Origin of the sequence: Streptomyces sp. SID5464, assembly GCF_009862985.1 — a bacterium.
In the GTDB taxonomy this organism is placed as follows: domain Bacteria; phylum Actinomycetota; class Actinomycetes; order Streptomycetales; family Streptomycetaceae; genus Streptomyces; species Streptomyces chartreusis_D.
Map to the genome: position 1 here is coordinate 21,375 of NZ_WWIQ01000058.1, position 56,926 is coordinate 78,300.

49 protein-coding genes and 3 pseudogenes (1 of these 52 running past the window's edge) are annotated in these 56,926 nt (G+C 70.5%); 20 read left to right on the top strand and 32 right to left on the bottom strand.

Features of this window, described 5'->3' with window-relative positions; all coding sequences use genetic code 11:
- From GTY47_RS41270 to GTY47_RS28165, 3 genes and pseudogenes are all read right to left on the bottom strand, one after another.
- A pseudogene (locus GTY47_RS41270) lies at positions 1-190 on the bottom strand (ABC transporter substrate-binding protein); the annotation flags it as partial.
- 79 nt (positions 191-269) lie between these two features.
- On the bottom strand, positions 270-2,189 hold the full coding sequence (locus GTY47_RS28160) for an AMP-dependent synthetase/ligase (RefSeq protein WP_010043375.1): 1,920 nt from the start codon (positions 2,187-2,189) through the stop codon (positions 270-272).
- A gap of 233 nt (positions 2,190-2,422) precedes the next feature.
- Entirely contained in the window at positions 2,423-3,706 is a 1,284-nt protein-coding gene (locus GTY47_RS28165; RefSeq protein WP_010043377.1) for an acetyl-CoA C-acetyltransferase, read from the bottom strand.
- Between the two features lie 106 nt (positions 3,707-3,812).
- On the opposite strand from GTY47_RS28165, the gene GTY47_RS28170 reads away from it, so the two are divergent.
- Together GTY47_RS28170 and GTY47_RS28175 are read left to right on the top strand one after the other, a co-directional pair.
- Positions 3,813-5,120, top strand: a complete 1,308-nt coding sequence (locus GTY47_RS28170) for a 3-oxoacyl-ACP reductase (RefSeq protein WP_010043379.1) — start codon at positions 3,813-3,815, stop codon at positions 5,118-5,120.
- Complete coding sequence (locus GTY47_RS28175; protein WP_010043381.1) at positions 5,120-5,965, top strand: MaoC/PaaZ C-terminal domain-containing protein; 846 nt, start codon at positions 5,120-5,122, stop codon at positions 5,963-5,965. Before GTY47_RS28170 ends, GTY47_RS28175 begins: the two co-directional genes overlap by 1 nt.
- 47 nt (positions 5,966-6,012) lie before the next feature.
- On the opposite strand, the gene GTY47_RS28180 is transcribed toward GTY47_RS28175, so the two are convergent.
- The 8 genes from GTY47_RS28180 to GTY47_RS28215 all read right to left on the bottom strand — a co-directional run bounded on the left by GTY47_RS28180 (position 6,013) and on the right by GTY47_RS28215 (position 12,469).
- Complete coding sequence (locus tag GTY47_RS28180) at positions 6,013-6,684, bottom strand: TetR/AcrR family transcriptional regulator (RefSeq protein ID WP_010043383.1); 672 nt, start codon at positions 6,682-6,684, stop codon at positions 6,013-6,015.
- 74 nt (positions 6,685-6,758) lie between these two features.
- Positions 6,759-8,078: a dicarboxylate/amino acid:cation symporter gene (locus tag GTY47_RS28185; RefSeq protein ID WP_010043385.1), complete on the bottom strand. Its 1,320-nt coding sequence runs from the start codon at positions 8,076-8,078 to the stop codon at positions 6,759-6,761.
- A 308-nt stretch (positions 8,079-8,386) separates the two neighbouring features.
- Positions 8,387-8,686, bottom strand: coding sequence for a DUF4229 domain-containing protein (locus GTY47_RS28190; RefSeq protein ID WP_010043388.1), 300 nt, complete (start codon positions 8,684-8,686; stop codon positions 8,387-8,389).
- A 104-nt stretch (positions 8,687-8,790) separates the two neighbouring features.
- The gene (locus GTY47_RS28195) at positions 8,791-9,312 is read right to left on the bottom strand and encodes a GNAT family N-acetyltransferase (protein WP_010043389.1); all 522 of its coding nucleotides are present in this window, start codon (positions 9,310-9,312) and stop codon (positions 8,791-8,793) included.
- A 16-nt stretch (positions 9,313-9,328) separates the two neighbouring features.
- Positions 9,329-9,979 carry a UdgX family uracil-DNA binding protein gene (locus tag GTY47_RS28200; protein WP_029181417.1) on the bottom strand — a complete coding sequence of 217 codons (651 nt, stop codon included), beginning with the start codon at positions 9,977-9,979 and terminating at the stop codon, positions 9,329-9,331.
- A gap of 77 nt (positions 9,980-10,056) precedes the next feature.
- Positions 10,057-11,220: an aminofutalosine synthase MqnE gene (gene mqnE, locus GTY47_RS28205; RefSeq protein ID WP_010043393.1), complete on the bottom strand. Its 1,164-nt coding sequence runs from the start codon at positions 11,218-11,220 to the stop codon at positions 10,057-10,059.
- Positions 11,221-11,257: 37 nt separating this feature from the next.
- Entirely contained in the window at positions 11,258-11,713 is a 456-nt protein-coding gene (locus GTY47_RS28210) for an Lrp/AsnC family transcriptional regulator (RefSeq protein WP_010043395.1), read from the bottom strand.
- A 69-nt stretch (positions 11,714-11,782) separates the two neighbouring features.
- Positions 11,783-12,469: a UbiX family flavin prenyltransferase gene (locus GTY47_RS28215; protein WP_050810281.1), complete on the bottom strand. Its 687-nt coding sequence runs from the start codon at positions 12,467-12,469 to the stop codon at positions 11,783-11,785.
- Positions 12,470-12,560: 91 nt separating this feature from the next.
- Here GTY47_RS28215 and GTY47_RS28220 point away from each other — a divergent pair, with 91 nt between their 5' ends.
- The gene (locus GTY47_RS28220) at positions 12,561-13,163 is read left to right on the top strand and encodes a rhomboid family intramembrane serine protease (protein ID WP_029181418.1); all 603 of its coding nucleotides are present in this window, start codon (positions 12,561-12,563) and stop codon (positions 13,161-13,163) included.
- On the opposite strand, the gene GTY47_RS28225 is transcribed toward GTY47_RS28220, so the two are convergent.
- The 3 genes from GTY47_RS28225 to GTY47_RS28235 form a co-directional block, all read right to left on the bottom strand.
- Positions 13,160-13,480 carry a Uma2 family endonuclease gene (locus GTY47_RS28225; protein WP_324604462.1) on the bottom strand — a complete coding sequence of 107 codons (321 nt, stop codon included), beginning with the start codon at positions 13,478-13,480 and terminating at the stop codon, positions 13,160-13,162. The two genes, GTY47_RS28220 and GTY47_RS28225, sit on opposite strands and share 4 nt — an antisense overlap.
- 161 nt (positions 13,481-13,641) lie before the next feature.
- Positions 13,642-14,544, bottom strand: a complete 903-nt coding sequence (mqnP, locus tag GTY47_RS28230) for a menaquinone biosynthesis prenyltransferase MqnP (RefSeq protein ID WP_010043399.1) — start codon at positions 14,542-14,544, stop codon at positions 13,642-13,644.
- On the bottom strand, positions 14,541-15,992 hold the full coding sequence (locus GTY47_RS28235) for a menaquinone biosynthesis decarboxylase (RefSeq protein WP_010043402.1): 1,452 nt from the start codon (positions 15,990-15,992) through the stop codon (positions 14,541-14,543). The genes mqnP and GTY47_RS28235 overlap by 4 nt, the downstream gene beginning before the upstream one ends.
- 69 nt (positions 15,993-16,061) lie before the next feature.
- Between GTY47_RS28235 and GTY47_RS28240 the strand changes: the two genes are divergently transcribed.
- A complete protein-coding gene (locus GTY47_RS28240) occupies positions 16,062-16,340 on the top strand; it encodes a PLD nuclease N-terminal domain-containing protein (RefSeq protein ID WP_010043404.1) in 279 nt (92 codons plus the stop codon).
- A gap of 3 nt (positions 16,341-16,343) precedes the next feature.
- Here the strand turns inward: GTY47_RS28240 and GTY47_RS41275 are convergent, their stop codons facing one another.
- Positions 16,344-16,454 carry a DUF397 domain-containing protein gene (locus GTY47_RS41275; protein WP_231911242.1) on the bottom strand — a complete coding sequence of 37 codons (111 nt, stop codon included), beginning with the start codon at positions 16,452-16,454 and terminating at the stop codon, positions 16,344-16,346.
- A complete protein-coding gene (locus GTY47_RS28245; protein ID WP_010043406.1) occupies positions 16,402-17,358 on the bottom strand; it encodes a helix-turn-helix transcriptional regulator in 957 nt (318 codons plus the stop codon). The genes GTY47_RS41275 and GTY47_RS28245 overlap by 53 nt, the downstream gene beginning before the upstream one ends.
- 105 nt (positions 17,359-17,463) lie before the next feature.
- Between GTY47_RS28245 and GTY47_RS28250 the strand changes: the two genes are divergently transcribed.
- Positions 17,464-17,967 carry a hypothetical protein gene (locus GTY47_RS28250; RefSeq protein ID WP_010043408.1) on the top strand — a complete coding sequence of 168 codons (504 nt, stop codon included), beginning with the start codon at positions 17,464-17,466 and terminating at the stop codon, positions 17,965-17,967.
- 51 nt (positions 17,968-18,018) lie between these two features.
- Here GTY47_RS28250 and uvrA read toward each other — a convergent pair whose 3' ends face one another.
- Complete coding sequence (uvrA, locus tag GTY47_RS28255; RefSeq protein WP_010043410.1) at positions 18,019-20,520, bottom strand: excinuclease ABC subunit UvrA; 2,502 nt, start codon at positions 20,518-20,520, stop codon at positions 18,019-18,021.
- 81 nt (positions 20,521-20,601) lie between these two features.
- Here uvrA and GTY47_RS28260 point away from each other — a divergent pair, with 81 nt between their 5' ends.
- Both GTY47_RS28260 and GTY47_RS28265 read left to right on the top strand, forming a co-directional pair.
- Complete coding sequence (locus GTY47_RS28260) at positions 20,602-21,354, top strand: MerR family transcriptional regulator (RefSeq protein WP_010043412.1); 753 nt, start codon at positions 20,602-20,604, stop codon at positions 21,352-21,354.
- 114 nt (positions 21,355-21,468) lie between these two features.
- Positions 21,469-22,866 carry a condensation domain-containing protein gene (locus GTY47_RS28265; protein WP_029181419.1) on the top strand — a complete coding sequence of 466 codons (1,398 nt, stop codon included), beginning with the start codon at positions 21,469-21,471 and terminating at the stop codon, positions 22,864-22,866.
- Between the two features lie 64 nt (positions 22,867-22,930).
- On the opposite strand, the gene ccsB is transcribed toward GTY47_RS28265, so the two are convergent.
- The 7 genes from ccsB to hemL form a co-directional block, all read right to left on the bottom strand.
- A complete protein-coding gene (gene ccsB, locus GTY47_RS28270; RefSeq protein ID WP_010043418.1) occupies positions 22,931-24,013 on the bottom strand; it encodes a c-type cytochrome biogenesis protein CcsB in 1,083 nt (360 codons plus the stop codon).
- The gene (locus GTY47_RS28275) at positions 24,010-25,752 is read right to left on the bottom strand and encodes a cytochrome c biogenesis protein ResB (protein WP_010043421.1); all 1,743 of its coding nucleotides are present in this window, start codon (positions 25,750-25,752) and stop codon (positions 24,010-24,012) included. Before GTY47_RS28275 ends, ccsB begins: the two co-directional genes overlap by 4 nt.
- Before the next feature lie 3 nt (positions 25,753-25,755).
- Positions 25,756-26,526 carry a cytochrome c biogenesis protein CcdA gene (locus GTY47_RS28280; protein ID WP_010043423.1) on the bottom strand — a complete coding sequence of 257 codons (771 nt, stop codon included), beginning with the start codon at positions 26,524-26,526 and terminating at the stop codon, positions 25,756-25,758.
- A gap of 13 nt (positions 26,527-26,539) precedes the next feature.
- Positions 26,540-27,187: a TlpA disulfide reductase family protein gene (locus GTY47_RS28285; RefSeq protein WP_010043425.1), complete on the bottom strand. Its 648-nt coding sequence runs from the start codon at positions 27,185-27,187 to the stop codon at positions 26,540-26,542.
- Positions 27,188-27,253: 66 nt separating this feature from the next.
- On the bottom strand, positions 27,254-28,519 hold the full coding sequence (locus tag GTY47_RS28290) for a hypothetical protein (RefSeq protein WP_010043427.1): 1,266 nt from the start codon (positions 28,517-28,519) through the stop codon (positions 27,254-27,256).
- A gap of 143 nt (positions 28,520-28,662) precedes the next feature.
- Complete coding sequence (locus tag GTY47_RS28295; RefSeq protein WP_010043429.1) at positions 28,663-29,364, bottom strand: histidine phosphatase family protein; 702 nt, start codon at positions 29,362-29,364, stop codon at positions 28,663-28,665.
- Complete coding sequence (gene hemL, locus GTY47_RS28300) at positions 29,361-30,677, bottom strand: glutamate-1-semialdehyde 2,1-aminomutase (RefSeq protein ID WP_010043432.1); 1,317 nt, start codon at positions 30,675-30,677, stop codon at positions 29,361-29,363. The genes GTY47_RS28295 and hemL overlap by 4 nt, the downstream gene beginning before the upstream one ends.
- 488 nt (positions 30,678-31,165) lie before the next feature.
- On the opposite strand from hemL, the gene GTY47_RS28305 reads away from it, so the two are divergent.
- Complete coding sequence (locus GTY47_RS28305) at positions 31,166-31,603, top strand: hypothetical protein (protein WP_003974483.1); 438 nt, start codon at positions 31,166-31,168, stop codon at positions 31,601-31,603.
- 968 nt (positions 31,604-32,571) lie between these two features.
- On the opposite strand, the gene GTY47_RS28320 is transcribed toward GTY47_RS28305, so the two are convergent.
- Entirely contained in the window at positions 32,572-34,092 is a 1,521-nt protein-coding gene (locus tag GTY47_RS28320; RefSeq protein ID WP_231911137.1) for a multicopper oxidase family protein, read from the bottom strand.
- Positions 34,093-34,626: 534 nt separating this feature from the next.
- Between GTY47_RS28320 and GTY47_RS28325 the strand changes: the two genes are divergently transcribed.
- The 4 genes and pseudogenes from GTY47_RS28325 (at position 34,627) to GTY47_RS28335 (ending at position 37,191) form a co-directional block, all read left to right on the top strand.
- On the top strand, positions 34,627-35,094 hold the full coding sequence (locus tag GTY47_RS28325) for a DoxX family protein (protein ID WP_199784622.1): 468 nt from the start codon (positions 34,627-34,629) through the stop codon (positions 35,092-35,094).
- 281 nt (positions 35,095-35,375) lie between these two features.
- Positions 35,376-35,492 (top strand): annotated as a pseudogene (locus tag GTY47_RS41280) (arsenate reductase ArsC); the annotation flags it as partial.
- 127 nt (positions 35,493-35,619) lie between these two features.
- A pseudogene (locus GTY47_RS28330) lies at positions 35,620-36,273 on the top strand (M15 family metallopeptidase).
- Between the two features lie 111 nt (positions 36,274-36,384).
- On the top strand, positions 36,385-37,191 hold the full coding sequence (locus GTY47_RS28335; RefSeq protein WP_010043447.1) for a GNAT family N-acetyltransferase: 807 nt from the start codon (positions 36,385-36,387) through the stop codon (positions 37,189-37,191).
- A 50-nt stretch (positions 37,192-37,241) separates the two neighbouring features.
- Here GTY47_RS28335 and GTY47_RS28340 read toward each other — a convergent pair whose 3' ends face one another.
- From GTY47_RS28340 to GTY47_RS28355, 4 genes are all read right to left on the bottom strand, one after another.
- Positions 37,242-38,318, bottom strand: coding sequence for a LacI family DNA-binding transcriptional regulator (locus tag GTY47_RS28340; RefSeq protein ID WP_231911138.1), 1,077 nt, complete (start codon positions 38,316-38,318; stop codon positions 37,242-37,244).
- Positions 38,319-38,512: 194 nt separating this feature from the next.
- Positions 38,513-39,931, bottom strand: coding sequence for a HAMP domain-containing sensor histidine kinase (locus tag GTY47_RS28345; RefSeq protein ID WP_010043451.1), 1,419 nt, complete (start codon positions 39,929-39,931; stop codon positions 38,513-38,515).
- Positions 39,932-40,651, bottom strand: a complete 720-nt coding sequence (locus GTY47_RS28350; protein ID WP_078602905.1) for a response regulator transcription factor — start codon at positions 40,649-40,651, stop codon at positions 39,932-39,934. It abuts the gene before it with no gap.
- Positions 40,652-40,768: 117 nt separating this feature from the next.
- Positions 40,769-41,845 carry an LLM class flavin-dependent oxidoreductase gene (locus GTY47_RS28355; RefSeq protein WP_010043461.1) on the bottom strand — a complete coding sequence of 359 codons (1,077 nt, stop codon included), beginning with the start codon at positions 41,843-41,845 and terminating at the stop codon, positions 40,769-40,771.
- Between the two features lie 95 nt (positions 41,846-41,940).
- Here GTY47_RS28355 and GTY47_RS28360 point away from each other — a divergent pair, with 95 nt between their 5' ends.
- Entirely contained in the window at positions 41,941-42,276 is a 336-nt protein-coding gene (locus tag GTY47_RS28360; protein WP_010043463.1) for a YnfA family protein, read from the top strand.
- A 26-nt stretch (positions 42,277-42,302) separates the two neighbouring features.
- Here the strand turns inward: GTY47_RS28360 and GTY47_RS28365 are convergent, their stop codons facing one another.
- Positions 42,303-42,737 (bottom strand): nuclear transport factor 2 family protein, encoded by a 435-nt coding sequence (locus GTY47_RS28365; RefSeq protein ID WP_010043464.1) that lies wholly within the window; start codon positions 42,735-42,737, stop codon positions 42,303-42,305.
- A gap of 126 nt (positions 42,738-42,863) precedes the next feature.
- Here GTY47_RS28365 and GTY47_RS28370 point away from each other — a divergent pair, with 126 nt between their 5' ends.
- On the top strand, positions 42,864-43,640 hold the full coding sequence (locus GTY47_RS28370) for an SDR family NAD(P)-dependent oxidoreductase (protein ID WP_010043466.1): 777 nt from the start codon (positions 42,864-42,866) through the stop codon (positions 43,638-43,640).
- On the top strand, positions 43,640-43,792 hold the full coding sequence (locus GTY47_RS40460) for a hypothetical protein (RefSeq protein WP_010043468.1): 153 nt from the start codon (positions 43,640-43,642) through the stop codon (positions 43,790-43,792). Before GTY47_RS28370 ends, GTY47_RS40460 begins: the two co-directional genes overlap by 1 nt.
- Positions 43,793-43,798: 6 nt before the next feature.
- On the opposite strand, the gene GTY47_RS28375 is transcribed toward GTY47_RS40460, so the two are convergent.
- Complete coding sequence (locus tag GTY47_RS28375; RefSeq protein WP_010043470.1) at positions 43,799-44,992, bottom strand: RtcB family protein; 1,194 nt, start codon at positions 44,990-44,992, stop codon at positions 43,799-43,801.
- 171 nt (positions 44,993-45,163) lie between these two features.
- On the opposite strand from GTY47_RS28375, the gene GTY47_RS28380 reads away from it, so the two are divergent.
- From GTY47_RS28380 to GTY47_RS28390, 3 genes are all read left to right on the top strand, one after another.
- A complete protein-coding gene (locus GTY47_RS28380) occupies positions 45,164-45,982 on the top strand; it encodes a hypothetical protein (RefSeq protein ID WP_010043472.1) in 819 nt (272 codons plus the stop codon).
- A gap of 118 nt (positions 45,983-46,100) precedes the next feature.
- Positions 46,101-46,994 carry a DUF3558 family protein gene (locus GTY47_RS28385; protein WP_029181422.1) on the top strand — a complete coding sequence of 298 codons (894 nt, stop codon included), beginning with the start codon at positions 46,101-46,103 and terminating at the stop codon, positions 46,992-46,994.
- Positions 46,995-47,109: 115 nt separating this feature from the next.
- Positions 47,110-48,375 carry a DUF2637 domain-containing protein gene (locus tag GTY47_RS28390; RefSeq protein ID WP_029181423.1) on the top strand — a complete coding sequence of 422 codons (1,266 nt, stop codon included), beginning with the start codon at positions 47,110-47,112 and terminating at the stop codon, positions 48,373-48,375.
- A 43-nt stretch (positions 48,376-48,418) separates the two neighbouring features.
- Here the strand turns inward: GTY47_RS28390 and lysS are convergent, their stop codons facing one another.
- Positions 48,419-50,167: a lysine--tRNA ligase gene (lysS, locus tag GTY47_RS28395; RefSeq protein ID WP_010043478.1), complete on the bottom strand. Its 1,749-nt coding sequence runs from the start codon at positions 50,165-50,167 to the stop codon at positions 48,419-48,421.
- 149 nt (positions 50,168-50,316) lie between these two features.
- Here lysS and argS point away from each other — a divergent pair, with 149 nt between their 5' ends.
- Positions 50,317-52,089: an arginine--tRNA ligase gene (gene argS / locus GTY47_RS28400; RefSeq protein ID WP_010043481.1), complete on the top strand. Its 1,773-nt coding sequence runs from the start codon at positions 50,317-50,319 to the stop codon at positions 52,087-52,089.
- A gap of 157 nt (positions 52,090-52,246) precedes the next feature.
- Positions 52,247-56,926, top strand: the 5' portion of a protein-coding gene (gene fxsT / locus GTY47_RS28405) for an FxSxx-COOH system tetratricopeptide repeat protein (RefSeq protein WP_010043484.1). Its footprint extends 801 nt past the window's final position; the window shows 4,680 of its 5,481 coding nt (coding positions 1-4,680); its start codon is at positions 52,247-52,249; its stop codon lies off the right edge, out of view.

Genomic DNA, 56,926 nt, shown 5'->3' on the forward strand with positions numbered 1-56,926 from the left:
GGTCGGGCAGCAGCAGGCCCACCGTGATGTCGTTGCCCTTCTTCACGCTTGCGGAGTCGTCACTCCCGTCGCCGCACGCGGTGAGGGACAGGGCCGCTACGGAGACCGCCAGGGCTATGGAGAGGGGACGCACAGCGGACCGACGGGTGTTACGCGCTTTCACTGGTGGTGCCTTCCGATGGGGGAGCATCGCGACGCGGTGGCTGAAAGCCAACGGCCAGACGCCTTGCGACGTCAAGAACCCCGTGTGAAGAGATCGCAAAGGTGCCTCACCGCCTGTACAGACCCTCCACTTCTGCCGCGAAGGCGCGCATCACCGCCTCGCGGCGGAGCTTCATCGACGGCGTCAGATGGCCCGCTTCCTCGGAGAAGTCCTCGGGGAGGATCGCGAAGCGGCGGATGGACTCCGGGCGGGAGACCATCTTGTTGGCCTCGTCGACGGCGCGCTGGAGGACGGCGCGGAGCTCTTCGTCGTCGACGAGGAGTTTGGGCGGCACGGGGTGTTTGCCGTTCATCTGGCGCCAGTGGGTGATGCCGTCCGGGTCCAGGGTGATCAGGGCCGAGACGAAGGGACGGCCGTCGCCCACGACGATGCACTGGGAGATCAGCGGGTGGGAGCGCAGCCAGTTCTCCAGGGGCGCCGGGGCGACGCTCTTGCCGCCCGCCGTGATCAGCATTTCCTTCTTGCGGCCGGTGATCGTCAGGTAGCCCTCGTCGTCCAGTTCGCCGATGTCACCCGTGGCGAGCCAGCCGTCGGGGGCGGCGGGTACGACGCCACCGGCCTGGGGGTCCCAGTAGCCGCGCAGCACGTGGTCGCCGGCGAGGAGGATCTCGCCGTCGGCGGCGATGCGGACGCGGGTGCCGGGCAGGGGCCAGCCGACCGTGCCCAGGCGGGGTTTGAGGGGCGGGGTGACGGTCGACGCGCCCGTCGTCTCCGTCAGGCCGTAGCCCTCGAAGATCTCGATGCCGGCTCCGGCGTAGAACGCGGCGAGGCGGCGGCCCAGTGGTGAGCCGCCGCAGATGGCGTAGCGGACCCTGCCGCCCATGGCGTTGCGGATCCGGCGGTAGACCAGGGGGTCGTAGAAGACCCGGGCGGCTCTGAGGGCGCGGGAGGGGCCGGGGCCGGTGCCCGTCTGCTGGGCCTCCATCGCCTCGCCGTAGCGCCGCGCCACCGCCACCGCGCGGTCGAACGACGTCACCCGGCCGCCCGCCTCGGCCTTGGCCCGGGCCGAGTTGAAGACCTTCTCCAGCATGTACGGGATGGCGAGCAGACAGGTCGGCCGGAAGCTCGCCAGGTCCGGGAGCAGATTCTCCGCCTTGATGCTCGGCGCGTGGCCCAGCCGTACGCGGGCGCGGACGCAGGCGATCGCCACCATGCGCCCGAAGACGTGGGACATGGGCAGGAACAGCAGGACCGAGGCCTCTTCGCTGGTCCTGGCCTTGAAGACGGGGTAGAGGAGTTCGATCGCGTTGTCGACCTCGGCGAAGAAGTTGCCGTGGGTGAGCGCGCAGCCCTTGGGACGGCCCGTGGTGCCCGAGGTGTAGATGAGGGTGGCGAGGGTGTCGGGGCCCAGCATGCCGCGCCGCACCTCGACCTCCTGGTCGGAGAGGTGCGCGCCGGCTTCGACCAGCCGGTCGACGTGGCCCTTCTCCACGATCCACATGTGCCTGAGGTCGGGCAGGCGTTCGCGCTCCGGGCCGAGTGCGGCGGCCTGCCCGGAGAACTCGGTGACCAGGGCGACCGCGCCGGAGTCCTGGAGGATCCAGCGGGCCTGGAAGACGGAGGACGTGGGGTAGATGGGGACGGTGACCAGCCCGGCCGCCCAGGCCGCGAAGTCCAGAACGGTCCACTCGTAGATCGTGCGGGCCATCACCGCGATCCGGTCGCCGGGCATCAGTCCTTCGGCGATCAGTCCCTTCGCCACGGCCAGCACCTGGCCGGCGAACCGGGCCGCCGTGACGTCGCTCCAGCGCCCGTCGGCGTTCTTGCGGCTGAGCGCCACGGCGTCCGGGTTCGCGCTCGCGTTGTCGAACGGCAGGTCGGCGAGCGACCCGTGGGTCCACGGCGGCGCCAGCGGCGGTACGGACGCCTCCCGTACGACCCCGTCCAGCCGCCGCGTCTCGGGCTCGACGAGGACCGGTCCGCCGTACATGTCGCCGTAGGCGGAGGAGGGATGGGCAGTGGACACGGGGCGGCTCCTGGGGCGCGCAGCGAAAGGAACTGCTTGCTGCATGACGTACGTGCCTCGCACGCCGAGGCGCTCAACCGGTTGAACCCCCAGAAAGGGGTTACTGCCGGTAGGAACGGGATCGTACGGGCCTCACGTGGCGGGTTTGTGCGGGTTCGGGGATGGTCCGGAGCCAGGCCTGTGCATTCTCGGGGGTTACGTGAGGGTCCTTCAGGTTCGGTACGCCGTCGCTCTCAGGCCCGCTCCAGGATCGCCGTCACGCCCTGCCCGCCCGCCGCGCAGACCGAGATCAACCCGCGGGCGGGCGCGTCCCGTTCGGCGAGCAGCTTGGCCAGGGTCGCCACGATCCGGGCGCCGGTGGCGGCGAAGGGATGGCCGGTGGCGAGGGACGAGCCGGCGACGTTCAGCCGGGTGCGGTCCACCGTGCCCAGGCCCCGCTTCTCCCAGGCCGCGAGCGTCGCGAGCACCTGGGAGGCGAAGGCCTCGTGGATCTCCACCAGGTCGAAGTCGGCCAGGCCCAGTCCGGCCCGCTCCAGCATGCGCGGCACCGCGTACGCGGGTGCCATGAGCAGCCCGTCCTCGCCGCCCGCGATGTCTCCGCCGACGAAGTCGACGGCCGCCGTCTCGTACGCGGTGAGGTACGCCAGCGGCTCCAGGCCGCGTTCCCTCGCCCACTCCTCGCTCGCCAGCAGCACGGTCGCGGCCCCGTCGGTCAGCGGCGTCGAGTTCCCGGCCGTCATGGTCGGGTCGGGGTGGCCGAGGCCGAACACCGGCTTCAGGGAGGCGAGTTTCTCCACGGTCGAGCCGGGGCGCAGGTTCTGGTCGCGGGCCAGGCCGCGGAAGGGGACCACCAGGTCCTGGAAGAAGCCGCGTTCGTACGCCGCCGCCAGCCGCTGGTGACTGGCCGCCGCCAGTTCGTCCTGGGCTTCGCGGCCGATGCCCCAGGCGCGGGCCGTGACAGCGGCGTGTTCACCCATGGACAGGCCGGTGCGCGGCTCGGCGTTGCGCGGGACGTCGGGGACGAGGTGACCCGGGCGAACCTTCGCCAGGGCCTTCACGCGCTCGCCCAGCGACTTCGCCCGGCGCGCCTCCAGGAGGATGCGGCGCAGGGTGTCGTTGACGCCCAGGGGCGCGTCGCTCGCCGTGTCGGCGCCGCCCGCGACCGCCGACTCGGTCTGGCCGAGGGCGATCTTGTTGGCGGCGGCGATGACGGCCTGGAGTCCGGTGCCGCAGGCCTGCTGGATGTCGTAGGCGGGGGTGGTGGGGTGCAGACGCGAGCCGAGGACCGTCTCGCGGGCCAGGTTGAAGTCGCGGCTGTGCTTGAGGACCGCGCCGGCCACGAACTCGCCGACCGCGCCCGGCTCCTGGAGCCCGTACCGCTCGACCAGGCCGTCGAGGGCGGCGGTGAGCATCTGCTGGTTGGAGGCGGTGGCGTACGGGCCGTCGGAGCGGGCGAACGGGATGCGCGCTCCGCCGACGACCGCCACACGCCGCACCGACATCTTCTGGGGGCTCATCTCGACCCGCTCCTCGCCTGTGACGTAGCCTTACCTACGGTAACCTTACTCCAGAGTAAGCAGGGGTGGGTCTTCAGTGAGACGTCATCGGGAACTGGGAGTTGGAATGGCCGACCGCTATCTGCGCTTCACCGGTACCGCGCCCGGCCGATTCCTCACCCGCCGGCTCGGCCTGCCCCAGCCCGCGGCGCTGACCCGCTGGTCCCCCGAGCGGCCCGCCCTGGACGGCGGCCTGCTGCACCTCACCGCCGGCAGATCCGCCCTCGACCTGGCGCCGGTCCTCGCCCGTACGGGGATCGCCCCGGCCGGCTCCGACCGGGCGGCCGCCGTCGTCCTGGACGCGAGCGGGGTGCGGGACGTCGAGGGGCTGGCCGAGGTGCACGCGGCGCTGCACCCCGTCGTGCGGTCGATCGCCACGAGCGGACGCGTGGTCGTGCTCGGCGCGCCGCTCGACCCCGCCGACCATCACCAGGCCGCCGCCCAGCAGGCCCTGGAGGGCTTCACGCGCTCCCTGGGCAAGGAGATCGGCCGGGGCAGGACGGTGAACCTGGTCCGGCTCGGGGACGCGCACGCGGCCGAGTCCACCCTCCGCTTCCTGCTGTCGCCCAAGTCGGCTTACGTGAGTGGGCAGGTGATCGAGGTCGGGTCCGGCGACGAGCCCGCCACCCCCCTCGACCGGAACCGCCCCCTCGCCGGCCGCACCGCCCTGGTCACCGGTGCCGCGCGCGGCATCGGCGAGGCGGTCGCCGGGACACTCGCCCGGGACGGGGCCCGGGTCGTCGTCCTCGATGTGCCGCAGGCCGAGCGGGACGCCCGGCGCGTCGCCGACCGGCTCGGCGGCACCGCGCTGCTCCTCGACATCACGGCCGCCGACGCGGGCGCGCGGATCGCCGAGGCCCTGCCGGACGGCCTGGACCTGCTCATCCACAACGCGGGCATCACGCGGGACCGGCGACTGGTGAACATGCCCGCCGAGCGCTGGATCCCGGTGCTGGAGGTGAACCTGGCGAGCGTGCTGCGCACGACGGACGCGCTGCTGAAGGCCGGGACGCTGCACCGGGGCGGCCGGATCGTGGCGACCGCCTCGATCGCGGGCATCGCCGGCAACGCGGGCCAGACCAACTACGGGGCGAGCAAGGCGGGCATCGTCGGCCTGGTCCGCTCCCTCGCGCCGCGCGCGCTCGCCGAGCACGGGGTGACGGTCAACGCGGTCGCGCCGGGCTTCATCGAGACGAAGATGACGGCCGCCGTCCCGCTGTTCATCCGCGAGGCGGGCCGCCGCATGAACTCCCTCGCGCAGGGCGGTCTTCCGGTCGATGTCGCCGAGACCACCGCCTGGCTCGCGCACCCGGCCTCGGGCGCGGTCAACGGGCAGGTCGTGCGCGTATGCGGCCAGAGCCTGCTGGGGGCGTGATGACCGACGCCGCTCTCGTCCTCACCGGGTCCCCCTCCCTCGCCCCGCTCCTCGCGCGCGGCGCCCTGCTGTCCCCCTTCAAACGCCCGGCCCCCGACGCGGAGTTCCCGCGCACCCGTCTCGTCCTGCCCGGCCTGCGCGTCGACCTCGCCCGGCTGGCGGCGTACGAGCGGGTCTGCGGGTTCCCGACCGGGGAGGACGCGCTGCCGCTGACCTATCCGCACGTGCTGGGCTTCCCCCTGGCCATGCGGCTGATGAGCGGCCGGGACTTTCCGCTGCCGCTGCTGGGACTCGTCCACACGTCGATCACGATCACCCGGCACCGGGCGATGCCGGCCACCGGCGGCTACGAACTCACGGTGTACGTAGAGGGGCTGACGCCCCACCGGCGCGGCACGGAGGCGACGGTCGTCACCGAGGTGCGTGAGGACGGGGAGGTCGTATGGGAGTCGAGGAGCACCTACCTCGCCCGGCACCGCACGCGACGGCCCGCCGGGGCGCCCCGGGAGGAGGTGCGGAAGCCACTGCCGGCCGTCGCCGAGTGGCGGTTCGCCGAGGATGTGGGACGGCGGTACGCGGCGGCGTCCGGCGACCGCAACCCGATCCACCTCCACCCGCTCACCGCCCGCCTGTTCGGCTTTCCCCGGGCCATCGCCCACGGCATGTGGACCGTCGCCCGCTGCCTCGCCGCACACGGCACGCCGGACTCCTGTCACGTACGCGCGCACTTCCGGGCACCGGTCCTGCTGCCCGGGACGGTGACGTACGCGGCGGAGGACGGCCGGTTCGAACTGCGGAGCGGGGACGAGCGGGTGCACGTGACCGGGGACGTCTGCCCGGCGTGACGGCCGGGCCGGACCGTCGAGGGCCGCTGCCCGCCCCCGTCGCCGCCTCAGCTCCCGTCCGGCCCGGGCCCCGCCTGCTCCTCCGGCGGTGACCAGGGCCGCCCCGCCATGAGGTCGCCCAGGCCCGCCCAGGCGAAGTTCATCATCGTGGCCGCGGCCTGGCGGGCCGTGACGCCCGGGGTGGCGTTGGCCCAGGCGGCGAGCGACTCGGCGGCGCCGACCAGGGCCTCGGCGAGGCCGGCGACCTCCCGCTCCGGCAGGTCGGGATCGCGGTGTGCCTCGCGAGCGGCGGCGAGGATCAGCTGGGTCACGAACGCGACGATCTCCTCGCGCATCGCGGCGACTTCGGCCGCGAAGGGCTCGCCGTGCGTACGGGCCTGGAGGTGCAGTACCGACCAGGCGTCCGGGTGGCGCGCGGTGTGCTCGAAGAACGCGCCGAGCCCTTCCCAGAGTTGCCGGTCGGCGGGCAGATCGGGCCGGACACCGGCCCGTACCGCCTCGACGAGTGCCGTGGCCGCGCGGCGGATGCAGGCGGTGAAGAGGTCTTCCTTCGAGTTCAGGTACAGGTAGACCAACGGCTTGGACACGCCCGCGAGTTCGGCTATCTCGTCCATCGACGCGGCCATGTACCCGCGCTGTCCGAAGATCTGCACGGCGGCGTCCAGCATCTGCTGTTCACGGACCGCACGCGGCATCCGCTTGGTCTTCACGGCACCCATACCACTTAGCGTACGGTCCCCCGGACGGCCCTCGGCCGGGAAGCCGAAGAGGACCGGCCGGGGCCGTCGTCCCGTCAGGCCGCGGCGGTGACCCGCTGCTCGTCCAGGGAGTCCGAAGAGTCGGGGGAATCCAGGGAATCCAGGGATGAGCCGTCGGCCGTGGCGTAGGCCTCGCGGTCGAGGATGTTCTCGCGGGCGGAGACCAGGACCGGTATCAGGGCCTGGCCGGCCACGTTGGTCGCGGTGCGGACCATGTCGACGATCGGGTCGATCGCGAGGAGCAGGCCCACGCCCTCCATCGGCAGGCCGAGCGTGGAGAGGGTGAGGGTCAGCATGACGGTCGAGCCGGTCAGGCCGGCCGTGGCGGCGGAGCCGACCACCGAGACGAACGCGATCAGCAGGTAGTCGCCGATGCCCAGCCGCATGTCGAAGATCTGGGCGACGAAGATCGCGGCGATGGCCGGGTAGATCGCGGCGCAGCCGTCCATCTTCGTCGTCGCGCCGAAGGGCACCGCGAAGGACGCGTACTCGCGCGGCACGCCGAGCCGCTCGGTGACCCTCTGCGTCAGCGGCATCGTGCCCACGGACGAGCGGGAGACGAAGGCCAGCTGGATGGCGGGCCAGGCGCCCTTGAAGAACTGGAGCGGGCCGGTCTTGGCGACCGTGGCGAGGAGGGTGGGGTAGACCACGAACAGGACGATCGCGCAGCCGACGTAGATGTCGGCGGTGAACGTCGCGTACTTGCCGATCAGGTCCCAGCCGTAGGTGGCGATGGCGTGGCCGATGAGGCCGGCCGTGCCGATCGGGGCGAGCCGGATGACCCACCACAGCGCCTTCTGCAGCAGTTCGAGGACCGACTCGCTCAGGTTGAGGATCGGCTGCGCCTTCTCGCCCAGCTGGAGGGCGGCGACACCGGCGACGGCCGCCATGAAGACGATCTGGAGGACGTTCAGCTGCGTGAACGGCGTGATGACGTCCGTCGGCACGATGCCGGTCAGGAAGTCGATCCAGGAGCCGGTCTTCTCCGGCAGCTCCCCGTCCTTGGGCGTGAGCCCGGTACCGGCACCGGGGTTGGTGACCAGGCCGATGACCAGGCCGATGCTCACCGCGATCAGCGACGTGGCCATGAACCACAGGAGGGTGCGCGAGGCCAGGCGGGCCGCGTTGTTGACCTTCCGCAGGTTGGTGATCGAGACCAGGATCGCGAAGAAGACGAGCGGGGCGACGGCGAGCTTCAGCAGGCCGATGAAGGTGTCGCCGACCTTCTCCAGGGACGTGACCAGCCAGGACAGGTCCTGGCCGCGGGCGAGCCAGCCGAGCAGCACGCCCAGGACGAGACCGGCGGTTATCTGGGCCCAGAAGGGCACCTTGAAGGACTTCGTGCGTGAGGACACGGACGGGCTCCGTTGGGGGACGCGTAGGAACTGACGTGGGAGACGACGGGGGGTTGCGTGACGTCAGGGACGACAGGCAGCGGACGCGCACCGACAGAGATCCACGTGCAGGCGCGCCACGAGCACGACGCTCGAAGGCATGGGGGGCGCGACTGCTGACTTCATGACAACGACCTTAACACCTGAGCTTTGAGGACCCCAAAGCCTGCCTTTGACAGGCGGAGAGCCATACCCACTCGCACAACACAAAGCGCCCCGCTTCCGAACGTCCACGGAAGCGGGGCGCTGTACGCCCGTGTGAGGAGACCTCAGGAGGTCTGGCCCTGCGCCCGGGAGGTGTCGTCGGCGACGTCCTCCTGGCTGCGGTTGGCCTCCAGGTTGGCCTTCATCCGGTCCACCCGCTGCACGATCTGCACGGACGCCCGGTCCCGCTCCTTGCGCAGCACGACGAAGCTGATCGGCGCGGAGATCAGCAGGGCGAGCATGACGATCCACAGGCCGTTGCTGGCACCGAGGCCGCGCGGGGCGAGGCCGGAGTAGACGAGGCCCCAGACGACCACGAGGCAGCCTGCGAAGATCCCGAGGCGCATCAGCGTGTAGCGGAGCATCTCAATCCACTCTTCCGGTTCGAACGGCCAGAACGCACCCAAAGGGGCACCGTCCAGTGAAGCACGCCGGACCGTCGATCTTGCAGGGGGGTGCGAGCCGGGGTTCAGATGAGCGGCAGCAGCATGAAGACGTCGTCCCGGTCGTCGCCGGGCCCCACCCGGATCGCGCCGGGGACGCGGCCGACCTCCTTGTAGCCGCAGGACGCGTAGAAGCGCTCCAGACCGAGACCGCCCCGGCAGGTGAGGCGGATCGCCTCGAAGCCGAGGCCACGGGCCGCCTCCTCGGCGGCGGCGAGCAGGTCACGCCCGTAGCCCTTGCCCTGGTGACGCGGGTGCACCATCACCGTGTACAGCCACAGCCAGTGCGTCATCAGATGGTGCGTGTTGAACGTGAGAAACGCGGTCGCCGCGACCCGGCCCTCCTCGTCGTGCCCGGCGAGCAGTCTGGCCCGGCCCTCCGACATCGCCGCGAAGTGCCTCAGCAGCTCGGGGCGCACGTCCTCGCGCGTCACCGGCGGCACGAAGCCGACGGCTCCCCCGGCGTTGGAGACGTCGGTCCACAGATCGAGCAGGCCGTCGCGCAGGGCGGGGGTGACGGCGGGGTCGAGCGTGAAGGTAAGGGGCATAGGCCGATTGTAGCTATTACGAGAGTGCCTGCGCCGCCACCTTGAGGTCCGACAGCAGCCCCCGGTACGCCGCTTCCCGGTCGTCCGCCCGCAGCACCGACGACGGATGCACCGTCGGTACCAGCCGTTCCGGCCGGCCGTGGATCTCCTCCTCCAGCACCGTGCCCCGCACTTGCGTGACCCGGAAGGAGGACCCGAGCAGCGCCTTCCCGGCGGTGGCCCCGAGCACGACGATCAGCTCCGGCTCCACGACCGCGAGCTCGGCGGCCAGCCAGGGGCCGCAGGCGGTCATCTCACGCAGGTTGGGCGCCTTGTGGATCCGGCGCTTGCGGGGCTCGGCCTGGGTGAACTTGAAGTGCTTGACCGCGTTGGTGACGTAGGCCTCCGAGGGGTCGATGCCCGCCTCTTCCAGGGCCCGGTCCAGGAGCCGTCCGGCGGGCCCGACGAACGGCTTCCCCTGCCGGTCCTCCTGATCCCCGGGCTGCTCCCCCACGAGCATGACGCGAGCGTCCGTGTTCCCAGCCCCGAACACGGTCTGGGTGGCGTCCCGGTGCAGTGGACAGCCGCGACACCCGGCAGCGGCACGGCGCAGGGCGGGAAGCCCACCGCGATCTGGAACGAAGGGTTCTGCGGTGTAGGCGTCCTCAGGCGCCTTGGTGCTGACCATGCCCTCCGGGTACCCCACCCAGGGGCGCGGGGAACTGCGCGATCAGCCCCCACGACCCGCACCCGCCGACGAAGGAATCACACCCGCATCGGCTGCGGCGACTCCCGACGCTCCGGGTCGGGCCCGTCATACTCCCGAATGATCTCGTACCGCGTGTTCCGCTCCACCGGCCGGAACCCGGCATCGCGAATCAGATCCAGCAGATCCTCACGGGTCAGCTTGCTGGGCGTCCCGTAGTTGTCCGCGTCATGCGTGATCTTGTACTCGACGACGGACCCGTCCATGTCGTCCGCACCGTGCTGCAACGCCAGCTGCGCGGTCTGCACCCCGTGCATGACCCAGAAGACCTTGACGTGCGGCACGTTGTCGAACAGCAGCCGCGACACCGCGAAGGTCTTCAGCGCCTCCGCCCCGGTCGCCATCTGCGTCCGGGCCTGCAGCCGGTTACGAACCTTGCCGTCCTGCATGTCGACGAAGTCGTGCTGGTACCGCAGCGGGATGAAGACCTGGAAACCCCCGGTCTCGTCCTGGAGCTCACGCAGCCGCAGCACGTGATCCACCCGGTGCCGCGGCTCCTCGATGTGGCCGTACAGCATCGTGCAGGGGGTCTTCAGACCCTTCTCGTGCGCCAGCCGGTGAATCCGGGACCAGTCCTCCCAGTGGGTCCGGTGGTCCACGATGTGCTGCCGGACCTCCCAGTCGAAGATCTCCGCACCGCCACCGGTCAGCGACTCCAGCCCCGCGTCGATCAGCTCGTCCAGGATCTCGGACGCGCTCATCCCGGAGATGGTCTCGAAGTGGTGGATCTCGGTCGCCGTGAAGGCCTTCAGCGAGACGTGCGGCAGCGCGGCCTTCAGCTCCCGCAGCGAGCGCGGGTAGTAGCGCCACGGCAGGTTCGGGTGCAGCCCGTTGACGATGTGCAGCTCGGTGAGGTTCTCGCCCTCCATCGCCTTCGCGAGCTTGACGGCCTCCTCGATCCGCATCGTGTACGCGTCCTTCTCCCCCGGCTTGCGCTGGAAGGAGCAGTACGCGCAGGAGGCGGTGCACACGTTGGTCATGTTGAGGTGACGGTTGACGTTGAAGTGCACGACGTCGCCGTTCTTGCGCGTGCGCACCTCGTGGGCCAGGCCGCCGAGCCAGGCCAGGTCGTCCGACTCGTACAGCGCGATGCCGTCCTCACGGGTCAGGCGAACACCCGCCCTGACCTTCTCCTCCAGCTCGCGCTTGAGCCCGAGATCCATGCCCACACCTTTCATCGACGACGTCCCAACGGTACGACTACTCCTCTTCCGGCAGCTCCCCGACCCGGTTCTCCCACTTGGTGGAGAGCACGATCGTCGTACGCGTCCGCGAGACGCCCTTCGTGCCGCTGAGCCGCCGGATGATCTTCTCCAGGCCGTCCACGTCCGTCGCCCGCACCTTGAGCATGTACGAGTCGTCGCCCGCGATGAACCAGCAGTCCTCGATCTCCGAGAGGTCCCGCAGCCGCTGGGCCACGTCCTCGTGGTCGGTGGCGTCGGAGAGCGAGATGCCGATGAGGGCGGTGACACCGAGGCCGAGCGAGGCGGCGTCGACGGTGGCGCGGTAGCCGGTGATGACTCCGGCCGCCTCCAGCCGGTTGATGCGGTCGGTGACACTGGGTCCCGACAGCCCGACGAGGCGTCCCAGCTCTGCGTAGGAGGCCCGGCCGTTCTCCCTCAGGGCCTGGATGAGCTGCCTGTCCACCGCGTCCATTGCGATCGAAGCCTTCCGCTGAAGTTGTCTGAAAAGTCTGTGGTTGTGATGACGTACAGGGGGTGTGGCCTAGCCGGCGTGGTGTGCTCCGCCGCCGAGCTCACCTTGCCAACGGCGGTAGAGCCGGTGCGGCACGCCCGCCGCGTCGAGTACGCGTCCGGCGACGAAGTCCACCAGGTCCTGGATGTGCGTCGCGCCCGCGTAGAAGGCGGGTGAGGCGGGCACGACGGTCGCGCCCGCGTCGTCGAGGGTGACCAGGTGCCGCAGGGTCTGGCCGTTCAGCGGGGTTTCGCGTACGGCCACGACCAGGGGGCGGCGCTCCTTCAGGGTCACGCTCGCCGCCCGCTGCAACAGGTCCTTCGACAGTCCGAGCGCGACCCCGGCCACGCTCGCGGTCGAGGCGGGCACGATCAGCATGCCCTTGGTGGAGTACGAACCCGAGGAGGGACCGGCGGCCAGGTCGCCGGGGCTCCAGTGCCGCACGGCGTCGATGTCCACGGAGAACGTGCCGGGCTTGCCGTCGGCGCCCCGGGACAGCCATTCCCGCAGGTCGTCCTGCCAGTGGGCGTCCCGGAAGGAGATCCCGGTCTCGTCGAGCAGGGTGAGGCGGGAGGCTCGGGACACCACGAGGTCGACGCTCTCGCCGGCGGCGAGGAGGGCCCGCAGCACGGCAGCGGCATACGGGGTGCCGGAGGCGCCGGACACCCCTACGATCCAAGGCGTACGCGGTGTCTCGCCTGGCTTGACTGGGTTCACAACACCGAGCCTATCCGGCGTCGCAGGGTGGGAACCGGCCAAGGGGGGCGGGGCGTTCCCCGGAGGGGACGAGCGAACACTGGGGGTGTTCATGTCGGGAGTGGGAGGCGAGTGGTCGCGCGGCGACCGTGCGCTGGCCGCGGGCAAGCTCATGCTGGTCTGGATCGCGCTGCTGTGGCTGCTGGAAGTGGTGGACGTGCTCAGCGGCCACGCGCTGGACGGCCTCGGCGTCACGCCGCGCACCCCGTCCGAACTGGTCGACGTCGTGCCGTCGGCGTTCATCCACTTCGGCTTCGCCCATCTGGCCGCGAACACGGTGCCGCTGCTGGTCCTCGGCTTCCTCGCCGCGCTGGCGGGCCTGCGCCGTTTCCTGCTGGTCTGCGCGCTGATCGTGATCGCCGACGGCCTGGGCGTGTGGCTCATAGCCCCCGCGCACACCAACACGGCGGGCGCCTCCGGCCTGATCTTCGGCCTCTTCGGCTTCCTCCTGGTCAGCGGCTTCGTCGAGCGCCGCCCGCTGGGCGTCCTGGTCGGCATCCTGATCGCCGCGATCTGGGGCGGCTCGATCCTGGCGGGCCTGGCCCCCACCCAGACCGGCATCAGCTGGCAGGGCCACCTGCTGGGCCTCCTGGCGGGCGTGGCAGCGGCGTTCGTGTTCCGCCGGCCGGCAGCGAGCCGAGCGCTCGCGTCCTAGGAACGGGCCTTCGGGTCCACCGGGAGCCGGGCGGTGGGGATCGACAGCTTGCCGAGTGAGGAGTCGACGGCCAGTTCGGCGCCGTACGAGAGCGTGCCGCGGTCTCGGTAGCCGTCGGGGCCGGGGTTCCACATGGTCACGACGTGGCCCTTGAGCGGATCGAGCACGAGGTAGTTGGCAATACCCCGCGAGGCGTACCACCGGGGCTTCATCGCGTAGTCACGGCGGACACTTTCCGGGGACACCACCTCGGCGACGAGTTCGATCAGGTCGGCGGGGTACGCGCTGCGGTTCTCGGCCTCGGCCTCGGCCGGGATGACGGACCGGGTTCATCACGATGCTGCCCTCGACGATCTCCGTCAGGAAGCCGGGAAACATGTCCTCCAGCTTGCTGAGCTGCGAGTGCAGGCGGTCGATGCCCGGGACGGTCACGGTGGCCTCCCTGGGGTCCTGCCCTCGATGGTAGGCCGCACCGTCGTTACACGGTCAGGCCCCGAACCAAGAGATCGAGCAGCGCGCACACGAACAGGGCTATGCCGATGAAGCCGTTGACGCTGAAGAACGCGCGGTTCACTCGGGACAGGTCGTGGGGGCGGACGATGCTGTGTTCGTAGAGGAACGCGGCGGCGACGATCAGCAGGCCCAGCCAGAAGAAGGCGCCCGCGTCGGTGGCCAGGGCGTACCAGACGAAGAGGGCCGTGGTGAGGGTGTGGCAGACCCGCGCGCCCCAGATGGCCGCCGGGATGCCGAAGCGGGCCGGGACGGACATGACGCCGATCTCGCGGTCGGTCTCGACGTCCTGGCAGGCGTAGATCAGGTCGAAGCCGCCGATCCAGATGCCGACGGCGAGACCGAGGATCACCGCGTCCCAGGACCAGGACCCCGTGACCGCCAGCCAGCCGCCGACCGGGCCCATCGCCTGGGCGAGGCCCAGGATGGCCTGCGGGAAGTTCGTGAACCGCTTGCCGTACGGGTAGACCACCATCGGGATCACCGCGATGGGTGCCAGCGCCAGGCACAGCGGGTTGAGCAGGGCCGCCGCGCCGAGGAAGACGACCAGGGCGATCAGGGCGCCCGTCCACGCGTGCCGTACCGACATCGCGCCGGTCACCAGTTCGCGGTGTGCCGTGCGCGGGTTACGGGCGTCGATCTCCCGGTCGATGATCCGGTTGACCGCCATCGCGAAGGTACGCAGCCCGACCATGCAGATGGTGACCAGCAGCAGCCGCCCCCAGTGGATGTTCTTGTCCCACTGGAACATCGCCGTGAGGGCGGCGATGTAGGCGAAGGGCAGCGCGAAGACCGAGTGCTCGATCATCACCAGCCGGAGGAAGGCCTTCGTCCGTCCCGGCTGGGGGATCGCGGCGGAAGCGGAGGTCACAGCCCGTACTCCTTCCAGCGGCGGTCCACCTTCGCCGCCGTCTCCGGATCGGACTCCACCATGTCGGGCCAGCCGCCGTCACGCGTGTAGCCCTCCTCGGGCCACTTCTTCGTCGCGTCGATACCGGCCTTGCCGCCCCAGAACTGCTGGTAGGAGGCGTGGTCGAGATGGTCCACGGGGCCCTCGACGATGCTGAGGTCCCGGGCGTAGTCCGTGTTGCCGAGCGCCCGCCAGGCGACCTCGTGCAGGTCGTGGACGTCGCAGTCGGAGTCGACGACCACGATCAGCTTGGTCAGCGACATCATGTGCGCGCCCCAGATGGCGTGCATCACCTTCTGCGCGTGCTTCGGGTACTTCTTGTCGATCGAGACGATCGCGCAGTTGTGGAAACCGCCCGCCTCCGGCAGGTGGTAGTCCACGATGTCCGGCACGATGATCTTCAGCAGCGGCAGGAAGAAGCGTTCCGTCGCACGGCCGAGCGGTCCGTCCTCCGTCGGCGGCCTGCCCACGACGATCGACTGGAGCAACGGCCGCTTCCGCATCGTCACGCAGTCGATCTTCAGGGCGGGGAAGCGTTCCTGGGGCGTGTAGAAGCCGGTGTGGTCGCCGAACGGGCCCTCGGGGAGCATCTCGCCCGGCTCCAGCCAGCCCTCGATCACGACCTCCGCCTGCGCCGGCACCTGGAGCGGGACGGTCTTGCAGTCGACCATCTCGATCCGCTTGCCCGCGAGGAAGCCGGCGAACAGGTACTCGTCGATGTCCCCGGGCAGCGGCGCGGTGGAGGCGTACGTCACCGCGGGCGGGCACCCGAAGGCGATCGCGACGGGCAGCCGCTCACCGCGCCTGGCCGCCACCTGGTAGTGGTTCCGGCTGTCCTTGTGGATCTGCCAGTGCATGCCGATCGTGCGCTTGTCGTGGCGCTGGAGGCGGTACAGCCCGAGGTTGCGGATGCCCGTCTCCGGGTCCTTGGTGTGGGTGAGCCCCAGATTGAAGAAGGAGCCGCCGTCCTTGGGCCAGGTGAACAGGGCCGGAAGCTGCTCCAGGTCGACGTCGTCCCCGGTGAGGACGACCTCCTGCACCGGGCCGTCCTTGACCTTCTTCGGCGGTACGTGCGTCATCGCGCCGAGCTTCCCGAAGGCCTCCCGCACACCGACGAACCCGTGCGGCAGCTCGGGCTTCAGCAACCCGCCGATCCGCTCCGAGATCTCGCCGTACGACTTCAGGCCCAGCGCCTTCAGCAGCCGCCGGTCCGTGCCGTACACGTTCATCGCGAGGGGCATGCGCGAGCCGCGCACGTTCTCGAAGAGCAGCGCCGGGCCGCCGGCCTTCTGCACCCGGTCGACGATCTCCCCGACCTCCAGGTACGGGTCCACCTCGGCCTTGATGCGCTTGAGGTCGCCCTCGCGCTCCAGAGCCCTGAGCAGGGAGCGAAGATCGTCGTAAGCCATGCGGTCCAGTATCCCCGAGCGGCTACCCTGGCCTGGAACCGCCCACCCGCTTTCGCTGAGAGGCCGCGCATGCTCCGGGTACTGATGTTCCTCGTGCCGCTGGCGCTGAGCGTGTACGCGTTCATCGACTGCATCAGCACGAAGGACGACGACATCCGTCACATGCCCAAGCCGCTGTGGGCGATCCTCGTGCTGCTGTTTCCGCTCGTCGGGTCGATCTCCTGGCTCATCGCGGGCAAGAAGCGGACGCCGGCGGGGGGTCGGCCCCGGCAGTGGGTGGCGCCCGACGACAACCCCGAGTTCCTGAAGTCCCTCGACGACGAGGACAAGAGGGACGACCAGCCGTAGTCCTCAGAGAGCTCCGGTGAACGCCGACCAGGCGGATCGACCGACGACCAGGACCGGACCGTCAGGGGTTTTGCTGTCGCGGACGGGGACGGTGTCGGGGAAACCGGGGGCTATTTCCACGCAGTTGCCGCCGTTTTCGCCGCTGTAGCTGCTCTTGATCCAGGTCGCCGCGCAGAGTTCGTGCCTGTTCATGCTGCTCGTACCCCTTCATCGCGTCGCTGATCAGGGCGACGGACTCGCGGACTGACAGAGCGTCCGCCCTGAGCACATCATAGGCGTGGCTATGACCTGTGTAGACGCTCGGATCGTCGTTGAAATGGCCGCGGTCCAGTGACTCCGAATACACCCACCGGTGCCCGTCCGGCAGCTCGATCAGCGACATGGACACGTTGGGCCGCAGGAGTTCCGGGAAGCTCGCCGGGGCGACCTGGATGCGGATGTTGGGCCGCTGCCCGACGCGAAGCAGATGGGCGCACTGGTCCCTCATGATTGCCGGGCTACCGACCACGTTGCGTAGACAGCTCTCGTCCAGAACGGCGATGTACAGCGGACCGCCCTCGGCGAGAAATCGTCGCTGCCGACTCAGTCGGGCGTGGGCGCGCTCCTCGACCTCGTCGCCGCTGGCGACGCGTCGGAACAGCGCCCGGACATAGTCGCCCGTCTGCAAGAGGCCCGGGATCAGGCGCTCCTGGTACTCCCGCAAAGTGACGGCCACCTCATCCATCTCAGCCCGCCGCCGAAACCAGTCAGGATGCTCCACCTGCGGATACCAATCGATCCGCCCCCACAACCGCAGCAACACCCCACCCGTGCCGAGAAGTTCGTCGCACGTCTTCGCGAAACCCTCCTGCGGAACCCTCGTGCCCGCCTCCACCCGCGCCACGTGCGAGCGGTCGCAGGGGATCTGCCTCGCCAACGCCTCCTGCGTGAGCAGCGCCGCCTCGCGGAAGTGCCGCAGCACCTCCCCGAACACGGCCGCCGTACTCGCCCCCGACTCCCCGCCGTTCCGTCGGCTCACGGCTTCCCCCTCCGTGACAGTGCACCGGTGTCACACGCCAAGCATTGAACCGGACTGTTCCCCTGCGCAACGCTCGGTACACCCAGAGTTACGGAGGTACGCGAAATGGAACCGCAGGCGGACCCGGAGCGGAACCGGGTGGCGACGCTGGAGGAACGGCTCAGTGCGGGCGTACGCGCGGCCAACGAGCGTTCCAGGAAAGGGCTGTCGGCCGACCCGAGCCGGCCCCCCGTCCCCGTGCCCGGGTGCGCGGTGTGCGAGGAGCTGGCCGTCCGCCGGGACAAGGCGCGGGCCGCGTTCGACGGGAGTGCCGTGACGGACGCGAACGTGCTGCTGCGCCAGCACCAGGGGAAGGAACACGGTGGGGAACCGGCGGGGCGCCGCGTCTTCCGGTACGTCCCGTACTCGATCGTGCAGGACGCGTCGGCCGTCCCGGAGTACGAGGCCCGCTGCGTCTCGGGAGAGGAGGAGGACTGCGGGGCGAGTTCGGGACCGCGCCCGACCCCGGCCGAGGTGGAGGAGTGGCAGCGCAGGCACACACAGGAGACCCGGCACCTGCGCTACCGCCGCAGCTTCGCCGACTACGCGGTGCTGGAGAGGCAGGGCTGACGAGGCAGGACGCCGCCGATGAAGCGGGCGACCCCGAGAGCCCGGCGCAGGTCACCCGGCCAGAAACCCACCTGTCCGAGACGCCCGCGCGGCCGCCACCTCCTGCGGGGTGCCCTCTCCCACCACCCGGCCGCCGCCGGCGCCCCCCACCGGCCCGAGGTCGATCAGCCAGTCCGAGGCCCGCATGACATCGACGTTGTGCTCGATGGTGATGACGGAGTGCCCCGCGTCCACCAGCCGCTGGAGCACGTCCAGCAGCCGCGCCGAGTCCGCCGCGTGCAGCCCGGTCGTGGGCTCGTCGAGGACGTAGAGCGTGCGGTCGGCCGCCCGGCGGCCCAGCTCCTTCGCCAGCTTCAGCCGCTGTGCCTCACCCCCGGACAACGTGGGTGCGGGCTGCCCCAGCGGCAGGTAGCCGAGGCCGACGTCCGCCATGCGCCGCAACCGGCCGGCCACGGCGGGCACGTCCCCGAAGACCCCGAGCGCCTCGTCCACCGTCGCCTCCAGCACCTCCGCGATGTCGTACCCCTGGTACCGCACCGCCAGCACCTCGGGCCGGAAGCGGCGGCCCCGGCACCCCGGGCAGCGCACCTGCACGGCCGGGAGGAAGTGCATCCGCACCGTGAGCACGCCCGCGCCCTCGCACCGCTCGCAGCGTCCGCCCGGCACGTTGAAGGAGAACCGGCCCGCCGTCAGGCGTCCCTCGCTGCTCGCGGCGAAGACCTCCCGGATCGGTGTGAAGACGTCCGAGTACGTCGCCGCGTTGGAGCGCGGGACGCGACTGATCGGCTCCTGGTCGATGAGGACCGCCTTGGACAGGTGCTCCCAGCCGTCGATGCCGTCGTGTTCGGCCGGGAGTTCCCCCGCCCCGTGGAAGTGACAGCGCGCGGCCCGGCCCAGGATGTCCAGCAGCAGCGTCGACTTGCCCGAGCCGGACGGGCCGGTGACCGTGACCAGGCGGTTCAGCGGGAACCGTACGGTCACGTCCTTGAGGTTGTGGGCCCGGGCCCCGCGGATCACGACGGCCGAGGCGCTGTCGCCACGGCCACGGGACTGCGGCGCGGGCAGCCGGCCCGACAGATACGCGCCGGTCACCGAACCCTCGGCGCGGGCCACCTCCTGCGGCGTCCCGGCCGCCACGATCCGGCCGCCGTCCCGGCCCGCCCCCGGGCCGACGTCCACCACGTGGTCCGCCGCCCGCAGCACGTCCAGGTCGTGCTCGACGACCAGCACGGTGTTGCCCAGGTCGCGCAGGCGGCGCAGGACGCCGATCAGGCGGGCGGTGTCCGAGGGGTGCAGGCCGATGGTCGGCTCGTCGAGGACGTACAGCACGCCGGTGAGTCCGGAGCCGAGCAGGGCGGCCAGCCGCAGCCGCTGGGTCTCCCCGGCGGACAGGCTCGGCGTGGACTGCTCCAGGCTGAGGTACCCGACTCCGACGTCCACCAGGCGCCGTACCCGCTCCTCCAGGTCGGCGACGACCGGCTCCACGAGCAGCCACTCGTCCTCGGCCGACCGCTCCTTCAGGCGGGCCAGCCAGCCGTCGAGCTCGGTCAGGGGCAGTCGTGCCGCCTCGACGATCGTCAGTCCGTGCACGGTCACCGCCCGGCTCTCCGGCCGCAGCCGGGTGCCCTCGCACAGGCCGCAGGGCTGCTTCACCAGGCCCTGCTTCTCGGCCCGTTCGCGGTACTCGGGGTCGTCGGCGCGCTCGGTGTAGCGCCGCAGCAGCGCCGTCGCGACCCCTTCGAAGCGGCCCGCGGCCACGGACGCCGGCGGGTCGACCGCCGGGAAGTGCCGCCGGAACTCGGGGCTTTCGACGCCGTACACCAGCAAGTCGCGCTGGTGGTCCCCCAGTTCGCCGAACGGGCAGTCCGCGTCGAAGGTGAAGCCGTAGTGGCGGGCGGCGGCCCGCAGCGCGGTGAGGTTCCATTCGGTGAGCTTCGGGTTCCAGCCCCGTACCGCACCCTCGGCCAGCGAGCGGGAGTCGTCGACCAGGCGCCGTACGTCGGGCTGGATCACCTCGCCGAGGCCGGTGCAGGACGGGCACGCGCCCGCGGGCTTGTTGAAGGAGAAGGACCCCATCACCAGCTCGGGCACGAGGGTGCCGCAGTGCGGGCAGGGGGTCTGCTCGCCCTCGGCGTCCTCGTCGGCCGCGGTGGCCTCGGCGGCGTTCGCGTACGACGGCGGGATGCTCTTGCCGCAGCCGGGGCAGGGGCGGGTCCCGATCCGCGACCACAGCAGCCGCAGGTAGGTGAACACCTCCGTGACCGTGCCGACCGTGGAACGGGGGCTGCGGTTGGTGAGGTGCTGGTCGACGCTGATGGACGGGGACAGGCCGCTGATCGAGTCGACGGCGGGTTTGCCGGCGAAGCCGGTGACCATGCCCAGCGACTCCAGGTACTGCCGCTGGCCCTCCTTGTGGAGGGTGTCGAACGCGAGCGTGGACTTGCCGGAGCCGGACAGGCCGGTCAGGACGACCAGCTTGTTCTTCGGGAGGGAGAGGGAGACGTTCCTGAGGTTGTGGAGGCGGGCGCCGGTGACCCGGATGCTGTTGTCCATTCCTTCAAGTCTTCCATTCAAGTGTGATGTTGAGACTTTTCGGGCATAGCGGCTGGCTCCTCTGCCGTAACCTTCAAATCGATGACCAACGAACGCCGTCTCCGCCCCGTCGATCTCGCCCGACTGGCCGGGGTCTCGACACAGCAGATCCGCAACTACGAGGACGCCGGAGTGCTGCCGCCGGCCGCGCGCACGGAGTCCGGCTACCGCGTCTTCACCGACACGCACCGCAGCGCGCTGCTGGCGTACCGGGTCCTGATGCGGGGGTACGGGCCGCTGACGGCGACACGGATCATGCGCGCCCTGCACGACGGGGACGTCCCGGGCGCGCTCGCCCTGGTCGACGCCGCGCACGCCGCCCTGCACGAGGAGCGGGTCTCCCTGCGGGCCGCGAGCGAGGCCCTGGAGCTGCTGGCGGCCGAGCCCCCCGCCCCGCTGCCGCGTTCCGGCGGGCTGCGCATCGGCGAGGTGGCCGCGCTGCTGGGCGTACGGACGTCCGCGCTGCGGGTGTGGGAAGGGGCCGGGCTGCTCACGCCGGGGCGCGAACGCGGCACGGGGTACCGCGTCTACGAACCCGCCGACGTGCGCGACGCCCGGCTCGTGCACACGCTGCGCCGCAGTCACTATCTCTTCGACCAGATCCGGCCGGTGCTTCAGGGGCTGCGCCGGGAGGGCAGCAGCGACGCCCTGCGGGCGGCGATCGCGGCGCGCGGAGCGGCCCTGACGGCTCGCACCAGGGGCATGGTCGAGGGCGCGGGCGCCCTCCACGCCTACCTCGACCGGGTCGCCGCAGCCGGGACGGCGTCAACCGAACGCACCGGCCAGGACTCGTAACTCTGTTCGAGATGCCATCCGATCCATTGAAAAACCGGCGACACCCGGTGTCGCCGGTAGCGGGTTCGGCCTTCCTTTGATCGGGTCTATCCCACCTGCGAACGGAGACCCCCTGTGCGAATGACTGATATCCAGCGCTGCGAGGTCCGACCTGGGCGACTCGTCGAATGGACACTCAGTCCGGCGACCGTCGCGACGGCGAAGGCTCTGCCGGAAGACTCCAGGCCACCGGCGTACATCCAGGAGTCGCACATCCGGACGGCCCGGTCCGTGCGGGAGGACGGACTCTTCGTGCCGACCTGGCTGGGCGCGGCGTTCGACATCCCGGGACGGGCCGACCTGGACGCGCTGGGCGAGGCGCTGCGCGGCTGGACGCTGCGCCATGAAACCCTGCGCAGCGGCTTCCGCTGGGCGGGCGGTCCCGGCGACTCGATCCGCCGCTTCACGCTCGACCCCTCCTCGGTGTCCCTGCACCGCGAGGACGTCGGCGACTTCACCGACGCGGCGGCCCTGGCCCAGCACCTCCAGGACCGCTTCGACACCACGGCCGACGCCCTGCGCTGGCCCAACCTCATCTACACGGCGGTCGTCCGGGACGACCGCACCAGCGTGTACATGGCCTTCGACCACAGCAACGTCGACGCCTACTCCATCCACCGCATCCCCGCCGAGATCCACGAGCTGTACGAGGCCGGGATCGCGGGCAAGGCCGAGGGACCGGAGCCGGCGAGCAGTTACGTCGACTTCTGCGAGGCCGAGCGGGCGGACGCCGACCGCATCGACGCGGACCACGACATCGTCGCCCGCTGGCGGGAGTTCATCCACCGCTGCGGCGGACGGCTGCCGAGCTTCCCCGTCGACCTCGGCCTGGAACCCGGGGGCGAACTGCCCACGCAGAAGTTCATGCGCGAGATGATGGTGGACGCGGACGCGGCCGCCGCCTTCGAGTCGTACTGCCGCCCGTACGGCGGCAGCCTGGTCGGTGTCCTCGCGGCCACAGCCCTGATCGTCCACGAGATCGGCGGCGAGCCCGTCTACCGCACGGTCGTGCCGTTCCACACCCGGGTGAAGTCCCAGTGGTCGCAGTCGGTCGGCTGGTACGTGGGCGGCGCCCCGATCGAGATCCCCATGTCCGAGGCCGTCGACTTCCCGAGCGCCCTGCGCACCGTACGCGCCGCCCTCCAGGCCAACCGCCGGCTGGCCCGCATCCCCCTGGCCCGCGTCCTCCACCTCCTCGGCAGCGACTTCCGACCGACCTCCCCCGACCTGTACTCGATCGTCTCGTTCGTCGACACCCGCGGTATCCCCGGCTCCGACCACTGGACGGACCAGAAGGCGTACGGGCTGCTCAGGGTGTCCTACGGTGACCAGGTCTGCGCCTGGATCACCCGCCTCCACGAGGGCCTGTGGTTCGCCGCCCGTTACCCGGACACGGACATCGCGTACAAGAACATGCGGCTGTACGCCGAGCGGCTGCGGGACATCGTGACGGGCGCGGCCGGCAGACCCTGAGCGACGGCGAAGGCCGGTTCCCGCGACTGAGGGTCGCGGGAACCGGCCTTCGCCGGTACGGGAGCTACACGCCCGCGTACGAGTGCTTGCCGGAGACGAAGATGTTCACGCCGTAGTAGTTGAACAGCCAGCAGCCGAAGGCGATCAGGGCCAGGTAGGCGGCCTTGCGGCCCTTCCAGCCCGCGGTCGCGCGCGCGTGCAGGTAACAGGCGTAGGCGACCCAGGTGATGAAGGACCAGGTCTCCTTCGGGTCCCAGCCCCAGTAGCGGCCCCAGGCGTCACCGGCCCAGATGGCGCCCGCGATGATCGTGAACGTCCACAGCGGGAAGACGGCGGCGTTGACGCGGTAGGAGAACTTGTCGAGGGAGGCGGAGGAGGGCAGCCGCTCCAGGACGGACGTCGCGAAGGTGCCGGGCGTACCGCCGCTCGCGAGCTTGTTCTCGTAGGAGTCCTTGAAGAGGTACAGGATCGTGCCGACCGCGCCGACGTAGAAGACCGCGCCGCAGAAGATCGCCGTGGAGACGTGGATGTACAGCCAGTACGAGTGCAGGGCCGGGACCAGCTGGTCGCTGGCGGTGTAGAGGACCGTGACCGCGAGGCCGAGGTCCAGCAGGACCGAGGTGATCAGGAACAGGCCGAGCCAGCGCACGTTCTTCTTCAGCGCCAGCAGCCCGAGGTACACGCCGACGGCGACCGTGGAGAACGTGATGTTGAACTCGTACATGTTGCCCCACGGGGCCCGCTCCACCGAGGCCGCGCGGGCGATGACCCCGCCCAGCTCGACGAGGAAGGCGAGCACGGTGAGGGAGATGGCGATCCGGCCGTACAGGTCGCCCTGTTCGTCACCGCCGTGCGCCCCGGGCCCGTCCGGCACGTCCCGCTGACCGGCCCCGGCCCGCACGGTGACCTTGGGCCGCTCCAGGACGGCGGTGCCGCCCGCCTGGTTCACGGTGACGGCGGGCGCCTTCTTCGCCTCGGCCGGCTTGGCGGTGAGCGCGGCGGCGGTCTTGGCGACCTTGCTGCGGCTGCCGAAGAGCCATTCGGCGATGTACGCGAAGAACGCCAGGGTGTAGACGGCCATCGCGGAGTAGATCAGCACATTGCTGATGTTCGCGAGGTTTTCGTTGGTGGCGGCGGCGAGAGTCACTTCTCAGCCCCTTCGGCAGGTACGGGGGTTTCGGTACCCGGCTCCTGGTCGGTGTCGGGGGAATCTGCGGGGTCGTCGGGGCCGGGCGCGGGCGGTGTCTCGTCGTAGAGGATCCCGGCGAGTTCGCCGAGCTCCTCGGGGACCTTGGCGGACTCGCTGCGGCCGAGGCCGGCCATCTCCACGACCGTGACGCCGTCGGCGCCCTTGACCGCGCGCACCCAGACGCGGCGGCGCTGGATGAACAGGGAGGCGGCGAGGCCGCCGATGGCCGCGAGGGCCCCGGCGAGGGCCCAGCCGCCGCCGGGTTCCTGGACGACCTGGAAGCCGGCCCACTCCTTGATGTCCTTGCCGAAGGTGACCGAACCTGCGCCGTTCGGGAGCTTCATGGTCTCGCCGGGCCGCAGCAGCTTCTTGAACAGCTTGCCCTTGGAGTCCTTGAACTCCTTCATGTTGGTCTTGTCCATCTGGTACACGCTCTGCGGGATGCCGGAGTCGGCCCCCAGGTCGCCGTGGTAGGCGGACAGCGCGAGCACCGGATAGTCCAGCGCGGGGAACTGCGACAGCATCGTGCCGCTGGCGGCGCCGCCGAAGGTCGGCACGAAGAACGCGTTGAAGCCGAGCTGTTCCTTCTTGCCCTCGGGGTTGCGGTAGCCGTCGAGGACCTTGACGACGCCGGAGGAGGTGACGTTGGCGTCGAGCGGCAGCAGCGGCACGGCGTCGTCGTAGACGATGTTGCCCTTGCCGTCGCGGACGGTGATGACCGGGGCGTAGCCGTGGCTGACGAGGTAGACCTTGGCGTCGCCGATCTCCAGCGGGTGGTTGACCCTGACGGTGGTCTTCTCGTCCTTGCCGTAGGGGCCGTCGCTGTAGGTGAGGTCGGCCTGGTAGACGCGCGGGGTGCCCTTGTTGGGGCCGTTGCGCTCGTAGGTGCCGGTGAACTTCTTCAGGTTGAAGCTGAAGGGCACCAGGTCGTCGGAGGTGAAGAGGCTGCCGGACTTGAAGTCGTCGTACTGGGTGAGGGTGTTGGAGAAGCCGTCGCCCTCGACGACCAGCTTGTTGCCCTCGGACTTGTACAGCTGGCCCCAGGCGAAGGCGACCAGCATCACGATGAGGGCGATGTGGAAGACGAGGTTGCCCAGTTCCCGCAGGTAGCCCTTCTCGGCGGCGACGGCGTCACCGGCGAGGTGGGCGCGGAAGCGGCGCTTCTGCAGCAGGGCCAGGGCGGCGCTGTGCACCTGGTCGGGTTCGGCCGTGGTGCGCCAGCTGGTGTGGGCGGGCAGCCGGGTCAGGCGCCGGGGCGCGCCGGGCGGCCGGCCGCGCAGCTGGCCCACGAACTGCCAGGTGCGCGGGACGATGCAGCCGATGAGGGAGATGAACAGCAGGATGTAGATCGCGGAGAACCACACCGAGCTGTAGACGTGGAACAGGCCGAGCTTGTCGTAGACGTCCCCGAGGGTGGGGTTGCCCTTGCGGAAGTCGGCGACCTTCGTCTCGTCCTGGCCGGACTGCGGGATGAGCGAGCCGGGGATCGCGCCGAGGGAGAGCAGCAGGAGCAGCAGCAGCGCGACCCGCATGGAGGTCAGCTGGCGCCAGAACCAGCGGGCCCAGCCGATGACGCCCAGGGAGGGCAGGTTGGGCGCGTCCTCCGTGGGGGCGGTGGACAGCTGGGAGCCGGCGTCGCCCAGCTCCTGGTCCTCGGCGGCGGTCGGGGCCGGGTCGGAGGCGGTGGTCTTGCTCATCGATCAGATCCCCACAGTGAAGCCGTCGGACCAGACCTGCATCTCCTGCACGATGCGGTCCCAGGCGCCGGTCAGCAGCAGCAGACCGGTCACGATCATCATGGTGCCGCCGATCCGCATGACCCAGACGTAGTGGCGCTTGATCCACCCGAAGGCGCCGAGGGCCTTGCGGAAGGCGACCGCGGCGAGCACGAACGGCACGCCCAGGCCCAGACAGTACGCGATGGTCAGTACCGCCCCGCGACCCGCGCTGCCCTGGTTCAGGGCGAGGGTCTGGACGGCGGCCAGCGTCGGGCCGATGCAGGGCGTCCAGCCGATGCCGAACAGCGCGCCGAGCACGGGGGCGCCGACGAGACCGGCCGCGGGCTTCTTGTGGAAGCGGAACTCGCGCTGGGTGAGCCAGGGCATCATGCCCATGAAGAAGACGCCCATGAGGATCATGAAGACGCCCAGCACCTTGGACAGCACGCCCCGCTGTTCCTGGAGCGTCTGGCCGAAGTACCCGAAGAAGGCCCCGCCGGAGACGAAGACGGCCGTGAAGCCGAGCACGAACAGCGAGGCCCCGGCGACCATCCGGCCGCGCCGGGCCTCGGCCAGGTCGGTGCCGCTGACGCCGGTGACGTAGGACAGGTAGCCGGGCACGAGCGGCAGCACGCAGGGCGAGAAGAAGGAGACGAGTCCACCGAGCAGTGCGATGGGCAGGGCCACCAGCAGGGCGCCGTTGAGCACCGTGCCGTTGGGGTCCGCTACCGCGGCGAGGGTGAGCGCGCTCACGTCACTACTCCGCTCACTTCTCGGCGACGACCGGCTTGAGCATCTTCAGCAGCCGTTCCTCACTGAGCGCGGACAGCGAGCGGGCCGCGATCTTCCCGTCCCGGTCGAGGATCAGGGTGGAGGGGATGGCCTGCGGGTTGAGGGTGCCCTTGTCGAAGCGCAGCAGCAGCTTGCCGGTCGGGTCGTAGAGGCTGGGGTAGGTGATGTCCCAGTCCTTCTCGAAGGCGAGCGCGGCGCCGGTGGAGGTGTCGCGCGTGTTGATGCCGACGAACTGCACGCCCTTGCCGGCGTACTCCTTGGAGACCTTCGCGAAGTACTTGGCCTCGGCGCGGCAGGGGTTGCACCAGGACCCCCACACGTTGAGGACGACGACCTTGCCCTTGTAGTCGGCGACGTCGAGGGTCTTGCCGGCGATGGTCTTGCCGGACAGGTCGGGGGCCGGGGTGCGCTCGCCCTTGGCGACCGTGGCGATGCCGTCGGTGCCGGTGACGAAGTTGGTGTTGCCGCCCCCGCCGGAGGTGCCGCCCGAGCCGCACGCGGAGACGAGCAGCGCGGCCACGGCGGCACCGGCGGTCAGGGCGGCGCGGCGACGGACCCGGGTCGAGAGGGTCGTGCGGGGCGAGCGGTTCGAGCGCAGGGGGGCGCGGCTGGCGGCACTCATGTGAAAAGTTTCGCATGTCCGTTCCGGGGCTCTCGCCCACCCCCCTTGCGGGCGGAAAACCGCATTTCAGGCAGCGTTCCGGGAGGGTGTGGCGGCACCCTGCGGGGCCTTCTCGACGAACCCCTTCCAGCCACCGGCCGGTTGCTGCCCGACGTCGAGCGTGCGGAGCTTTTCGAGCACCTCGGGCTTCTGCACGTCCAGCCAGTCGACGAACTGCCGGAAGGAGACGAGACGCACATCCGCGCCCTTCTCCTTCTCGCGCGCGATGTGCTTGAAGGCCTCCTCCACGGCGTCCATGTAGATGCCGCCGTTCCACTGCTCGAAGTGGTTGCCGATGAAGAGGGGTGCCCGATTAGTCTCGTATGCCCGCTTAAATCCCTGGATGTACGCCTGGGCCGACTGCTGCCGCCAGCCCGGGTAGTTGTGCGCCGGGGCCTTCGTGGTGCTGATGGACTGGTTCGCCAGCATGTTGTAGTCCATGGAGAGGACCTCGAAGCCACGACCGGGGAAAGGTATCTGCTGCAACGGCAGGTCCCAGATCCCCTGCCGCTTCACCGGCCACACCTGACGGCCGCCGGGCGAGGAGGCGTCGTAGCGCCAGCCCAGCTCGCGGGCGGTGGGCAGCAGGTTGTCCTGGCCGAGCAGACAGGGCGTACGGCCGCCGACGAGCTCCTTGTCGTAGTCGAACGGCAGCGACGGCAGGTCCCTCCAGCCGGTGTTGGTGCGCCATTCCTTCACGAAGGACTTCGCCTGGTCGATCTCGCTGCGCCACTGCCGGGGCGTCCAGTTCTTGACCGAGCCGTAGGCCTCGCCGCAGAAGTGCCCGTTGAAGTGGGTGCCGATCTCGTGGCCCTCCAGCCACGCCCGGCGGACGTTCTTCAGCGTCTCCTTGACGTGCTCGTCGGTGAGGTAGCCGATGTCGGAGGCGCCGCGCGGGTTGTTCGGCGGGTCGTAGAGGCGCTTCTTCGACTCGGGCAGCAGGTACAGCCCGGACAGGAAGAAGGTCATGCTCGCGCCGTGCTCCTTGGCGAGGTCCAGGAAACGCGGGAAGAGCCCGTTGCCGACCTCGCCGGCGCCGTCCCAGGAGAACACCACGAACTGCGGCGGGGTCTGACCCGGCTCCAGCGGCTCGGGCCTGGCGGGCTGGTGGGGCTGCTTGCCGGTGTAGGCGGTGGAGCCGTCGCCGATGGGCCGGGCGGTCGGCTTCGGCTTCGACCCGCCCTGTGCGGATTCCCCGGAACCACCGGCATGGCTGGACCCGTCCGACCCGGTGAGTCCGCCGCACCCGGCGAGCGAGACGGCGGCCGCGGCCCCCGCGCCGATTCCGAGCATTCCCCTGCGGGAGTAAGGGCGCATTGCATCCCCGTTCATCGCGTTCTCTGGTGGTCATCCAGTCAGAGGACGTGATGAACAGGGAGGTTCCGCTGATATTTGCAGATTCCGTAACGAAGCGATCAGAAGCGAACGGAAAGGGCTTACGCGCCGAACGCCTTGTCCTTCCCCTTCGCCGGCTTGGCACCGGCGAGGAGATGCGCCGGGACGAGATCGCGGGCCGGCTCGGTGTAGCCGACGGAAACGATCCGGTCGCCGCGGTACGTGAAGGTCGTCAGCGAGGCGAGCGTGCACTGCCGCTTGCGCGGGTCGTGCCAGAGCCGCCGCCGCTCGACGTACGACCGCACGATCCAGATCGGCAGCTGATGGCTGACCACGACGGCCTCGTGCCCCCGGGCCCGGTCCTTCGCCGCGCTCAGCGCGTTCATCATCCGCACGACCTGGTCGACGTACGGCTCGCCCCAGGACGGCCGGAACGGGTTGACCAGGTGCTTCCAGTTCCCGGGCTTGCGCAGCGCCCCGTCCCCGACGCCGAACGTCTTGCCCTGGAAGATGTTCTCGGCCTCGATCAGCCGCTCGTCGGTGGCGAGGTCCAGCCCGTGCGCCTTGGCGATCGGCTCCGCCGTCTCCTGCGCCCGCTCCAGCGGCGAGGCGACGACGTACGTCACATCGCGCGCCGACAGGTGCTCGGCGACCCGGTCGGCCATGCGGCGGCCCAGCTCGGAGAGGTGGTAGCCGGGCAGCCGCCCGTAGAGGATGCCGTCCGGGTTGGCGACCTCGCCGTGCCGCATGACGTGGACGACGGTGATGTCGTCGTTCGTCCCCTGGGGCGTCTCGTTGCTCATGCCGTGGCCTCCGCGGCAGCTCGGGCCGCCGCCGGGAGGGCGTCGGCGATCCGCTGCACGGCCCGCTCGTCGTGCGCGGTGGAGACGAACCAGGACTCGAAGGACGACGGCGGCAGGTAGACGCCGCCTGCGAGCAGCGAGTGGAAGAAGGCGGTGAAGCGGAAGGACTCCTGCGCCTTGGCGTCCTCGTAGTTCCGCACGGGCCGGTCGGTGAAGAACACGGAGAACATGTTGGAGGCGTTCTGGAGCGTGTGCGCGACACCCTCCTTGGTCAGGGCCTCGGTGACGAGCCCCTGGATCTGTGCGGAGACGGCGTCGACCTTGTCGTAGGCGGCGTCGTCGAGGAGGCGCAGCTGGGCGAGACCGGCCGCGGTGGCCACCGGGTTCCCGGACAGCGTGCCGGCCTGGTACACGGGCCCGGCCGGGGCGAGGTGCGCCATGACGTCCGCGCGCCCGCCGAAGGCCGCTGCGGGGAAGCCGCCGCCCATGACCTTGCCGAACGTCATGAGGTCGGGGCGGACCCCGTCGACCCCGAACCACCCGGCCCGGCTGGTCCGGAAGCCGGTCATGACCTCGTCGGAGATGTAGAGGGCGCCGTTCTCGGCGCAGAGGTCCTTGAGGCCCTGGTTGAAGCCGTCCGCGGGCGGTACGACGCCCATGTTGCCCGGGGAGGCCTCGGTGATCACGCAGGCGATCTCGCCGGGGTGGGCCGCGAAGGCGGCGCGTACGGCGTCGAGGTCGTTGTACGGCAGGACGATGGTGTCCCCGGCCTGGGCGCCCGTGACGCCGGGGGTGTCGGGCAGCGCGAAGGTGGCGACGCCACTGCCCGCCGCGGCGAGCAGCGAGTCGACGTGCCCGTGGTAGCACCCGGCGAACTTGATCACCTTGCTCCGCCGGGTGAACCCGCGCGCGAGCCGGATCGCGGACATGGTCGCCTCGGTCCCGCTGGACACCAGCCGCACCTGCTCGACCGGCTCCACCCGGGCGACGATCTCCTCGGCGAGTGCGACCTCGCCCTCACCGGGCGTACCGAAGGACGTACCGCGGGCGACGGCGTCCTGCACGGCGGCGATGACCTCGGGGTGCGAGTGCCCGAGGATCATGGGCCCCCAGGAGCACACGAGGTCGACGTACTCCCTGCCGTCGGCATCGGTCAGATACGGCCCCTTGCCGGACACCATGAACCGCGGTGTGCCGCCGACTGCGCGGAAGGCCCGCACCGGCGAGTTCACGCCACCTGGTGTGACGGCCGCCGCACGGTCGAACAGAGCCTGCGAGGCCGGTGCTTCATACGGATATGCCAGTTCGCTCATGACCTGCGACTTCTCCGACCTTCTCCGACGTCGTCGGGATCCGGGTGTGAGTGACCTGTTCAGGGTAGGACAGTGCCCTGCGAGCGGTCCCCGAACCTCTGTCGTCTGCGAGACTGGGGCGTGATACACACAGCTCAAACGGCCCAGGGTGGTCGGAGGCTGCGAAGATCCCGCGGACAGATGTTTCAGCGCACGTTTCGGCGAGCGGCCGCGGGGGAGGTCACTGACACGATGATCGGGTTGCGCGGCGGGGGCGACGCGTCCTAGAAAAGCAGTCGGGTGGAGATATGCATCGCGGTGGCGGACTGGGCGAGGGGACTGATGACCTGGGTCCTCGACGTGCCCGGCGGGGAAGGCACCGGCGCGAAGCGGAGGACACGCAGGAAGCACGTCAGACGCAGGGGCTGCCGAGTGAACCGGACCGGCTCGACCGCCGTACTGAACGCCGGATGGACGATCTTCGGACGGGGAGCAGGAATGGTGGTCGGGTGGGGGTGACGTACAAGTACTTCGGCGCGCCCGACGGCGCGACCGCGGCCCGCGTCCCGATCTCGATGCGTCCCGAGGAACTCGGCGGCGACGAGCTCGGTATGAACGGCATGTTCACGAAGATCAAGCCGGAGACCATGGCGGCGATGGTCCTGACGGGCATCGAGGGCGTCCCCCTGCACAAGGTGCCGCCCCTGGAACTGGTCGTCCTGCACCCCGACTACGCGGTCGTGAAACTCCCGATGACCGTCGTCGACCCCCTGCGGGGCATCGGCGAGGAGGCGGTGGGCGCGGCGGCCTTCATCTGGTCGACGGTCCCGGACCGGGGCGGACCGCGGGACGCGTTCAACGTGTACCAACTGCTGCACGAGTGGCAGGACTTCAGCCATCGGCTGCATGAGGCGGGGCATCAGCCGTACTGCCTTGTTTGGCCCTGATCGGCTCTGAGCTGGGGTTTCTTGCGGATCGGGCGGGGTCTTCGGGCCTCGCCCTTTTTGGTGCCGGGAGGGGCCGTCAGGCGGCCAGGGCACATTGCGGGCACATTGGTTTTGCTGGGGGTGCTGATGTGCCCTGGGCGGCGGGCGGGCCGCCGTCGTCTTCCGCCTCGGCTTCCGTTTCCGTTTCCGTGAAGGCGTCGTCGATCCACCTGCAACGACTCGCTGGCCTCCTTCCCGAAGTCAGCCGGCGCTATCGCCTCGGCGGTGTCGAGTCCCAGTTCCGCCACCTGATGCGCGTGGCCGTCTCCGTACGCGAAGGCGCCATCTCCTCCTCCACGCTGCTCAAGCGGCTGCGCTCCGGTTCGCGGAAGAATGCCACCTACACGGCCTTCCGGGAGGTCGGCCGGGTGATCCGTACGGTGCAGCTGCTGCACCACCTCTCGGATGCGCCACTGCGCCGGCGGGTGACGGCGGCAACCAACAAGGTGGAGTCGTTCAACCGGTTCTCCCAGTGGATCGGCTTTCGGCAACCGCGGCGTCATCGCCGACAACGACCCCATCGAGCAGGAGAAGGCGATGAAGTTCAACGCCCTGCTCACGAACGCGGTGCTCTTCCACAATGCCCTGGACATCGCGGAGATCGCCCGTCAGCTACTGGAGGAAGGGTGGGGAGATCGCCCCGGAGGACCTGGCCCACATCTCGCCGTACCTGACCGAGCACATCAACCGGTTCGGCGAGTACTCCACGCACGAACTCGGCATCCAGCCCGACGCATACGACCCGAAACTCGACGTCGACTTCATCCCGCTGCGAGCAGGATCTGACCGCCGTCGGCCTCGACCAGGCCGCCTGACGGTGACGTGCCTTCAGCGACGCAGGATGCTGACGCCTCCCTGCCCAGGATCGGGGCGTCCTCGCATCCTGAGCCTCCGGCGCCCGCCGGCGCCCGCCGGCGCCGGAGGGTTGGTTATCGGGCGGCGATGACGTTCAGGTAGCCCATCATTCCGGTGTCCTCGTGTCCGGTGATGTGGCAGTGGAAGAACCATTTCCCGGTGAAGTCGGTGAAGCGGATCCGGATCACCACTTTTCCGGGCTTTCCGTTGACTGCGTGGGGGACGCTCACGCCGTCCATGTAGTCGGCGTGGGGCTGGGCGACGCCGTTCACGCTGAGGACCTGGAACGGCGCGACGTGGAGATGGAACGGATGATTCTGCTGAGCCTTGTTCGTGAGCGTCCATTCTTCGACCGTTCCGAGAGTGGCCGGTTCAGCGAAAGTCGGTTTCGTGTGGTCGAACAGCTTGCCGTTGATCCAGAAGTTGTTGCCGCGGTCGTCGTTCAGGACGATGCTTCGGGATCGGGCGATGGGTTCTTTGGACAGATCGGGGTGGGATCCGGGAAGCGGACCGGTGATCTGGGGCGAGGTGGCCATGCCCGGCCGTCCTGCGGTGGCGGCCGGCCCCGCATTCCCGCTGTCCTTCTGGACGTTGACCTTCATGAGGGGGGTGTCGGGGTATTCGTCGCCGGCACCGTTGAAGGGGTCGGGCCCGGTCTTGTGGGCGAGGGTTCTGAGCCAGGTCGATCCGGTGGCTCCGGCGGTCACCAGGACGTCGAAGCGTCTGCCGGGCGGCATCAGAAGGTGCTTGGCCCGGGCCGGCGCCGCGGCGGGAATCCCGTCCTGGTTGACGACGGTGAAGGTGCCGCCGTCGAGCTGGAGGTCGTAGGCGATGGCGTAGCCTTCGTTGGCGATGCGCCACAGCTGGGTTTCCCCGGCCTTCATGGTCAGCGTGGGCTGGTATTGGCCGTTGACCAGCCGGACCGTCGGCTCTGCGGGCTCGAGGACCCCGTCGGGGTAGACGATCGAGCTGGATGAGCTGATCTGGGTGTCCTTGAGCGCCAAGGTGTGAGCGGTGATCCCGCGGTAGGCCGGTGGCAGAGTTTCGCGGCTGTCCCCGACGATGATGGTTCCCGACAGCCCCGCCCCGATCTGGCTCTCAGTTCCATTGCAGCGAACGTTCGCGGGTGCGGGGCTCTTCGCGGGTGCGGGGCTCATCGTCATCCCCGGCATCGGACGGCCGTTCCCGTCGCACATCTCGTGGTCGTGGTACCAGTACGTTCCGGGTTCCTGGTTGGCGGGAATGTCGAGGTGGTAGGTCTGAATCTGCCCCGGCTTAACGGACAGGTCGATGTTGTCCGCGCTTCCCTTCGGGGACAGGTGCATCCCGTGGTAGTGCAGGTTGGTTGACGTGCCAAGGTGATTGGCCAGTTTCAAGGTGACACGCTGGCCTGGAACCACATGGAGGGTCGGCCCGACGAGACTTCCGTTGTAGGTCTCCGCGAGGACCTTCTTGCCCGAGATCATCACCTCTTTCTGCACCGCAGTCAGCTGGACCGTCAGCTCCTTCGGGGTCGCCGTGTTGAGGTCGGGCGGTTCCACCAGCGCAGCGCCGGGAACCATGCCGGCCGCCTGCTCTTTGGTCGTCGGCAGCAACTTTCCCTTGGGCGGCGCGGGCGGCAGTCCGGTAAACGCCGGATCTGGCTCTCCGGTAGCCGCCGGGTGCGAGTGCGGCTCTGCGCTCTGGCAGCCTGCGAGGCAGACGGACAAGAGAGCGGCCGCGACAGCGACTGCTCCGAGGCGGGTGACGCGCGATCGAGGCGCGGTCGAGCGTGCGGACAAAAGGCTTTCCTCACTGGGCGGCGGAGCAGATGCGCTCCTCCTGAACGGGAAGAACATCAAGACCCCGAATCGGGCGCCTGGCCTTCGTGGCGGTGGCCTTCCTGACCGTGGCCTTCCCAGGGGTTCTTGGGGAGTCCTCGGGGCTTGGAAGAAGGGCTGTAGGGCCCCTCATGGCGTGGTCGTCCTGGAGTCGGACTCAAGACTCGAACAGGAGACGGTGGAAAGGGATCCGGCACCTGGCCGGAACCACCCCGCCGATCGGCGGGGCTGAAGCGGAAGATCGGCGGATGCCAGCCGCCCCGTCACGCATCGAAGCTGGAGTTGCACGAAGCGAATGGAGCGATGGTCATGCATGTCGGATTGCTGGGGTTGCGGGTGTTCTTCGGGCTGGTTCTGGCCTCGCATGGGGCGCAGAAGCTGTTCGGGTGGTTCGGGGGCGACGGGGTTGCGGGGACCGCCGCGGCGTTCGAAACGATGGGGTTTCAGCCGGGGAGGCCCTTTGCGGTGATCGCGGGGCTGACTGAAATGAGTGGCGGGCTGCTGCTGGCCGCTGGTCTGGCGTTCCCGCTGGCCACGGCCATGGTCATCGGGGTGATGATCAATGCGGTCAACGCCTCGTGGGGGTCCGGGTTCTACGAGGGGACCGAGACGCCGATGCTCTTCGCGGCCGTCGCCGTGGCGCTCGCCTTCACCGGGCCGGGACGCTACGCACTGGACGCTGGACGTCCCTGGCAGCGCACCGGCACACGGTGGGCGCTCGGGTCGGTCGGTCTCGGTGTGGCGACAGCCCTGCTGACCCTGTTGATCAAGGGTTAGATCTTGACCCCGGCCAGGTGGCCCAGGGCGACAAGCACGATCACCGACGGCAGATCGTCGACAGCGATCTTCGACCGAATCTCCACTGCTTCTGGCTCAGACCACCGCCAAGACTGTTTCACAGGTCCTCGCTCGTGAAACACCCGGCCGCCCGGCGGTCCACCTGCGGCGACCATGTTTCATGAGTCGTTGCAAACGACTGGACGTCTGAAGCACCCTCAGGAAACAGTCCGGGCTTGTGAGCGACGACTTCAAGCGCGTGGAATCGCACGACTGCCCCCCCGGGTAAGCGGTACCTCGACTGGAACCTCGACGACCCCGCCGACAAAACCGCTGCCGACGTCCGCCCCATCCGCGATGAAATCGAACGCCGCGTCCGCGGACTCCTCGACGAGCTCGACGCCCTGGCACAGCCCGTGACAACGTACGCGCCCACATCCCCGACGCCCTCCGACTCGCCGCCTCCGGAAAGGTCACCCCCGAACGGGTCGTCTGCGTGGGGCGACGCTGCGTCATGATCAGCGCATGACCGAGATCGTGCTGATGTCAGATCCCAGAGTCGCGGCAGTCCCCGTCGTCGACTGCGGTGAAGAGCTGCTCGACGTCAGGGCGGGGAAGTCCATTGCCGTCGACCCACGGAGGGAAGACGGGGCGGGCGCCTAGGCGCACCTGCGGGAGGGGGTCCTGTCCCGCCTTCTGAAAGCTCAGGAGTTGCTGCCGGACGGCGTTCGTCTGTTGTTCGTCGAGGGGTACCGGCCGTCCGCCCTCCAGCGTCTCTACTTCGAGCGGTACTCCGGCGCACTGCGGGCGGACCACCCCGACTGGTCGGCGGAACGGGTGCGTGACGCCGCGAGCCGCTACGTGTCACCGCCGGAGATAGCTCCCCACAGTGCCGGCGCGGCGGTCGACCTGACCCTCATGTCCGCCGACGGGCGGGAACTCGACATGGGGACGCGGGTGAACGCCAATCCGGAGGAGAGCGACGGCGCCTGCTATACGCACGCCCCCGACGTCCCGCCCGCAGCACGCGGCAACCGGCGGCTCCTCGGCGACGCGCTGACGGCCGCGGGCCTGGTCAACTACCCGACGGAATGGTGGCACTGGTCGTACGGCGACCGGTACTGGGCCCTTGCCACCGGCGCGGAGCACGCGATCTACGGCGCCTGTGAGCGGACTTGAGTCATGACGCCCCGAAGGATCCAGAAGAAGGATGAGGCAGCCCCGGGGAGGGCAGTACGTGTACTGGGCGCGGGCGACTCCCGTGCCGTGTCGCCGACCTGGGGGGAACTCATGCGCGATCTCGCGGACTCGATCGAATCGATGGAGCAGCTCGCCACCGTGTGGCGGGTCATGGTGCTCGACCGGGATCCGCAGGCGGACGTCCGCGATCTGCCGGGGATCGCCGTCCGCTGGGCCGACTGCCGGTTCGCCTTCTGGAACTGCGTCACGCTGACCGAACCCGGCACCACCGCCGGGCTGCTGAAGCAGCGGCTGAACGAGGTCGCGGAGATCATGCGGTCGAAGAAGTGCCCCGGTTTTCTGTGGGTCTTCGAGGATCTGCTGGACGACGAGGCGCGCGCGGGGCTGGGGGACGCCGCCGAGCGAGCCGGGCTCGTGCACGCCTTTCCCGGTACGGGCATGGCGGGGAATCTGCTGCCCCTTCCCGAACCCGCCCACCCCGACCTGACGTTCGTACGCGTGACCACCGACGAGCAGCTGCGGGCCTTCGCCGACATCAACTCGCGTGCCTACGGCTTCCCGTTGGAGGACGGCCGTGACGGTCTCGGCCGCTCCTCGATCTGGAAGAGCCAGGTGCACGCCTACCTGGGCGTGCGCGCCGACGGCACCCCCGTGACCTGCGCCGCCACCGTCGAGGCCGACGGCCGCCTCTTCGTGCTGCTCGTCGCCACCGATCCGGCGTGGGAGCGCCGGGGATACGGAGAGGCCGTGACGCGGAAGGCCCTGTACGAGGGTGGCCGGGCCACCGGGCTGACCCGGGCGACCCTGCACGCCACCGCCGCGGGCGCGCCCGTGTATCCGCGCATCGGCTTCGAGGCGAACTCCCCGATGCACTTCTTCGCCCTCGCAGAGGCCTGACGCGGGTCTCCCGGCGGCGCGTGCCGCACGCGCCCCCGCCCCGCGTCACCTCACTCCCCGGGTGCCGGCCCGCCGGTCCGCTCCCCCTCGTCCCGGGCCCGGGACCGGGCCACCGGCGCGGTCGTCGCCCGCGGGATCACATACGTCGGCAGCACGACGTGCCGCACGTGATCCGCCTCGGGGTCGTCGATGAGCTTCAGGGCCAGCTCCCCGGCCTCCCGGCCCATGTCCGACGGTGACTGGGCGACCGTGGACAGGTCGAACCAGTCGGCCAGCGGCTGGTCGTCGAAGCCGAGGACGGAGATCCGCTCGGGTACGGCGACCTGCGTCCTGCGCAGGTTCCAGATGAGGGCGACGGCGAGCTCGTCCTGCTCGGCGAAGACGGCGGTGGGCGGCTCGCGCAGGCTGAGCAGCATGCCGAGCACCTCGGCGGCGGCACGCTTGTCACCGACCCGCGTGGACACCACCAGGTCGTCGTCGAGCGGGACCCCCGCTTCGGTCAGCGCCTGCTGGTAGCCCAGCAGCCGTTCGTCGGAGCTGAAGGAGAAGCCGCTCGCGCCCGCGGTCTGGACGAAGGCGATCCGGCGGTGGCCGAGGTTGAGCAGGTGCCGGGTGCCGTGCAGGGCGCCGGCCACGTCGTCGACGTAGACGCTGGGCCGTCCCTGGACGTGCTGGCTGACGTAGATCACCGGCATGTCGAGGTCGTCCAGCCGCGCGGTCTCCTCGTCGGTGAGGTCGAAGGAGAACACCAGGAGCGCGTCGGCGTTGCGGCGTGCCGGGAGGTGCTCGAAGAACGCGGTGCGCTCGGCCAGGTCGGGGATCTCGTAGACGTTCAGCTGCATGCCGGCCGCCCGCAGCAGCGGGGCCAGGCTGGACAGGGCGGCTCCCATGAACCAGGAGTTGAGCGTCGGGACCAGCACCGCCACCGTCCCGGTCCGGCCCGTGACGAGGCTTGCGGCCTGCCGGGACACGGCGAAGTTCAGCTCGCGCGCGGCCTTCTCGACGCGGGCCCGCACCTCCGGCGAGACCGTGGACAGGCCGCGCAGCGTGCGCGAGACGGTGGATGTGGAGACCCCGGCCCGTTCCGCGACGTCGGCCATCGTGGGGTGCCGTTGAGCTGGAGGCATGGGCGGACGGTAACACAGGAATTCGCTCTCCGACCCGCCGATGTGACAGCGCTTTCATGCGGATGCGACGCGAATGGGCAGCGATTACTCCCACGTAATGCATCTGCTTCGGCATGGCACGCCCCTGGCTTGCAAACGTTGTCCCACCGGCCTCGGCGAAGGTGGCCGGACGCCTCACACGGAGCCCGCCGGTGTCAGTCGAGTCCCCCGCCCACCGTGAACCCGATCACCGTCCCGCCCCCTTCCCGCCGGAACGCGAACGGCGCTCCACCGTGCGCGAGTGCCACCTCCCGGACGATGGACAGGCCCAGTCCGGAGCCCGGCAGGGAGCGGGCGTCGGCGGCGCGGTAGAAGCGGTCGAAGACGCGGTCGAGGTCCTTGTCGGCGATGCCGGGGCCGCGGTCGAGGACCTCGACGCGGATCGTGCCCGGCCGGGCGGGCCCGGCGACGACGATCTCGACGGGGGCCGTGCCGGCCTGGTCGAACTTCACCGCGTTCTCGACCAGGTTGGACAGCGCCCGGGTCAGCATCCCGGGCCGTCCGTCGGTGGTGGTGTCGCCGCTCGCACGGAGCAGGATCCGCCGGCCGCTGCGGCGCCGGGCGAGGCCCGCCACCTCCTCCGCGATGTCGGCGACGTTCACCCGCTGCGGCGGCTCGGTGTCGGACTGCCCGGCCGCGAGGTCGACGAGCTCGTTGACCAGGTCGGTCAGCTCCCGGGCCTCCTGGCCCAGATCGGCGACCAGTTCCTCGCGGGACCCGGGCGGGAGTTCGTCGATCCGGCGGAGCAGGGAGATGTTCGTACGCAGGGAGGTCAAGGGCGTACGGAGCTCATGGCCCGCGTCCTGGACCAGGCGGCGCTGGTCCTCCTCGGACTGGGCGAGCCGCCCCAGCATGCGGTCGAAGGCCCGGCCCAGCCGGCCCACCTCGTCGTGACCGGCGACGGGCACCTGGATGCCGAGCCGGCGGGTGCGGGCGACGTCCTCGGCGGCGTCGGTCAGGACGACCAGGCGGCGCGTGATCCGCCGGGCCAGCCACCAGCCGAACAGGCCGGCGGCGATCACGACGGCGGCCATCAGCAGGAGCGTCCGCCGCTGGAGCGCCCGCAGCAGGTCCTCGACGTCGCTGAACTCCTGCGCGACCTGCACCGCGCCCCGGCCGCCGCCGAGGGAGACGGTCGCGACGCGGTAGACGTCGTTGCCCACGTCGACGTCCTTGTGCTCGGCCACCCGCCCGGACGTCGCAGCCCCGGCGATCCGTACGTCGGCGCCGGTGACCGGCAGCCCGGGGCTGCCCGGGTCGACGACATGGCCGTCCGGGCCGAGCACCTGCACATCGGTACGGGCGGGCCGGACGAGGTCGTGGCCCGGCGCGGCGGACGAGAAGTCGCCGGGCGTCATGCGGTTCTGCCGCACCTCGTCGCGCAGGTCCTGCACGACCTCGGCGAACACGGTCTGCTGGTCCACCCGCACGAGCCGGGCGGCAGCGCTGTACGACAGGATGCCGACCAGGATCGTCACGGCCGCCGTCACCGCCGCGAACGACACCGCGAACGTGGTGCGCAGCGAGACCAGCTTCGGCCGCCGCCCGCCCACCAGCCGGCGGAGGCGGCTCACTCAGTCCTCCCGCAGCACGTAACCCACGCCACGCACCGTGTGGATCAGCAGGGGCGCGTCCGGCTCGTCGAGCTTGCGGCGCAGATAGCCGACGTAGACGGCGAGGTTCTTCGAGCCGGGGCCGAAGTCGTAGCCCCAGATGCGGTCGTAGATCGTCGAGTGGTCGAGGACGATGCCCGCGTTGCGGACCAGCAGCTCCAGCAGTTCGAACTCGGTGCGGGTCAGCTCCAGCTCGCGCGCGCCCCGCCAGGCCCGGCGCGCCTGGGGGTCCATGCGGATGCCGGCCGCCTCGATGAACCGCTCCGGGAGCGGCTTGGGCGCCTCGGCCGCCGGTGTGCTCCCGGCGCCCACCGGGCTGGTGCGGCGCAGCAGGGCGCGCAGCCGGGCGAAGACCTCCTCCACGTGGAAGGGCTTCACCACGTAGTCGTCGGCGCCCGCGTCCAGGCCGGCGATCCGGTCGGCGGTCTCCACGAGGGCGGTCAGCATCAGGATCGGCGTCCGGTCGCCCTCGGCGCGCAGCACGCGGCACACCTGGAGCCCGTCGATGCCGGGCATCATCACGTCCAGGACGAGGACGTCCGGACGGTTGCGGTGGGCCTGCGCCAGTGCCTCGACACCGTCGGCGACCGCCATGACCTGGTAACCCTCCAGGGTCAGGGCGCGCTCCAGGGCGTTGCGGATGGCGCGGTCGTCTTCGGCGAGCAGCACTGTTTGGGACACGCGTCCAGTGTGCCCCGGCGCCGGGCCTACGGGGTCGGATGAGCTGCGCCGGAGCGTCCTTCTTACTGCCCTCTCACCAGGGGTCACGCAACCGCGGCCCGGGGGCCTACCGTCCTCTCACCCTCGGGTCCCGGCGAGCCGGGCCGCGTGCGTCGGCGCGTCCGGGACGTCCGCCGGGCGGCCCACGGCGAACTCCTTGCGCAGCACCGGTACGACCTCCTCGCCCAGCAGGTCGATCTGCTCCAGCACGGTCTTCAGCGGCAGCCCGGCGTGGTCGACCAGGAACAGCTGGCGCTGGTAGTCGCCGGCGTACTCCCGGAAGGCCAGCGTCTTCTCGACGACCTGCTGCGGGGAGCCGACGGTCAGCGGCGTCTGCGCCATGAAGTCCTCCAGCGACGGCCCGTGCCCGTACACCGGTGCGACGTCGAAGTACGGCCGGAACTCGCGCACGGCGTCCTGCGAGTTCCGCCGCATGAACACGTGCCCGCCCAGCCCGACGATCGCCTGCTCGGGCGTGCCGTGCCCGTGGTGCGCGTACCGGGTCCGGTACAGCTCGACCATGCGCCTGGTGTGCTCGGCCGGCCAGAAGATGTTGTTGTGGAAGAAGCCGTCGCCGTAGTACGCGGCCTGCTCGGCGATCTCCGGCGAGCGGATCGACCCGTGCCAGACGAACGGCGGTACGCCGTCCAGCGGGCGGGGCGTGGCGGTGAAGCCCTGCAACGGCGTACGGAACTTCCCCTCCCAGTCGACGGCCTCCTCGCGCCACAGCCGGTGGAGGAGGGCGTAGTTCTCGATCGCGAGCGGGATGCCCTGCCGGATGTCCTGCCCGAACCAGGGGTAGACGGGCGCGGTGTTGCCGCGGCCCAGCATCAGGTCCACCCGGCCGTCGGCCAGGTGCTGGAGCATCGCGAAGTCCTCGGCGATCTTCACCGGGTCGTTGGTGGTGATGAGGGTGGTGGCGGTGGAGAGGATCAGCCGCTCGGTGCGGGCGGCGATGTGGCCGAGCATGGTGGTCGGGGACGACGGCACGAACGGCGGGTTGTGGTGCTCACCGGTGGCGAAGACGTCGAGGCCGGCCTCCTCGGCCTTGAGCGCGATGGCGACCATCGCCTTGATGCGCTCGCGTTCGGTCGGCGTGCGGCCGGTGGTCGGGTCGGGCGTGACGTCGCCGACGCTGAAGATCCCGAACTGCATGATCGCTCACCCTCCAGGTTGTTTACCCTTCAACCATACCTGCGGGGCGGACTGTGCCGAGCGAGTGCCACACCCCGGCGTGCGAAGCTGCCCGCATGCAGATCGTGCGTTCCGCCGCCCTCTTCGTCCTCGCCGCCCTGCTGGAGATCGGCGGCGCCTGGCTGGTCTGGCAGGGCGTGCGCGAGAGCAGGGGCTGGCTGTGGGCGGCCGGCGGCGTCCTCGCGCTCGGCGCGTACGGCTTCGTCGCGACGTTCCAGCCCGACGCCCACTTCGGCCGCGTCCTCGCCGCGTACGGCGGGATCTTCGTCGCCGGTTCGATCCTGTGGGGCGTGGTCGCTGACGGCTACCGCCCGGACCGCTGGGACGTCACGGGCGCACTGGTCTGCCTCGCGGGCATGGCGGTGATCATGTACGCCCCGCGAGGAAACTGATCGGCCTCCCGGCCCCGGCCGGGGCCTCAGAACGGCTCGTCGGGCAGCAGCCCCAGCTGCCCCAGGAAGTCCATCTCGTCGAAGTACAGGCGGTAGTCGACGATCCGGCCGTCCCGCACGGTGGCGATGTCCACCCCGCGGATCCTGATCTCCTTCTGCGTCGGGGGCAGCGTCTCGCCGTTGGGCAGCTCCAGCGGCCCGGTGTTCCGACCGCTGAAGATCCCCTCGTCGATGGCCGTGTCACCGACCTCGTAGGAGTGCAGCGACCGGAACGTCGCCTCGGGGATCGCCTCCGTCATCGTCCGCCAGTACTCGACGATGCTGTCGCGCCCGCGCAGCTCGCCCTCGTCGGGGGTGAAGGCGACCGCGTCCTCGGCGTACAGCTCGCTGATGACCTTCAGATCGGCGTGCGTGGTGACCGCGTCGGTGAGCCGGTCCATGACCTCACGTGCCTCGCCCATGATCCACCTCCGGTGGTGCCAGGGGATCACCCGCCCTCATTCTCCCACCGCCGGGCCCGCCTATCCTGGCCGGAAGCCCTGGGCCGACGCCGGCCCGACCCCGCACACCACGTCCGAGGAGCTCCCATGGCCACCGCCGCCCCGTCCGCAGCCTCCCGCATCGCCGTCGTCACCGGTGCGAGCAGCGGAATCGGCGCCGCCACGGCCCGGCAGCTCGCCGCCGCGGGCTACCGCGTCGTCCTCACCGCCCGCCGCAAGGACCGCATCGAGGCGCTGGCGGAGGAGATCACCAAGGCGGGTCACCAGGCCACGGCGTACGCCCTCGACGTCACCGACCGCGCGGCGGTCGACGAGTTCGCCACGGCCTTCAAGACGATCGGCGTGCTGGTCAACAACGCGGGCGGCGCGCTCGGCGCCGACCCGGTCGCGACCGGTGACCCGGCCGACTGGCGCCAGATGTACGAGACGAACGTCATCGGCACGCTCAACCTCACCCAGGCCCTGCTGCCCAAGCTGATCGCGAGCGGCGACGGGACGGTCGTGGTCGTCTCCTCCACCGCGGGCCACGGCACCTACGAAGGCGGCGCGGGCTACGTCGCCGCCAAGCACGGCGCGCACGTCCTCGCCGAGACGCTGCGCCTGGAGATCGTCGGCCGGCCGGTCCGCGTCATCGAGATCGCCCCCGGCATGGTCAAGACGGACGAGTTCGCCCTGACCCGCTTCTCCGGCGACAAGGAGAAGGCGGAAAAGGTCTACGAAGGTGTCGCCGAGCCCCTCACGGCCGACGACGTGGCCGACACCATCACCTGGGCGGTCACCCGCCCCAGCCACGTCAACGTCGACCTCGTCGTCCTCCGCCCCCGCGCCCAGGCCTCCAACACGAAGGTCCACCGGGAACTGTGATGCCCGACGCCGACCGGGAACGGGAAGCGCGGCGCCTCGCCCAGGAGACGAAGAACGAACGCCACATGTGGTGGTGGCTCGCCTACTTCCTCTTCGGCATCCACATCGTGGCGTTCGTCATGATCTACGCGGTGATGCACGCGCCGAAGTAGGAGCGGTCAACCCTTCACACAGACGACCTGCTTCAGCTTCGCCACGACCTCCACCAGGTCCCGCTGCTGGTCGATGACCTGCTCGATCGGCTTGTAGGCGCCCGGGATCTCGTCCACGACGCCGGAGTCCTTGCGGCACTCCACGCCCCGCGTCTGCTCCTCCAGGTCCTTCGTCGAGTACCGGCGCTTGGCCGCGTTGCGGCTCATGCGCCGGCCCGCGCCGTGCGACGCGGAGTTGAAGGACTTGTCGTTCCCGAGGCCCTTCACGATGTACGAACCCGTGCCCATGGAACCGGGGATGATCCCGTACTCGCCCGAGCCGGCCCGGATCGCGCCCTTGCGGGTCACGAGCAGGTCCATCCCGTCGTAGCGTTCCTCGGCCACATAGTTGTGGTGCGCGCTGATCTCCGGCTCGAAGACCGGCTTGGCCTTCTTGAACTCCTTGCGGATCACGTCCTTCAGGAGCGCCATCATGATCGAGCGGTTGTACTTCGCGTACTCCTGCGCCCAGTACAGATCGTGTCGGTACGCCGCCATCTGCGGGGTGTCCGCGACGAAGACGGCGAGGTCGCGGTCGACCAGGCCCTGGTTGTGCGGGAGCTTCTGGGCCACGCCGATGTGGTGCTCGGCCAGTTCCTTGCCGATGTTGCGGGAACCGGAGTGCAACATCAGCCAGACAGAACCAGTCGTATCTGTGCAGACCTCGACAAAATGGTTTCCTCCGCCGAGCGTTCCTATCTGCTTTCCGGCACGTTCCTGACGGAACTTGACCGCCTCCGCCACCCCGTCGAACCGCCCCCAGAAGTCCTCCCACCCGGCCGTACCGAAGCCGTGCAGCCGCCCCGGGTCGACGGGATCGTCGTGCATCCCCCGCCCCACCGGGATCACCTGCTCGATCCGCGACCGCAGCCGCGACAGGTCCCCGGGCAGGTCGTTCGCCGTCAGGGAGGTCTTCACCGCGGACATTCCGCAGCCGATGTCGACGCCCACCGCCGCCGGGCACACCGCACCCTTCATGGCGATGACCGAGCCCACCGTCGCACCCTTGCCGTAGTGCACGTCCGGCATGACGGCCAGGCCCTTGATCCAAGGCAGCGTGGCGACGTTCCGGAGCTGCTGGAGTGCGGAGCCCTCGACCGCGGCCGGGTCGGTCCACATCCGGATCGGCACTTTCGCACCAGGTATCTCTACATACGACATAGCGTCCTCAATCCCCCGTGAACGAGTAAAGGTCTTCAACAGCAAATACCGGAGCCAAGGTCGACGAAAGGGAAACCGGACCGGCGTCCACGGCAGTGCGTGCGATACACATTGTGTTCATCGGCCGCCCCGCGGCGGCAAGCCAATATCCGCGTCGAGAGGAGCCACCACGTGCAACGGAAGGCGTACGCACCAGGTATCGCCGCGCTCCTCGCGGCCCTGCTGGCCGGCTGCACCGGCGGCTCCGGCGACGGCGGCCCGACGGACGACTCCAACCCGGGCGACACGGGCACTGCTTCGGCCGCCGCCGAGCCGGGCCGGTACCGCACGCTGCCCGAGCCCTGCGGCGCGGTGAGCGACGGTTCCCTCGACGAACTCCTGCCGGGCATCCGGCAGATCACCGACGAGGACCAGCGCGAGAAGGCGTACGAGGGCCAGGCGACGGTCACGTACGACACCGACCGCAAGGTCGGCTGCCAGTGGAAGGTCGACGCGCAGCAGGCCACCGACCATCTGCTCGTCGACTTCGAACGGGTCGTCTCCTACGACAACGCGGTCAGCGACGACAGCCAGGCCGAGCAGCTCTTCGCGGAGAAGGAGGCGGCGGCCCACCTGCCGGAGCCGACCGCCACCGAGTCGGTGACCCCGGGCAGCACCCCGGCCGGCGGTGCCGCCACCACTGCGAGCGGCACCCCCTCCCCGTCCGGCACCTCGTCACCCTCGGCGTCCGCCTCCGCCACCCCGACCGAGCTCCAGCCCCGCGTCCTGGAGGACGTCGGCGACGAGGCCTTCCTCGACGACGAGCTGAACAGCTCCGGTTCGACCGCCAAGCAGCGGACGGTGACTGTGGCATTCCGCACGTCCAACGTCATCGTGACCATCGAGTACGCCGAGCAGCCGGCCACCGTCGGCGTCGTCCCGGACAGCAAGGAAATGCAGGACAGGGCCCGGAAACTGGCCTCGCAGCTGGCCGATTCGCTGAGCGACTGAGGCCCCTTCACGCCCCCTTCACGCGCACCCGCAAAGCACCCGAAGGAAGAACACACGGCTGCCTCACCGCGTACGGTGACCACTCGGACCCGTTCCGACCGCAGGAACCACGAGCGTCATGAGTGAAGGAACCATGCAGCTACGAGCACAGCGAGACCAGCGCAATCAGCGAGCGAAGCGACTCCACCGCGTCCTTGTCTGCGCGGCCGCCGTCCCCGTGGTGCTGGTCGCCGCCGGCTGCTCCTCGGACTCCGGCTCCGGCGACAGCACGGACAAGGCCGCCAAGGCCGCCGCCTCGGCGTCCGCGAGCCCGTCGCCGACCGTGCAGGCGGCGGCGTACGGCAAGCTTCCGGAGGCCTGCAAGACGCTGTCGAAGAAGACGCTGAAGGACCTCGTCCCGGAGAGCAAGTCCGGCAAGGAGGGCAAGTCGGACGACATCTCGGCCCGCGCCAACTGCTCCTGGAACAGCCTCGACAACAACGGCGTCAAGGGCTCGCAGTTCCGCTGGCTGAACGTGTCGATGCTGCGCTTCGAGTCGGACGTCACCCGCGGCCCGGCCGACAAGCAGGCCCAGGAGTACTTCGAGAAGCAGGTCCAGGACGCCCAGGCCGTGGAGGGCGCCAAGAGCACCAAGTCGGAGCCGGTGCCGGGGACCGGCGACGAGGCGACGGCCGTGCGCTACGAACTGAAGAAGAAGGAAGGCACCTTCAAGCAGCAGACGGTCGTGGCACGCGTCGAGAACGTCGTCGTCACCCTCGACTACAACGGCGCGGGCCTGGCCGGCGACAAGAGCCCGAGCGCCGACGACCTGATGAAGGACGCGAAGAAGGCCGCCAAGGAGGCGGTGGCGGCGGTGTCCGACGCGAACGGCGCGGGCGGCGGCAAGGCGAGCGGCGCCCCGTCCAAGTCGCCGTCCAAGTCCCCGTCGAAGTCGGCCTCCAAGGACGCGTCCGAGGAGCCCGCGAAGGAAGCCTCGGAGTCGCCGTCCAAGAAGCCCGCGGCGAAGAGCTGAACATCCCCGACCGGAACCGGCCACCCGTCCTCCGCACACATGTGCCACCCTGTTGCGCGCAACAACACGCAAGGGGAGGGGAGTACGGGTGGCCGCGCCACTGCAGCTGACTCGGATGCACCGCGTTCTCATCGGTGTGGTCGTGGCCGGCGCCGTGATCATCGCCGGAATCGGCTTCGCCGGTTCGTACGCGGCCGTCCGCGAGTTGGCCCTGAAAAAGGGCTTCGGGAACTTCTCCTACGTCTTCCCGATCGGCATCGACGCGGGCATCTGCGTCCTGCTGGCCCTGGACCTGCTCCTCACCTGGATCAGGATCCCCTTCCCGCTGCTGCGCCAGACGGCCTGGCTCCTGACAGCGGCGACGATCGCCTTCAACGGCGCCGCGGCGTGGCCGGATCCGCTCGGTGTCGGCATGCACGCGGTGATCCCGATCCTGTTCGTGGTCGCGGTCGAGGCGGCCCGGCACGCGATCGGCCGGATCGCCGACATCACGGCGGACAAGCACATGGAGGGCGTCCGCCTCACCCGCTGGCTGCTCTCCCCCGTCCCGACGTTCCTCCTCTGGCGCCGCATGAAGCTCTGGGAGCTCCGCTCCTACGACCAGGTCATCAAGCTGGAGCAGGAACGTCTCGTCTACCAGGCCCGGCTGCGTTCCCGCTTCGGACGGGCGTGGCGCAGGAAGGCCCCGGTGGAGTCCCTGATGCCGCTGCGGCTGGCCAGGTACGGGGTGCCGCTGGCAGAGACAGCTCCGGCGGGCCTGGCAGCGGCAGGCATAGAACCGGCCCTGATCCCCCCGCCGCCACAGCCGGAGCTGGACGCGCCGGCCAGCCCAGCTGCGGGCAATCGTGCCGCTGGGGCGGCGCCCGTCCCACAGAGAGCGGCACCTCCCGGCGAGCAGCGCCTGGAACTCGACAGCAACCCCCACGCAGAGCACCCCGCATACGAACCCGGACCAGACCAGAGCCCTTGGTTCAACGCGCAGCGCGAGGTCGAGTACCAGGGCGGCTACGACCCGGCCTACGACCCCGAGCAGTACGCCCAGTGGATCGCGGAACAGCAAGAGGCCGAGCAGTACCAGACCCAGTACGAGCAGGAACCCACCCCGGAGGACACCGGCAGCTTCCCCATCCCGGTGGGCCCGAACCGCACCCGGGAGCTGGGCGACGGCGGCGGCACGCCCCCCGCGCCCGAGCCGGACGAGGAGTCCTACTACCAGGTCTTCAAGCAGTCGATCAACGGCAGCTACCCGACCCCGAACCAGCTCATCGACAACCTGGAAGCGGAATACGGCATCCGCATCGACACCACGGAAGCCAAGCGCATGGTCGACCGCTTCAGCAGCCGTCACTACAAGGAACTGGAAGAAGAGCACATCGCATGAAGAAGGGGCCCTGCGAACAGGGCCCCTTCTTCAACACCGGCGGCTACTCCCCGAGCAGGGCCCGCACCCGCTCCTGCCCCACCGCCAGCAGCAGCGTCGGCAGCCGCGGTCCCGTGTCCCGCCCCACCAGCAGGTGGTAGAGCAGCGCGAAGAACGCCCGCTGAGCCGTCTTGATCTCGGCCGGCAGCTCCTTGGGCGTCGCGTCCGCCGAGAACCCGGCCTGCACCTTGGGCACGCCGTACACCAGGTGCGTCAGCCCGTCGAGCGACCAGTGCTCGGCGAGTCCGTCGAGCAGCAGCCGCAGCGACTGCTGGGACGCCTCGTCGAGCGACTTCAGCAGCTCGGCGTCGGGCTCGTCCCGCACGATCGTCCGCTGTTCGGCCGGCACGTGCGTGTTGATCCAGGCCTCGGCCTTGTCGTACCGCGGCCGGGCCTCGTCGAGCGAGGTCAGCGGCTGCTCCGGGTCGAGCTCGCTCAGGATCCGCAGCGCCTGGTCCTCGTGCCCGGCGGTGATGTCCGCGACGGACGCCAGCGTCCGGTACGGCAGCGGCCGGGCCGTCCGCGGCAGCTCACCGGCGGCCGTACGCACCGCACGCGAGTGCGCGGCGACGTCGGCCGGCAGGGCGCTGCCGTCGGCGACCTTGGCGTCCAGCCGGTCCCACTCGTCGTAGAGCCGCTGGATCTCCTGGTCGAAGGCGACCTTGAAGGACTGGTTGGGCCTGCGCCGGGCGTAGAGCCAGCGCAGGAGCTGCGGCTCCATGATCTTCAGGGCGTCGGCGGGGGTGGGGACGCCGCCCCGCGAGGACGACATCTTGGCCATCCCGGAGATACCCACGAAGGCGTACATCGGCCCGATGGGCTGCTTCCCGCCGAAGATCCCGACGATCTGCCCGCCGACCTGGTACGACGACCCGGGCGACGAGTGGTCGACGCCGCTCGGCTCGAACACGACCCCTTCGTACGCCCACCGCATCGGCCAGTCGACCTTCCAGACCAGCTTGCCGCGGTTGAACTCGCTCAGCCGGACCGTCTCGGAGAAGCCGCAGGCGGTGCAGGCGTACGTCAGCTCGGTGGAGTCGTCGTCGTAGGACGTGACGGTCGTGAGGTCCTTCTCGCAGTTGCCGCAGTACGGCTTGTACGGGAAGTACCCGGCGGAGCCGGAGCTGCCGTCGTCCTCGCCGGCCGCGCCGGAGCCCTCGGCGGCCTCGAGCTCGGCCTCGTCGAGGGGCTTCTGCGCCTGCTGCTTCTTGGCCGGGGCCTTCTTCGTCCGGTACTGGGCGAGGATCGCGTCGATGTCGCCGCGGTGCTTCATCGCGTGCAGGATCTGCTCGCGGTACACGCCGGAGGTGTACTGCGCGGTCTGGCTGATCCCGTCGAACTCCACGCCCAGCTCGGCCAGCGACTCGACCATCGCGGCCTTGAAGTGCTCGGCCCAGTTGGGGTGGGAGGAGCCCTTCGGCGCCGGGACGGACGTCAGCGGCTTGCCGATGTGCTCCTTCCAGGCCTCCTCGTCGACCCCGGCGATGCCCTGGGGCACCTTCCGGTACCGGTCGTAGTCGTCCCAGGAGATCAGGTGCCGCACCTGGTACCCCCGGCGGCGGATCTCGTCGGCGACGAGGTGCGGGGTCATGACCTCGCGCAGGTTCCCGAGGTGGATGGGGCCGGACGGCGAGAGGCCGGACGCGACGACGACCGGTTTGCCCGGGGCCCGACGCTCCGACTCCTCGATGACCTCATCCGCGAAACGGGAGACCCAGTCGGTGGTCTCGGTGCTCTGAGCCACGATCGGCACGTCCTTCTTTCTGCATCGGGCAGCCGGTACGGTCGCACGGCTGACCGCACCATTGTCCCAGACCCCCTCGCGCCCGGAAAAACGGCTTTACCCCCATGGGATACTGGCCGTGTCTATCCATTCCCTCGAGGAGAACGGCACCCTTACCTATGGCCTCGGTCACGTCCCTCAGCGACTCCGTCCACCAGCGCCTCGCGGCGGCCCTGTCGGCGGCTCTGCCGCAGGCCGGCTCCGCGGACCCGCTGCTGCGACGAAGCGACCGGGCCGACTTCCAGGCCAACGGGATCCTGGCCCTCGCGAAGAAGGAGAAGGCGAACCCGCGGGAGCTGGCGACGCAGGTCGTCTCGCGGGTCGAGTCGGGTGACGTGATCAAGGACGTGGAGGTCTCCGGCCCCGGCTTCCTGAACATCACGATCACCGACCGGGCGATCACGGAGAACCTCGCCGCGCGCTACGCGGACGACACCGGCCGCCTCGGCGTGCCGCGCACCGAGCACCCGGGCACCACGGTGATCGACTACGCCCAGCCGAACGTGGCGAAGGAGATGCACGTCGGTCACCTGCGCTCCGCGGTGATCGGCGACTCGGTGGTGCAGCTGCTGGAGTTCACCGGCGAGACGGTGGTCCGGCGCCACCACATCGGCGACTGGGGCACCCAGTTCGGCATGCTCATCCAGTACCTGGAGGAGCACCCGCACGAGCTGGACCACCAGGACGGCGGGGACCTCCAGGCCTCCGGCGAGCAGGCGATGTCGAACCTGGACCGCCTCTACAAGGCCGCGCGCAAGTTCTTCGACTCCGACGAGGAGTTCAAGACGCGGGCCCGGCGCCGGGTGGTGGACCTCCAGGCGGGCGATCCGCAGACGCTGGCCATGTGGCAGAAGTTCGTGGACGAGTCGAAGATCTACTTCTTCTCCGTCTTCGAGAAGCTGGACATGGAGATCCGGGACCCGGACATCGTCGGCGAGTCCGGCTACAACGACATGCTCGCGGAGACCTGCCGCCTGCTGGAGGAGTCGGGCGTCGCGGTCCGCTCCGAGGGCGCGCTCTGTGTCTTCTTCGACGACATCAAGGGCCCGGACGGCAAGCCGGTCCCGCTGATCGTGCAGAAGTCGGACGGCGGCTACGGCTACGCGGCGACCGACCTGTCGGCGATCCGCGACCGTGTCTTCAACATCAAGGCGGACACGCTGCTGTACGTCGTGGACGCCCGCCAGTCGCTGCACTTCAAGATGGTCTTCGAGACGGCCCGCCGGGCGGGCTGGCTGAACGAGGACGTCAAGGCGGTGCAGCTCGCCTTCGGCACGGTCCTCGGCAAGGACGGCAAGCCGTTCAAGACCCGTGAGGGCGAGACGGTCCGCCTGGTCGACCTGCTGGACGAGGCGATCGACCGCGCGTCGGCGGTGGTCCGGGAGAAGGCCCAGGACCTCTCCGAGGAGGAGATCGCCGAGCGGGGCACCCAGGTCGGCATCGGCGCGGTGAAGTACGCGGACCTGTCGACGTCGGCGAACCGCGACTACAAGTTCGACCTCGACCAGATGGTCTCGCTGAACGGCGACACGTCGGTCTACCTCCAGTACGCCTACGCCCGTATCCAGTCGATCCTGCGCAAGGCCGGCGAGGCGCGCCCCGCCGCGCACCCCGAGCTGGATCTGCACGAGGCGGAGCGCGCGCTGGGCCTGCACGCGGACTCGTTCGCGGCGACGGTGGCGGAGGCGGCGGCGGAGTACGCCCCGCACAAGATGACGGCGTACCTGTACCAGCTGGCGTCGCTGTACACGACGTTCTACGACAAGTGCCCGGTCCTGAAGGCCGAGTCGCCGGAGCAGATCGAGAACCGCCTGTTCCTCTGCGACATCACGGCCCGCACGCTGCACCAGGGCATGGCCCTGCTGGGCATCCGGACACCCGAGCGGCTCTGACGCCCGAGCGCTGTGGCACCCGTGGGGTGGCCGACGTCCGCGTCGCCGCCCCACACCGGTGACAACTCCTTTTCGCCCCAGTACAGTTGCATATTCCTCCAGCGTCGCGGGCGGAGGACGTACCGGAGACGGTGCGGGTGATCGGCACGGGGGAGTCATGATCATCTCCGAGGAGTCGCGGGCCGCCGGGGCTGCCGTCCTCGAGCGTGACCTGGCTGTGCCGGGGCAGGCCGTCGGCCGTTTCCGCCCGGGCGGCAATCCGCACACCGAAGAGCACACCACGGTGCTGCCGGAAGCGGCGAAGGCCGCCGCCCTGGCGATCGACCCGCCCGCCCGGCTGGACAACCTTCCCTTGCTGCCGTCGGCGCCCTTCGTCGGGCGCATCGACGACCTGGGCCGCTTACGCGCCTCCCTGCTGTCCGGCGGCGGAGTCGTCACGCAGACGGTCGCGACCGCGGTGAGCGGTCTCGGAGGGATCGGCAAGACCGCCCTGGCGCTGCGCTACGCACACCAGAGCGACGAGTACCGGCTCGTGTGGTGGATCACCGCCGAGAGCGAGGAGCAGATCGCCTCGGGGTTCGGCGAGCTGGCCCTGCGCCTCCACCCGGACTGGGCCCGCGGGGCCCCCGCCAAGGAACGCACCGAGTGGGCGCTGGCCTGGCTGGAGGCGCATTCCGGCTGGCTGCTGGTGTACGACAACGTGGAGCGGCCCGAGCACCTCACCCCGTTTTTGGGCCGACTCATCGACCGTGGCCACCAGTTGGTCACGAGCCGCTGCCGCACCGGCTGGCCCGAGGGGGCCCGCCTGGTCAGCCTGGACGTGCTGGACCACGGGGAGGCCGTCGACCTGCTGTGCGCGACGGCCGGCCGCGGGGGCGACCGCACCGCCGCCGAACGGGAGCAGGCCGCGCGGCTCGCCGAGAACCTCGGGCATCTGCCCCTGGCGCTCACGCAGGCGGGCGCCTACCTCCGGGAGACCGGCATCGGCTTCGCGGCCTACCAGGCGAAGCTGGCCCGCGTCCCGGACGCCGTACTCAACGACGGGGCGGGCCGCTCGGGCCGTACGATCGCCCAGATCTGGCGCACGAGCCTGGAGTCCATCCGGTCCCGTCGTCCCTTGGCCGTTCCGCTGCTGTACACGCTGGCCTGGTACGCCCCGGAGGCGACGCCCCGCGAGGTGCTGCGGCATCTGGGCCGGCCCGAGCGCGAGGTCGAGGAGGCGCTCGACGCGCTCCGGGACTACCACCTGATCACGTCCGGCCCCGAGGGCCTCACCCTGCACCGCCTCGTGCAGCAGACGCTGCGGCACGCCGAGCCGCCCGAGGTGCCCGAGGCGCGGGACCTCGCCGAGCGGGCGCTGGCGGCGGAGCTGTCCGGCGCCCCGGCCGAGCGCGTACGGCGGCTGCTGATCCACGTCCAGGCGCTCGCGGAGACCGGACCGGCCGCGGAACCTGCCGCCGAGGCGGTCGAGATGTACCGGCGGGGCGCCGACGAGCTGGTGGCGCGGGAGCAACACGTCCTGGCGATCCCGCTCATGACGCGGGCCGTCGAGGGCAGCGAGGCGCTGCTCGGCGTAGACGACGACACCACGCTCGACCACCGCGACCGCCTGGCGGAGCTGCACGCGAAGGCCGGCGATCCGGCGCGGGCGGTCCGGCTGTGCCAGAACGTCTACCTCGACCGGCGCCAGCGGTGCGGCCCGGACGCCGTGGAGACACTGGCCGCCCGGCAGCGGTTGGCGTACGCGCACCGCAAGGCGGGCGATGTGATGCGGGCGGTCGACGAGCTCACGGCCGTCGTCGCGGACCGCCGCCGGATCCAGGGCGAGCAGCACCCGGACACGCTCGGCAGCCGCAACGACCTGGCCTACGCGCTCCAGACCGCGGGCCGGTACCAGGCCGCCGTGGAGGAGTTCGCGGCGGTCGTCGCCGACCGGGAGCGTCTCCTGGGGGCGGGGCACCGGGACACGCTCGCCAGTCGTACCAACCTCGCCTACGCCCACCGTGAGGCCGGTGACCACCGCACCGCGCTGGCCCTGTACGAGCAGGCGGTCGAGGACCGGCGGCGCGAGCACGGCCCCGACCATCCCGACACGCTCACCAGCCGCGGCTGGCTGGCCGCCGCGCACTCCGCCGCGGGCGATCCGCGCCGGGCGGTGGCCCTGTACCGGGAGGTGGTCGCCGCCCGGGAGCGCGTGCAGGGCCCGGACCATCCCGATACGTTGCGCAGCCGCAAGGACCTGGCGTACGAGCTGGCCGAGGCGCACGGACCGGACGCGGCGCTGCCGGAGTTCGAGTCGCTGGCGGCGGACAGCGCCCGTATCCAGGGGCCGGACCATCCAGCGACCCTCGACTACCGCGACGACATCGCGGAGGCTCATCGGGAGCGGGCCGACTACGTCCGGGCGGTCGCGGGTTACGAAGCGGTGATTGCCGACTACGCGCGGGTGCGGGGCCCGGACCACCCGGACACGCTGCGCGCGCGGGAAGCGCTGGCCTACACCCGGCAGCTCATGGGGGACCACGCCCGCTCGGTCCGCGAGCGCCGGGCACTCGTCGCGGACCGCGCCCGCGAACAGGGCGGCGATCATCCTGCGGCCCTCACCGCGCGCGCCCATCTGGCCTACGCCCTGCGCGAGGCCTCTGATCTGCCGGCCGCCATCGAGGTGTTCGAGGAGCTGCTGCGGGACCGCACCCGGGTCCTCGGCCCCGAGCACCCCGATGTGTTCGCCACTCGCGAGTCCCTGGCCCGCACCCGGCAGTGGGCGGGCGACCACCCGAGCGCGGTCGCGGAACTGGAGAACCTGCTCCAGGACATGGAACCCCTGCTGGGCCACGACCATCCGCGCGTCCTGTCGATCCGCCACTCCCTGGCCCAGGTGTTCGTCGAGGAGGAGCGCTACGCGCGGGGGCTGGAGTTGTACGGCGGGCTCGTGGAGGTCTATGAGCGGGTCCACGGCCCTGATCACCCCTTGACGTTCGGCATGCGGTCGTGGCTGGGCGCGGCCTACCGCTCGGCCGGTGAGTACGGCCGGGCGGGCGAGGTGTTCGACGCGCTCCTCGCCGACCGGACCCGTGTGCAGGGCGCCAACCATCCGGACACGCTGGAGGCCAGCAGCTGGTGTGCCTGGGTCTTCCGCTCGGCGGGACAGCATCAACGCGCCATCTCGGTCTACGAGGAACTGGTCGAGGCCCGGACCAGGGTCCTGGGCGCGGATGCGCAGGCGACGCTGAACTCCCGCAACGGCCTGGCGCTGGCCCGGCTGGGCGCCGGCGACCACGAGGGCGCGATCGCGGGGTTCACGGAACTGCTCGCCGACCACCGCCGGCTGCTGGGCGACGACGCCCCGGACACGCTGCTCACGCTGGAGAACCTGGCGGACGCCTGCTCGGCCGCCGAGCGGCACGACCGGGCCGTCGCCCTGTACGAGGAAGCCGTCGAGGCGTGGACCCGCATCTGGGGGGCCGATCATCCGCGCACGCTGCGCGCCCGGCGGGATCTGGGCCTGGTGCAGAAGGCGGCCGGACGGCACCAGTTGTCTCTCAGCACGCTGGAGTCCGTGCTCGACGGGCGCAGGCGTCTGTTCGGGCCCCACCACCCGCAGGTGCTCGACGTGCGCTTCGATCTGGTCAGCGCGCACTGTGCGTCGGGCGACTACAGCCGCGCCGCCCAACTCGCCGGCCAGTTGGTCGCCGACTGCTCGCGGGTGCGGGGCCGGGACCACGTCAGCACTCTGAACGCGCGCTCGTGGCAGGCGTACGCCTGGATGTGGTCCGGCGCGTACCGGCGGGCGATCGTCGCGTTCGAAGGACTGGTGGAGGACCGGACCAGCTTCCATGGGGCGGATCACGGCGAGACGTTGGCGACCAGGTACCTGCTGGCGACGGCCTTCGCCGAGCAGGGCGATCACGACCGGGCGGTCGCGCTCGGCCAGGACCTGGTGAACGATCTCGCCCGGTTCCACGGGGCCGACAGTCCGCGGGACTTCGACGACCGCACCATGCTGGCCCGCTGGCGGGAGCACACCAGGGACCGTGCGGGAGCGCTGCGGGACCTGGACGTGTTGCTGCGGGACCACGAGCGGTTGCTCGGTCCCGATCATCCCGACACCTTCGCCCTTCGGCGCACCATCGCCTGGGTCTGGCTGGGGTCGTCCACCGCCGGCCGGGCCGTCGCGACCGCCGCGAGCGTGGTCGCCGATGCCACCCGGGTCCTGGGCGCGGACCACCCCAGGACGCTCACCGCGCGCGCCACCCTCGCCGCCGCGTACAGCACGGCGGGTCAGGTCGCGCACGAGGTGCGACTGCGGGCATCGCTCGTGGACGACCGCGCCCGGATACACGGTCCCGACCACAGCTCGGTCCATGCCGCGCGCCGGAGCCTGATCTGGGCGCGGCTCCAGGCCGGTCAGCGCGTGCTGAGCGTACGGGACGCCATGGCGCTGGTCGACGACAGCAACCGCACGCGGGGCCCGCAGCACCCCGATACCCTCGGCTGCCGCAATCTCCTGGGACACGCCTGCTGGGAGGCGGGCGACCCCCATCGCGCGGCCGCGGTCTTCGAGGAGCTGCTGAAGCAGTGCGAGGACGTCCTCCCCGAGGAACACGAGACGACGTTCTGGGTGCGCGGCAACCTTGCCTGGCTGACGGCGGACACCGGTCCGGCGGACGACGCGGTGCGGTGGGCGCGGAACCTGGTCGACGATGCCACCGAGCTCTTCGGCCCGAACCACCGGCGCACCCTGGAAGTGCTGCCGGTGCTGGCGCACGCCCTGGCCCAGGCGGACGAGCCGGAGCAGGCGCTGGAGGTGCTGCGGGACCTGCTGCGCCGCACCGCG

Excerpts from the sequence above, each read along its gene's own strand:
- GTY47_RS28390 (WP_029181423.1), top strand. The coding sequence starts at position 47,110 with ATGCACCGCGTTCTCATCGGTGTGGTCGTGGCCGGCGCCGTGATCATC.
- GTY47_RS40460 (WP_010043468.1), top strand. The coding sequence starts at position 43,640 with ATGCCCGACGCCGACCGGGAACGGGAAGCGCGGCGCCTCGCCCAGGAG.
- GTY47_RS28195 (WP_010043389.1), bottom strand. The coding sequence starts at position 9,312 with ATGCCCCTTACCTTCACGCTCGACCCCGCCGTCACCCCCGCCCTGCGC.
- uvrA (WP_010043410.1), bottom strand. The coding sequence starts at position 20,520 with ATGGACAACAGCATCCGGGTCACCGGCGCCCGCCTCCACAACCTCAGG.
- GTY47_RS28210 (WP_010043395.1), bottom strand. The coding sequence starts at position 11,713 with ATGGACGCGGTGGACAGGCAGCTCATCCAGGCCCTGAGGGAGAACGGC.
- GTY47_RS28360 (WP_010043463.1), top strand. The coding sequence starts at position 41,941 with ATGCAGATCGTGCGTTCCGCCGCCCTCTTCGTCCTCGCCGCCCTGCTG.
- argS (WP_010043481.1), top strand. The coding sequence starts at position 50,317 with ATGGCCTCGGTCACGTCCCTCAGCGACTCCGTCCACCAGCGCCTCGCG.
- GTY47_RS28175 (WP_010043381.1), top strand. The coding sequence starts at position 5,120 with ATGACCGACGCCGCTCTCGTCCTCACCGGGTCCCCCTCCCTCGCCCCG.
- GTY47_RS28375 (WP_010043470.1), bottom strand. The coding sequence starts at position 44,992 with ATGTCGTATGTAGAGATACCTGGTGCGAAAGTGCCGATCCGGATGTGG.
- GTY47_RS28370 (WP_010043466.1), top strand. The coding sequence starts at position 42,864 with ATGGCCACCGCCGCCCCGTCCGCAGCCTCCCGCATCGCCGTCGTCACC.
- GTY47_RS28290 (WP_010043427.1), bottom strand. The coding sequence starts at position 28,519 with ATGCTCGGAATCGGCGCGGGGGCCGCGGCCGCCGTCTCGCTCGCCGGG.
- mqnE (WP_010043393.1), bottom strand. The coding sequence starts at position 11,220 with ATGGATCTCGGGCTCAAGCGCGAGCTGGAGGAGAAGGTCAGGGCGGGT.
- GTY47_RS28325 (WP_199784622.1), top strand. The coding sequence starts at position 34,627 with ATGCATGTCGGATTGCTGGGGTTGCGGGTGTTCTTCGGGCTGGTTCTG.
- GTY47_RS28190 (WP_010043388.1), bottom strand. The coding sequence starts at position 8,686 with ATGCTCCGCTACACGCTGATGCGCCTCGGGATCTTCGCAGGCTGCCTC.
- GTY47_RS28340 (WP_231911138.1), bottom strand. The coding sequence starts at position 38,318 with ATGCCTCCAGCTCAACGGCACCCCACGATGGCCGACGTCGCGGAACGG.
- GTY47_RS28385 (WP_029181422.1), top strand. The coding sequence starts at position 46,101 with ATGAGTGAAGGAACCATGCAGCTACGAGCACAGCGAGACCAGCGCAAT.
- GTY47_RS28170 (WP_010043379.1), top strand. The coding sequence starts at position 3,813 with ATGGCCGACCGCTATCTGCGCTTCACCGGTACCGCGCCCGGCCGATTC.
- GTY47_RS28335 (WP_010043447.1), top strand. The coding sequence starts at position 36,385 with ATGCGCGATCTCGCGGACTCGATCGAATCGATGGAGCAGCTCGCCACC.
- GTY47_RS28250 (WP_010043408.1), top strand. The coding sequence starts at position 17,464 with ATGGAACCGCAGGCGGACCCGGAGCGGAACCGGGTGGCGACGCTGGAG.
- GTY47_RS28165 (WP_010043377.1), bottom strand. The coding sequence starts at position 3,706 with ATGAGCCCCCAGAAGATGTCGGTGCGGCGTGTGGCGGTCGTCGGCGGA.
- GTY47_RS28355 (WP_010043461.1), bottom strand. The coding sequence starts at position 41,845 with ATGCAGTTCGGGATCTTCAGCGTCGGCGACGTCACGCCCGACCCGACC.
- GTY47_RS28260 (WP_010043412.1), top strand. The coding sequence starts at position 20,602 with ATGACCAACGAACGCCGTCTCCGCCCCGTCGATCTCGCCCGACTGGCC.
- GTY47_RS28295 (WP_010043429.1), bottom strand. The coding sequence starts at position 29,364 with ATGAGCAACGAGACGCCCCAGGGGACGAACGACGACATCACCGTCGTC.
- GTY47_RS28275 (WP_010043421.1), bottom strand. The coding sequence starts at position 25,752 with ATGAGCAAGACCACCGCCTCCGACCCGGCCCCGACCGCCGCCGAGGAC.
- hemL (WP_010043432.1), bottom strand. The coding sequence starts at position 30,677 with ATGAGCGAACTGGCATATCCGTATGAAGCACCGGCCTCGCAGGCTCTG.
- GTY47_RS28365 (WP_010043464.1), bottom strand. The coding sequence starts at position 42,737 with ATGGGCGAGGCACGTGAGGTCATGGACCGGCTCACCGACGCGGTCACC.
- GTY47_RS28235 (WP_010043402.1), bottom strand. The coding sequence starts at position 15,992 with ATGGCTTACGACGATCTTCGCTCCCTGCTCAGGGCTCTGGAGCGCGAG.
- GTY47_RS28240 (WP_010043404.1), top strand. The coding sequence starts at position 16,062 with ATGCTCCGGGTACTGATGTTCCTCGTGCCGCTGGCGCTGAGCGTGTAC.
- GTY47_RS28285 (WP_010043425.1), bottom strand. The coding sequence starts at position 27,187 with ATGAGTGCCGCCAGCCGCGCCCCCCTGCGCTCGAACCGCTCGCCCCGC.
- GTY47_RS28200 (WP_029181417.1), bottom strand. The coding sequence starts at position 9,979 with ATGGTCAGCACCAAGGCGCCTGAGGACGCCTACACCGCAGAACCCTTC.
- GTY47_RS28180 (WP_010043383.1), bottom strand. The coding sequence starts at position 6,684 with ATGGGTGCCGTGAAGACCAAGCGGATGCCGCGTGCGGTCCGTGAACAG.
- GTY47_RS28220 (WP_029181418.1), top strand. The coding sequence starts at position 12,561 with ATGTCGGGAGTGGGAGGCGAGTGGTCGCGCGGCGACCGTGCGCTGGCC.